Raw genomic sequence first — 51,990 nt, 5'->3', positions numbered from 1 at the left:
ACGGCTGGAACGGCCTGCCCGGGGCGCTCGTCAGGTGGTTCGTGGACGGCCTGGGCGCCCAGGGCCTCAAGGACGCCGTCCGGTGCGGGGAGCCGGTGACGGCGACCGCCACGAGCGCGGTCGGCGTCGTGCTGGACGGCGAGTGCGCGATCTGGGAGGGCCGTACGGAGGGGCGGCTGGTCGACGGCCGGGGCTCGCTGGGCGGATGGACCTCCGTCTTCGAGGTGCGGGGGACCGGACGCACGCTGGCGGAGATGACGTTCGAGGAGCGGATGCGCTGGACGATGCGCCGCGAACCCCTCCTGGCGGCCCGCGACTGGATCGCGCGGCGGACGCCCGCGTGAGGAGAGCGTGACCGCTTTCGCGGGGACGGGGCCGTTCCCGGAATCCGCGAGGACCCCGGGGCATCGAGGAGCCCGGGGCCCGGGCGGAGCCCAGGGTCCGTGAGGCGCCCGGGGAACAGAACCCGGCGTATAGCTCGACTCGTCTGCCACCTCGCCGCAGAGGGGCCCCTGAACTGGCGTTTTGCCTGGTCAGGGGCCCTTTCTCTTGCTGAGGGTCGAGTGACCATTGCTCACTCTTCGTGGCTGTTTCCGGGTGTTTCTCAGTGCTGTGTGGCGATCGTGTGGCGGTGGAAACGGCGCGAATCAGCGTCCAGGGTGACGCCCAGCTCCTCCCCAGAGCGCACGGACGACCCCTTCGTACTCCTCTGGGAGTGCTAGCTCTCCACCCCCAGGATGGTTAGGGCATCCTTCTTAAATTCGAACAACCGTTCCCGTGATTAGCTAAGCGGAGCAAGTCGTTCCACATCCTCTGGGGGGTCTCCCGTGCCTACTCACCGATACTCCGCCGCTCGCCTGCTCGCCGTGCCCGCGCGAGGCGAGCGGCATAGGAGGACGGCGATCCTGGGCTACGGGATGCTTGCCACGGCGGTGGCCTACTCGGGCACCTACGCCGCCACCCACCAGGCCGCCGCACCCAAGGAGCCGGCCCTCGTGGCTCCGGACCCGCAGATCGGCAGCGCCGAGCACGAGGGTGGCCAGCAGGCCGAGGGGGCGCGTACTGCGATCTACACGAACGAGCCGCAGGACGGGTATGTCGTGTCCTTCTTCGACGGACACGGTGGCGTTGCGGGCGTCCCGATGACCGAGGAGCAGAGGCATGCGCTGATCAAGGAGGCCACCCGTCGGGGGATGAGCGAGGAACAGGCGTACGCGCTGGCCTACGGGCCCAACCAGGCGTCCGCGACGGTCGAACGGGAAGGCGAGATCGAAGAGGGAGCGGACGAGGAGACCGGGCAGGAGGCGACGCTGAAGGAGACCGCCGCAGCTCCCGGAGCCAGGTTGGCGAAGAAGACGGACGGTGACGAGGCGCCAGTCAGCCACGAGACCTACCGCATCCTCGCGCCGCTTGAGAACGAAATCGACTCGGCCCACGAGGAAGGGGCGGACGAAGGCGACGACGACGCTCTTCACCACGCCCTGGAACTGCTGCCCGAAGGAGTGCGAGACGTGATCCAGAACGTCTTGCCGTTCCAGAGCTTCATGCGCGAGCTTGCCGGGCCGGGCTTCGAGCCCGTGGTCGACATCGACCATGACCCGGAGGCCGGCACAGTTTCCCTCACCGCGGCTTCCCGCCTCTCTCCGCACGTGGAAGTCACCGCTCAGGTCGTTGCCCCGGTCTCCGACGCTGATTCGGAGTCCGCTTCTGCTTCCGAGCCCATCGTCACGGTCACGGTTACCAACCCGGTAACCAACGAGGTCTTGGCCGAGTCCGAGCCCGCCGCATGCGAAGGCGTCACGGACGTTCCCCGTGTCGCCATCGGTGAAGTCGTGGAGACTGTCATCGCCGCTTCGGACAGCGCACCCCAGGGGGAGGGTCACAAGGCCGTGAGCGAGGTCCAGGAAGCCGCGAACACGCCTGCGGAGACAGCTTCGAGCGCCTCGGACACTGCGCTCGGCGAGCTGCCCCGGTCGGCTGCGGAGGGCAGCGTGACCGGAGCGTCTCTGCCGTCACAGGAGGCTGGCGACGAGGGCCCGAAGCGGTGATTCGAGCCGCAGATTGTTTCCCCGCTCGAAGCCCTGGATGAACTCGCTCGCGGCGTAGAGCTGGGAGAAGCGGCCTGCTGGCGAGTCCAGCACATCGCTGAATCGGTCCCGAACCTGGGCTGCCACGTCGGGGGCCGCCAGGCTCGACACGTACAGAACCGCCACGTCGTACCCCTCGGGGGCACACCCCCAGCGCTCCCAGTCGATGATCTCCAGTTCCGGGCCGGCGAGGTTGGACCACTGGATATCCCCGTGTGCGGTGGTCCAGCTCGGCGGTTCCGTCGGGGCGCCATGGCCGAGGAACCTCGGCATGGCCCAGGTCAGCCGTTCGGCGCGAACCGCAACGCGCGAGCTCGACACACGGGAGATGGCGGCAAGGGCACCCGCCAGTTGGTCCCACCAGTGATCGGAGAGCCGCAGATCATCGGGGGGTAGCGCGGTCGCCGAGAGAGGCCGGCCGAGCAGATGGGTGTGCAGATCCGCGTAGTACGAAAACCCTCCGCGTTCCCAGCGGTGCATCCCGATGAACTGTGGCCTTGGCACCTTGGCGGGGATGTGCCACGCGGCGGCCTCGGGGCCGTTGTATGCCCCGGAGGTCACCTTGCCTCGGAGCTGACCTGCTACTCGAATCCAGCACTGACGGCCCTCCGCTGTGACCGGGGCAGACAGGGATCGCCCGTCCCAGCCCCACACCTCTGTGCCGCCTTCTTCCCGCTTGCACCCGAAGGTGTCTACGGCGTACTCCAGCTCTGCGCGCATGCGTGCGACGAGCTGTGCGTCATCAGGGAGCGAAGGCACTCGCGATTTCCTTCATGTGCTTGTCGGACAGCGGTTCTTCGACAGCCTTTGCGGCATCTGCCCAGTGTGCCGCAGACGACGCGGACAGGAGCAGACGCTTCACCCCCTCCGTGGAGGCGACGAAACCGAGAGCAACGCGCAGCGGTGACGCGCCGGGCGCTACCTCTTCCGCCACGGACTCGGGGATCATCTGGAGAAGGTCCCCGCCGTGAAGCGGGGCAGAGGCGAAGATGTCGATGTCCATGGACTGGGCGGTCGTCAGGAATCCGTAACCCTGCCCGGCGTCTACCAGCGGGCGGATGTGGACGATGGACAACGGGAGCTGGATCGCCGTGAGATGGCTGGTTCCACGACCGGCCTGCTTCGCGATATGGGCGATGCGATCCACTGAGATGAAGTTCTCGTGGAGGGCGTTCCAGGTGGCGACGCCATAGCCCCTGGTGAGGCCCCGGTCGACACATTTCTCCAGCGCGACGAAAGCCTCGTAGAGCCGGACTTCCAGGTCACGGCGGCTGTGAAGCTGGCGTTCCGGGTTGTGGACGAAGGTGATGGCGGGAGCGCGTCCCAGCGCGGCCAGGCTCTGCTGAGCCTGCCAGGTCACGGCCCGCGGATTCAGGCAGTGGCCCGCCTCCGCTTCCTCCTTGGTCAGCACGCCCTCGGCGAGGGCTTTCCGCGCCTGGTCGGGGGTGAAGAAGCCCACTTTCGTGGAGACGGGGACCAGCGGATAGGCGTCCAGCACCGGCTTGAGCTGCCGCTCCGCTTGACCGTGATGGTAGTTGGGGGCCGTGTCGATCCAGTCCGCCCCGCTGGCAACCGCCGCTTTGGCCGCCTCCGAGATGCTGCGCACCCGGTAGGTGCCGAGCCCGAGGGTCGCGTTCATCGGTCACCGTCCACGGAGACGATCTGCGCTTTGACCAACTCCCAGACGACACCGGCCACCACCTCGACGGTGAGCTGGGCGTCGGAGGCCAGATCCCGCAGCCGATGAGGCTGCCGGTCAGCCAACGCTCGTAAGACCGGGTGAGCGGCCCCGGCGAACGTGAGTGACTCTCCGCCCGCAGTGAGGACCGCGTTTCCCTCTGCGGTCAGCCGCAGGTCGTGGCGCGTGGTGAGGAGCCGGGCGGAGAGGTCCGGGTCGGCGGGCAGGCCGGCGACGAACGGAAGACTGGGGCGGAACCTCACCCGTTCGTTGGCGTCTCGGAGGGCGAAGTACCGGCTGATCACGTCCGGGTCGCTCAGCTCGGCGACGAGGAGGTCCCGCAGCGCCAAGGCGGTCTCGGTGCGCTCCTTGTCGGTGCCGAAGCGCGGCAGGTCGGTCCTCACGACCTCGTGCTCGCGCAGGATCTCCGACAGCCACACGATCAGGTCTGCGCCCGTGGCGACGCTCAGGCCACACGTCAGGTGAAGGGACCGCTCGCCCTCGGAGGCCGAAACGGAGTGCCACCAACCACGCGGGAGGTAGAGCACGTCCCCCGGGGTGAGAACGAACTCGGCTACGGGCTCCTCGGGAGGCTGCTCGGGCTCCGCCACGTCCACGTGCATGGGGGCTTTCCTGGTGGGTCCGTAAAGCCTCCAGCGCTTCGAGCCGTCCACCTGGACCACGACGACATCGTGGTCATCCCAGTGCACTCCGAAGCCTTCGCGGGCGGTCCAGGACGCATACAAGTTCACCTGGATCTTGGAGCGAAGAGCGGTCTCCAGCTCTGACGCCAGGGCCTGAACGCCGGGCAGCAGTTCATCGACCGCATCGATGACCAGCGTGGCCCCCGAGGCGAGCTGCTCGTGCAGTGCGGCCGGGTGGGTGCGATGGAAGACGGTACGGCGCTTGGCGACCTCGGGGACGGTGTAGGCGTCAAGGGGGATGACAACCCCATCGGCCGAGAGCCGCAGCCGAGGCGGCTCCATGCGGTGCTGGGCGAGCACATCGTTCAACTCGGCCCAGGTGAGGATGCCCGCGACGGACTCGGCGTCGCCGCGAGACAGGCGGTAGCTGCGGCCGAACGCCTCGGTGAGGAAGTCCTCACCGAGGCGCGCGACGACCGCAGAAGCAGATGCGGTCATGTGTTCATCCGTCCCGTCAGGCGTCGTTGCCGTCGGACTTGCCGCCGGTGTTGTCGGACGGGACGAACATGCGGGCTCGCGCAGCAGTGACCTTCTCGCGGGCGACCAGCAGGTCGCTGCTCGGGGTCTCGGGCTGCGCCGAGGTGTTCTGCTCCATTGGAACGTCCTCTCACTCGACTCGGCTCAGGAGGGTTTTCCGGAGCCGGCGTGCACCCGCCCGGCCACCGTCAGCCGGGCGGGAGTCCGTGTCAGGCGAGCCGCACCTCGTCGAAGGCGTCGGCCATGATTCCGAAGAAACGCTCGTCGTGGCGGTCCCGGAAGTCGGTACGGCGGTAGGGGGAAGCCCGAACCCAGTAGTCGCGGTTCGTCTCGCTCTGCATGAACGTCTCCGCGACGTTGCGTGCGCCGCGCTTGGTGATGTAGCCGTGGCGGAGCATGGCGCTCCAGAGGTTGACCCACCTGTTGCAGGTGATCATCCGGGCCCGGCCGTCCGCGTCGAGATCCTCGAAGTAGCTCGAATTGACGAGATCGGCGAAGCGAGGATCGGCAGCGGTGTCACGGGAGAGCTCGGCGTGCAGACCCACGAATGCGATGTGCTTCCGGTCCCGGTGCCGCCTCTCGGCGAGGGCGATGTGTGCGATGCCGAGGGCGGCACCCAAGGCCAGCGCGACGTGCTTCACGGTTGGTGTCCTTACCTTTCGGTGTTGGGGAGCCCAACCCCAACGCGCCCCACCATGGGAGGGAAGAGGGAGCGTTGGGGTTGGACTCGGGTTCCGTCCGCAGGGGGCGGGGGAATGGAACCTCCCCTGGGGGCGGAAGCAATGGCACAGACCAGCAAGGCGAGCAGCGCCAAGTGAACGCCAACAAATACCCACTGGTGTGCACGTCTGGGGTTCACGCGACCTCTTCGGCGAGGAAGGTGCCGACACGATCGGCGAGGGTGTGGTCCATCTCGCTGAGCGGCGTCCACCTCTGGGGTGCGCCCGGGGCAAACCGGCACGTCTCCGAGTGGGTGCGGTACAGATAGCGGATAGCCACTCGTGTACGCAGTCCGTCTTCCGGGTCCGCACGGGCGGGCTCCAGATGGATCGGGTCTTCGCAGCCGGGTTGAACCCAGACCTCCCAGGCGCCCAGGGCCCGCGCCAGGTTGATCGCCAGCTCCGGGAGGGTGTCAAAGCCTGCCGGTACTCCAGCCTCCGGAAGGCGGAGTCGGCCGCGTACGCTTTCGAGCGTCAGTACCCGGTGGTGCTCGTCGACGACAACGGGACTGACCTTGACGACCGGACATGACCCCCTGTGGGCGCAGGTGCCGGTCTTGGCGTGCTGCTGAAGCGTCTGCCACAGAGGGGCTAACGCCAGCGACTCGCCAGGCCGGCGGTGCACGTATGCGTTCACAACACGGGCAATTTCATGCGTGCCGACCATCAGCATCCCCCGGAAGTGGTGAGGCGCACCCAGCGGCGCCGGTGCGGATGTGCGCAGCCGCAGGAGGACGTGCCTGTCCTGCTCGGCGCGGCAGGCTTGGGCTGGGTCGATATGCCACCCCCCTCTTCGCCGCCCTCCTTGGGCTCCCGGCGCACCTGCTGGGCCTCGTACTGGAAGATCAGGCGTCGCAGCATCCGGGCGAGGTCCCGCATGTACGCGTGGACGGAGAAGGTGACGGCACCGTTCTTGGGCGCCCTCGCCAAGAGGTTCCTGACTTCCTCGTGGTCTCCGCGTGCCGCCACGCTGTCCCGGGGAAGCGCTGCGTCGAAGGCCCGGACCTGTTCGGTAAGCCGTGCCGTCGTGCTCTCGATCGCGTCACGCGTCGTGGTGTCGAGCTGGAGCGCCAAGGCGTCGTCGCTCATGCGGGTGGCGGCGGCGGTGTCCAGGAGAGGGACCGGTCGAGCGCGTTGGGCAGGGGGGTGCGTCATAGCTGTCTCCTGTGCTCTGACGAGCGTGGTGAAGACGCACGTCAGCGGGGGTTGAGCATCTGTTGACGAACTCGTGTGCGGTCTTGCGAGCGCTTGACGCGGCGTCAATACACCACGGCATGCGCCGGGTTGGGGTGATTCGCGGAATCTCCCGACGAGTGCAACGATGGCCCAAGAGAAACGTTGCGGGCAACCCCCCACGACAAGAAACGTTGCTTACAAGGCAACTGGCATATGACGACACTGCGACGCCCGGTACCCTGCGGGGCCAGGGAGGTGAGTCATGGTCGAAGCCCGACCGAACGTGCACCGTAGGCGGTTCGGATCACTGATGCGGTCACTGCGCCGTTCTGCCGGCCTGAGCCTGGAGGAGGCAGCAGAACGGCTTGGGCTCAGCGGCAAGCCAGCGCTCTCGAAGATCGAAAATGGCAAACAGAGAGTGTCGGGACTCGGGCTGACGGCCTTCTTCAGCGTCTACGGCGTGGAGTCGGAGGAGACACGGGCCAAGGTCCGGGCCATGGCAGCACAAGCCGCATCCGGCAAGCGTACGAACCTGCTGCACGAGTACCGGGAAGCTGTGCAGACTGACGGCTTCGAGGATTTCCTCTACCTTGAGGGCATGGCGATACGGTCAGAGGCCCTGCTGACGATGATCCCGGGGCTACTTCAGACCGAGGCGTACGCCACGTCCATCGTTGAGCGCAGCCAGGTGTGGTCATCGAAACGCGAGGTTGCTCGCTTCGTCGAGCTGAGACTCGCTCGGCAGGCGGTTCTCTCGCGAGAGGACCCGCTCGACCTGCACTGCATCCTGGATGAATCGGCACTGCGCCGCGTCGTCGGCGGGCCGAAGGTCATGAAGGAGCAGCTCGAATACCTGTTGACCGTGATGGACGAACGCAGCAACGTAGTCGTACAGGTGCTCCCCTTCGAAGCCGGTGCTCACGCTGCGATCGACGGCCCCTTCCAGCTTCTAGAATTCGAGGTGGGCTCGCCGATCGTGGTCGTTGAGACCAAGACAACCTCTGTCTACTTCGAGGAAGATGGGGACGTGGACCGGTACAGGTCCGCTCTCGATTCCCTCCGGACACAGGCCCTCGACGCGCAAGCGTCTCGTCGCTACATCCAAGAACTGACCAAGGACTGCTAGACATGAAGAGTAATGTCGACCTGACCAACGCCGTCTGGGCCAAGAGCGAGATGTCCAACGGCGGTAACAACTGCCTCGAAGTCGCCTTCGTAGGCGATGTCGTGGCGCTGCGGGACTCCGTGGACGTGGGCGACCCGGACGCCCAGGTTCTCATCGTCTCCCGCAAGGACTACGAGCTCTTCACGCAGAGCGTCCGGGCCGGGCAGAGCAACCTTCTCCCGTAACTGCGCTCGCGTGCGGCAAACCAAAAACCGCCCCCCGGCCATGAGGCTGGGGGGCGGTTGTTCATGCTGCGGTCAGCTCGTCGTATCCGTCAACGTACTGGCGGCCGTTCAGCCACGCCGCGAGCTTGCCGACGCCTCGTTCGAGGCGGTACCGGACCGCCCGGTCCGTCACGCCGTCCTCGGCCGCGATCTCCTGGTCCGGCCAGTCGAGCCCGTACCGGAGGAAGAGGGCACGACGCTCGCCCTCGGAAAGCTCGCACAGAGCCCAGGCCCGGCGGATGTCCGCCAAGTGGGCGAACAGTGTCCCCGCGGATCGGGGGTCGACCGTGCCCTTCGGCATGTCGGCGTCCGGGGCCTGCGGATTCCGTATGCCGTACGCGGCCTCCGGAGACCACACGGCAGGGAGTAGATGTTCGACCAGGCGCCTGTCGTACCCGCTCACAGAAGACCCCTCTCCGCCCCGTTCAGCGCCACCTCGTAGGAGAGGTGCCGGGACTGATGCCGCAGCTCGGTCAGCCAGCGGTTCCGGAGCTGCTGGCACAGCCAGCGGTGCAGCAGGCCGGCGCCCTTGGCCAGCAGCTCGCGTGCCTCGGCCGCCTTCTCCGCCACGATGAGCGTCGCCTCCTGTCGAGCGTCGGCAGCTTCCAGGGCGAGGCCGTAATCCATGCCGAACTTCCCGGCCACCACGTTGATCACCTGCTGCACCTGCGGCTCGTCGAGGACCGTCCAGTCGAAGGCGTCGCTCATCGGACCACCTCCTTCACGGGGACCTGACCGTCCTTGGTGAGGGCGACGATCAACCCCGGCGCCCCCGTGGTGCCCTTCGCGTGGCGCCACCACGTCGATTCGCTCTCCATCGCCGGAGGCTGGATGAACGTCCGCAGCCCGTCCGTGTCCACGAACTCGTGATGGAGGTGGCCGGCGAGAAGAACGTCGGCCTGGTGCATGGCGGAGTCCTTGTTGAACGCCTGGCCACGCCACCATTCCCAATGCTTGCCCGGCCTCCACTGGTGTCCGTGAGCGTGGGCCACCGTCGTCCCCGCGCAGTCGACCACTACCGTCAGCTCGTCGGTGTCCGGCACGTAGCACTCGACATGCCCGTACAGCTCGTCGTTCAGGGCGAGCGCATCCCGAACAGCGATCAGTGACTCCGTATCGTGGCTGTCGTCGTACCGGGTCACACCCCGCCCGGCGATGCGGACCGCCTCGCCGTGGTTGCCCGGCACAGCTGCCATGGACACGCGCTCGGCCAGCGGAGCGAACGTGAGGGCGGTGTGCAGCATGACACGGCGGGTAAGCCGGATCTGCTCCGTCAAGGTCAGGCCCGTCCGCCACGCGTTCGCGCCCCCCTGGCTCTGGAAGCCCTCGATGTGATCGCCCAGCCAGCCCACGTGAACGTGCCCAATGTCCACGCGGCCCCGGTACACGTCGAGCAGCTCGGCCGCGCGGTCGATGCACTCCACCGTGCGACGGAGAGTGCCCTCCACACCATCACCGTCAGTTTTCCCGAACTGCATGTCGCCCAAAGCGATCACGAACGCGTGGTCCCCCTCGGGGAGGCCACCGACCGGCCAGCGCGGCTCGTAGGAGTCGACCACGGCCAGCAACTCGTCGATGTCCGGCGTGATCTGAGCGGTGGCGGCCTTCCTGGCGAACTGGAAGCGCGTCGAAAGCCCGGTCTGGCCGTTCGGCATCGTCCACTCGGAGGACCGGAACCCCTTTACCTCCCACTCGGCAGGGTCGAGCCCCTGGGCCTTCAGGCAGGCCGCTGCGCTGCCCTGCGGGTCCATCCCTTCGGGGCCGCGGACGGTGACCTCGGCCGCGTCTCCGTTCACTTCGATCTGTCGGGTGAAGTCGCGGTCAGGGTCGGCCGGGCGGCCTGGTATGGAGGGGCCCACGGGCTTGGACAGAAGCTCGTCGAGGAGATCGCTCAAGAGGGGTTCTTCGCTTCCTGGCGCAGCCGGCGCCGGTACGTGCGGATGGTCGATGCGGAGATGTGGTGTCCGTAGCGGGCGAGAATCCAGACCAGATCCTCGGCAGCCGTACCGCCGAGGAGGTGTCGTCCGAGGTGTTCACGCTCGACGGGATCAAGGGCCTTCCAGATGCCGACGAGACGGGGGCCGGGCTTGCCCGGCAGTTCCTCGTTCACGTCGTCTCCCGGTCGATGTCCTCCACGGCGGCGACCGCGAGAGCGGCCAGACGGACAAGGCCGGATCGGGCGTTCTTCGGCTCCGCTTCGGCGAGGGCGCCGTACAGGGCGGCGAGGAGGGAGGCGTCCCATCCGGGCCTCTCGGCGAGCCGGCGACTCGTCTCGACCGACCGCCACCTGTTCGCCTCGCGCTGGTAGTGGACCTTGGCCTTGGTGGGGCGCTGGCCGCCCGCAAGGGGGATCGGCTCGGCTTCGACGGCCTTCCGCTCCGCCTTCACCTCAGCGAGGATGGCCGTCGCCGGGTTCGTCTTGCGGCCCGCCGGCCTCTTCGTCTTCGTGGTCGTCTCAGTCAATCGGGTGTTGCTTTCGTCGTGGGGTGCGGTCACGCGGCCAGGCGGTAGGCGTCGGGAATGCGGGCAGCGGTCGGGCAGAGATCGATCAGGGCCTCCGGGCCGCCGGCCATGTACGTCTCGGTGACATCGCCGTCGCGCAGCCGTACGCCCTGCGCGGTCCTCAGGGACCGCGAGATGCGCGTCACCAGCTCGGCGCCGGCCTCGTCCGGGTCACCCCACACCCACACCTTCGAGAAACCGGCGAGCATTCGCCTGTGCCGGGGCTGCCAGAGGGCGGCGCCGGGTACGGCGGTCGCGTGGAAGCCGATCCGGCGCAGGGTGATGGCGTCGAGCTCGCCCTCCGTCACGTGGATCTCGTCGCCCGCGCGGTGAATCGCGTCGACCCCGTACAGCCTCGGCGGATCGTCCTTCAGCGTGTTGTACTTCCCGTGCCGGAAGGCGCGGTGGTCGTGGTCCTGAAGGCACCGGAACCGAATCGTGAGCGGGTGACCGTCGTGGGCGAGGTACGGGATCGCCAGGCGCCCTACCTGCCGCTCGTGGCCGGGGAAGGGGTCAACGACGACGCCAAGCCGGTACGTAGCCGCCTCGTCCTTCGTGATGCCGCGCCCGAGGAGATGTCGAGCGGCGTCCGCCGTAAGCGCTGCCTGATAGCTCGCGGTCGCTTCCTCCAGCATCTTCCGTTGCGAGGGAGAGAGAGGCCGCAAGGGCTCGTGCTCGGGCAAACGTCACGCCTTCCTTCTTCATCAACAGTGAGTAGCTGTCCCCGCCTTCGCCGCAGGAGTGGCACTTCCACAGGCCGCGGTCGAGGTGGTACGAGAGCGAGGGGGTGTTGTCTTCGTGCAGCGGGCACGGGGCCATGCCTGTGGCTCGCCCGGGGTTGTAGTCGACTTCGTAGTGATCCAGAACGGCCGCGAGGGTGGGCTTCTCCTGGTCCTGGTCCTCGAAGTCCCGCAGCCGTCGAAGGTTCACGGGAGCATCCATTCGTCCAGGTCGTGCATCCAGATGTCGAAGAACTCCTCCAGCTCCATGAGGAGTTGACCGTCGAAGTCGAGATCGTTGAGGCAGTCAAGGAACGCCTCGAACCCGCAGACTTCCTCGGCCGGCATCACGCGATGCGCTCCCCCCGGAAGAAGCGGGCGTGCGGGTCATAGCCGAGATCGCCGAGGCCCTGCGGGGTGGTGAAGTCGTCCAGGAGCTCGCGCAGCTCCCGGCGCAAGCGGGCCTGCTCTTCGGCCTCTTCGTGCTGTCTCACGCCGCCTCCGCAGGCAGGTCGAAGAATTCGCCCACCGTGGTCAGCACGTAGGCGTCACGCCAGCTCGCGCCCCGGCGCCGGACGATAACCACGACCTCCACCTCTCGTGGGTCGAGGCCCCGGTGCCGCGCATAGTTGTCGCGTTCCCGGAGGGCCTCCTTCAGGAAGGGACCCGGCTGGAACTGTGCGTTCTTCGTCTCGATGATCAGGAACCGGCGGTGGCGGGCGGGCTCGTCCCGCCGTACGACGTGATCGCCCTCGTCCTCCGCGCCCGTCAGGCGGAGCCGTTCGATGTCGAAGCCTGCTGCCCGCAGCTCGTTCCGGAGCTCCGCCTCCCAGCGGGCGCCGGCCCTCTTGTTTCGGCGATTCCGTGCCGCTATGTCTGTCACACTAAGCCTTTCAGGTCAAGACTTGTCGAGCACGGCCGTGGGTGACCAGGGCTTCGGCTCGGGCTGGGAGAAGAGCGTCATCCGCTCCACCTTCGAGAAGCGGGTCACCTCCGGGTGGCACCGCAGGGTCGCGTAACGCCGGCCCGTCGGATCGCAGGGGCCCATGCGTTGTTTGATCACCGCTATGCGGTACTCCAGGCTGTTCGGGTCCAGCGCCACGGAGAGCGAGAGCTCCGGCTTCTCGCTCAGGCCACCCTTCACCTGATCGCGGCTCGGCGGTGCCCACGGATCGCTCTTGGCCTCCCAGGACTTGTCAGACGCGTGGTGAAGGATGATCACGGTCGCGCCCGTCGCGCGGGCCAGCTCGGTCGCGTTGGACATCACGGCCATCTGCTCGGTGTAGTCGCTTTCCGCGCCTTCGAAGTCCATGAGGTTGTCGAAGACGACGACCTCCGGGTAGGCGTCCCAGAGCTCGACGTACGCCTCCAACTCCTCGTCGACCGCGCGCCACGTGATCGGGCTGCCGAACGAGAAGGTGATCCGCGAGTCCCGCAGTGCGTTCACGTACGTCTCGCGATACCGGCCGCCAGCAGACATCCCGGCCTCGACCATCTCCGTGGTGTCGCCGGTCGCCATGCTCGCGAGGCGGCTGCTCGCAGTAAAGGCGCTCATGTCCGCGCTGAAGTACAGGGTGGGCAGGTTCATTTGGGCGACCCAGTACAGGGCCAGGCCACTCTTCTGCGTCCCCGACCTGCCAGCAATCATGATGACTTCGCCGTGACGCGGCCGACAGCCCATGTTGTAGAGCGCCTCGAACGCTTCCACGCGCGGCAGCTCGCGGCCCGATTCGGCATGCATCGTCAGCGAGCGACCAGGGGTCAGCACTCGGTGTCTCCTTTCTGTCTGGGCGGGGGCGACCCAACGGCCGCCCCTGCGCCGGCGCTGCGTCAGTCGAAGTCAGGGGCCGCAGCCGCAGCCGCGTCCACGGCCGCATCACGCTGCTCGCCGTACGCCACGACCGCGTTGACGATCTCCGGGTCCGTCACCGGCTTCCAGACCCACGCCGGGTTGCCGCCGGGCTTCTTCGACGGCACCTGATCCACCGTGACGAGCACGGCCTGACCGACGACCGACTCAAGGTCACGGGCAAGCACCGTCTGCTCGATGCGCTGCCCCTGGTTGATCTCGGGGGCGCCGCCGAGCTGCTCCCGCGACTTCCATACGGAGATGTCGGCGAGGACGGAGTCCTTCGGCCCGTTCGGCGTCGGCCGCTGCCTGTCGAAACCCTTGACCTCGACGAGGATCGCGACGGCATCGGCCACGTCCCGCGGCTTGAACCAGCCGCCGTTGGAGGAGGGAAGAGAAGCGAGGTTCAGTGCCACTAACTAGGCTCCTTTGGTTGGGTGTTGGGGTTATCGGCTGATGCATCGGGCGGGCATGTCGCCTGCCGAGATCCAGAGCCAGACGGAAGGCGTGACCATAGTCACGAGCACAGCGAGGTAAGTCGCCAGGAACCGGCGGTCGTCCTTCCTCATGCGCCGGCTTTGAGGGCCCGGCCGCGGGCCTTCCAGGCGTCCATCACGGCCTGGTCAGCGAACGCCTGCTGGTTGGTGGCCCACAGCTTCTTCAGCTCGTCCGTGGTCTGGCAGGCGGCGATCTGCTCCAGTAGCGCGCTCGCCGGCCCCTGTTCATGGCTCGGCGCCGGAGCGGCCTGGGCGGCAGCCCACGGGTCCTCGCTGGGCGCTGCGGGCTTCGGGGACGGCACGATCGTGGCCCCCAGCTCGCGGACGAACGTGGCGACGCCTTGAGCCGTCTTCGAAGCCTCGTTGACCAGCTCGTGAAGGCTCAGATTCGTCACACTTTCCCGTTCGAAGCCGAAGAACGTGGCCACGTCCTCGTACACCTCGTACGAGGTGCCACGGAAGACCGCCCACCAGTCGTCATGGTTCTTACCGGACTTCACGGTCACCGTCACGGACCGATGTATGTCGCTCAAACTCACCCCTCTCGGACGCGCCGCTCCTCTGGCGCTATGTTCAAGTTACACGTTGAAGTCCGGCGAAACAAGCTAAAACGGACAAAGGGCGCTCCGGTTCTTTGAGCGCAGGGCCCGCGTGATCCGCGCCGCCTGCGCGGCCTCCCAGCCGAGGCGCAGATCGGCCCAGTAGGGCGTGCACTCGCCCGATCCGGCGGGCAGGTGGATGATGATGCCCCAGTCCTGGTTGACGGCCGGGGCCGGCGAGTACGCCTCACTTGCGAGCGCGGCCGGCACCTCGCGCCGCTTCCACGCGGCCAGCGCCTTCTTGTCCCGGTCGTCCACGGGAAACTTCGTGTGGTCGTACAGCTCGCCCCGGCTGTAGACCGCGAGCTGAGCAGCCATCTTCAGGCGGCTGTACTCCACGCTGCCGGTCTTCAAGTCCGCAATGAACAAGCCCGAAATGGGCCTGCCGTCCGGGCCCGGCCCGCTGTATCGCACGATGCGGTCGAAGGTGCCGCCTACGCCGAGCTCATCAACCACGACGAAGGTCTCGACGGCCACCACGTCGAAATCCGCGGTGGCTATTTTGTACGCGGCCATGTCCGCCAGGTCCGAGGCGGAGGCCCCGCGCGGCAGCGGTTCGCCTCGATCCACGTACTCAGACAGGGTGTGCAGGTGTGTGCCCCGCTCGCGCCGGTCGTTGGCCCCGGCGGCGCCCATCGCACGTTCGGCCAGCGCATCCAGCTCAGCTTTGCCCTCTCGGGTGGTGTGGTCCACGTTCGCCGAACGGGCCACGAGCGAGGGCGTTCTCGCCGCTCCGACGAGCGTCATGCGCTGACGCCAGGCGCCGAGCGCCGCCTTGTCCTCGATGGCGTCGACGAAGGTCGTCGTGCGTGTCAGGCTGCGCGGCTTGCCGCCGCCCTTGGGGACGACAAGGGGCCGCCCCCTGCCGTCACGTGGTACGGACAGCGAGGGGGCGGCGGGGAGAGTTGCCAGGCTCAGTGGCGGCATGAAGGGGCGTCCTCCGGGAAGTCGACTATGGGGATCAGGGGCACACGCACGGCATCGCCGACGAGCTCTTGCTCTTCGTCCGCCTCGGGCGCGAGCGTGAGGCCCAGCGAGGCGGCGCGGGCCAGAGCCCGCCTGAAGTCGGCACAGAGGTAGTTGCGGCTCAAGGTCAGGTGGAAGTCGTACTGGCTGGCATCCGCATGCAGGTGGACGGTCCCGAGTGTCTCGCTGACACCAGTCCGGGCGGTGTGGTGAGTGCTGCGACCCCTTGGTGCTGTGGTGTGCGCCACTCGATCATCCCTCCCTTGGTGTACCTCCGGGATGTGGCTGTACACCTTCGCCGTTCGTCGTGCTCCGGACACAGTAGTACGTTCCGTAGTTGCCCCGGTCAACCTTGAGAAGGATATGAAAGCCATACCTGCATCCCGCAGGACGATGCGCCAGCAGGACAAGGTGGATACCGTAGGGGAAACGCACGCGCCCCCGGAGAGAGGAATCTCCGAGGGCGCGTGAATTTGATGCGGGGTCAGGTCGCGCGAGGTCGCTTGGTCGTCTTTTCCGGCGGGCGGCGGATAAGGTCGTCATCCGACTCTTCCCGAGGGACGAGGAAAAATCCTTCCTCTGTATCGGGGTTGTAGTACACGACGGCATCCTTGGCCTTCAGGTCGCGGAGCCATGCTTCGAGCCTCTGCTCCATGTCCGCGCTGAGCTCCTTGCCATCTCGCCGCCGGGCCTCCGCGCGCAGCATGGTCAGGTCGTAGCGGTAACGATGCTCTTCCTTGACGTGCCAGGGGATCAGGTCGTCATCTCGCGTAATTCGGCGCTGCATAAGGTGTCGCCGACGGTAATTAGCCCACATCGAAATGCTGGTCTCGCGGCCGTACAGTTCCTTGTACTGCTGGACCATCCAGGCATAGGTTTTACCTTGCTGGAACCACTTGAGGACTTCGTTCTCGTCGACGATTTTCGTGGGTGCGGGCATGTCTCCCCTTCGCCTTCCTTGTGGGGGCCGCGCGCCTACTCTGACGCCCGCGCCGACACGGCTGCCAAGGGCTTCTCCCCCTCCTCTTGCCGTATACGGTTACACATTCACCATAGGCTAGTCAACGTGAAACGTGTCCAAGCGTTGATCCTGGAGGGGTAGATGGAGATTGTTGTCACATTGCGTGACGTAGACGCTGCGCAGGTGCCAACCGGGCGCCTCACCATCTCGGTGAACGTTGATCTCGGGGGAGGCGAGACCCAGACATTCGAACGTAAATTCGAAATCCCCTCAGGGGACGGGGCGGCGGAAATGGCGATCCAGCCCGCCAAGCCAAAGGCCACGGCGAAGAAGGCGCCCGCCAAGAAGGCTGCCAAGACCCCCGCGCGCAAGAAGCCCAGCAGCACTCGGGCCCGGAGTGTGGTGAGCGTGGAAGAAATCGAAGCGCTGGCCAGGCGAAACCGGGAGAAGCAGCAGGGGGACAACGCCTGACCACGCGCCCCCGCCAGCCACGGAAGGCCGGCGGGGGCACCCGCTACTCGGTGTCCGTCTCCTCGCCGCTCGGCGCGACCACGCCGAGGGCGGTCATCACCTGGACGATCACGGCAACCTCGGGCCGGTCAGCGAACACCACGGCGGCGATGCTCACCAGGACACCCAGGGCCGCGAAGGCGGCCCCGACTCGCGAGCGGTAACGGACGGGCAGGGCGGAGAGGAGGGCAGAAGCAGGCTTGCGGTGCTTGCTCATCGGCGCCCCACCTGCCTCTGGAGGGCCTTGAAGCCGGTCGCTCCGATCGCGGGATCGTAGGTCTTGCCCTTACTCATGTACTGCGGGTTCTTCCGATGGAAGCGAGCCACCGCGGCCTGAGTGTTCTTCCCGTAGTAGGTGGTCACCGCACCCTCGATCGGGCCGTATCCGGCCGCGATGAGCAACCGCTGAAGGTCGGCTACCTGCGGGTGGGTGGCGCCGGGCTTCACCCCGCTCTTCAGGGCCACGATGGACGATGCGGCCTTCGGTGCAGCCATCAGTCGCTGCCAGGTGGACGGGCCGGGGTAGCCGTCCGCGTCGGAGCCGCTCCAGCCCTGAGCCCGCTGGAAGGCGGCCGTCGCGTTCTTGTCGGCCAGGCCGAAGGTCGGGCCGGGGCCCTCCTTGTAGTACGAGCCGTAGCCGTGGGCCACGAGTCGCTTACCCAGGACCGTGACGGCCGGGTGGCTCTTGCCCAGGACGAAGGCCGAGTTGCCGGGGTAGCTCTTGCCGTCCCAGGTGGAGGACCCGGACGCGGACGAAGAGGCCGGCGCACCCTTCACCAGCTCGATCAGGCGCTTGATCGGAAAATTACCGGGGTCACCGTGCGAGTTCTCCGGTACATGCTGATGCCCAGCGATTCCCGCAAAGTTGTTCCACTCGGAGAAGGACATCCGCTGACCGCCCGCCGAACCGTACGAAGACGGGTACGGGAGCCACGGCTTCGACGTCGAGACAACCGGGATGGGGTACTCGGAGGTCAGCCACTTCACGAGATCGACCAGGGCCGCCATATCGGCGTCGGAGGCGTCCGGCCAGTACAGGCCGGGGCCGCCCTTCGTGCACGTGCCCACCAGCTCGATCTGGACCGCGTTGAGCGTGTTGGTCTGGACGCCGCCCGGCCTGTTCTCCAGCGCTCGGCTCGACTCGTTGGCCGCGAAGTGCTGCCGGACCTGGCCACCCTTCACCGTGAAGTTCGGCGCCATGGAGCCGCCCGAGTAGCTCGGCCACGAGTTGCCCTCAGTCGTGTGCAAGATGATCACGTTCGGGTGCGGCATGGTGTCGCCGGGGTAGGCCGTCGAGAACCACTGGGTGGTGGTGTCGGCCTTCGGATACTTCAGTGCAGACAGGGGGTGTCTCCTTCTGGACATGCGAAAGGCCCCGCCGGACGGGCAGGGCCTCGGGAAAAAGGGAAAGGTCAGCGGGGATCGGCGGTGACGCCCATGTGGTGGTCAAGCCGCTCGGCGACCGCCAGGCGCTCAACACGCTCGTGGGACAGGTCGGCCCGGAGAGCGGCGATGTCCCGGCTGTGCTCCGTCTGGCCTGCGAGTACGCGGTCGAGGCCGGCGATCACACGGTCAAGGTCGTCGCGCAGATTCGTTTGGTGTGTGTTCGACACCTGCTCGCGCACCTCGCCCATGACGCGGTGCTGGCGCCGAAGCAGTTCGGCGACGGCGCCCACCAGGGCGACAGCGACCGCGCCCGCAGCGGAGATCAGGGCGGCGACAGTGGTAGGGGCCATGGTCAGGCCGCCTCCCCGAAGCGGGCCTCAATGGCCGCGAGCCGGGACTCCAGAGCGTTGATGCGTGCGGCCTGGTCCTGGACGACCGGCAGGAGCGCGACGCCAAGAAGGTCGTACCGCAGGCCATCGACCTGGCCCTCGTGATAGTTGACCAGCCAGGGAAGATGCTGCTCGACTTCCTCAGCGATCAGCCCGACCTCGTTCTTCCGGGCGTTCGGCTTCTCCTTGGTCGGCTTCCGGTCGTAGATGACCGGCCGCAGGGCCAGCACGTCCGCCGGGTCGATCTCGTGGTCCCGGACGTTCTGCTTGAACCGGATCGACGATGTGTTCCGGCAGAACTGCCCGTCCCCTTCGACCCACACGGCGTACCAAGTCCCACTGCCTGAGGCCGAGTTCGTGTGTGGCCTCTTGCTGCCGTTGGCCCAAGAGATCGTCGAACCAGAGGTGAGGTACTGCGAGTGCGAGTGGCTCGACGGAGGGAAGGTGCTCGGCTTCGACGTGATCGACGACCAAGAGTGCGAGTGGGAGGCCGGCGGATAGGTCGCGGGCTTCCCGGAAACGTCGTCCCACGTGTGCCCATGGGATGAAGGCGGGAACGTGCCGGGCTTCCCCGTCACCTCCGACCACGAGTGCTCGTGCGACGTGGGCGGGAACGTGCTGGGCTTGCCGGACACCGAGGACCACGAGACGGCCGGCGCCAGGTCCCGCCAGGCAGCCCCATCCCAGAATTCCCATGTCGTGGAGGTGCGGTTGAAGCCGAGGTCGCCCAGGCGGGGGCTGGTCGGGCGGGTGCTGGTCCACCAGCTACCGGTGAACGTCCGGGCAAACTGCCGGGCCTCCGTGATGTCCTCGGCCGTGATGGTCGTGACGGAGGCGCCCACGGCGACCCAGGCGAGGCGGATCTCGTACACGCCCGTATCGGTCTGTGTCAGTGCCGGGGAACTGCTGCCAGGGGTGCCCTTCAGTACCGCCAGGCTGATGCCGTTGGTCGCCGGGTCGAGCCGCAGGACTACAGCGTCCGTGCGGGCCGCCGAGTCGGCCGCAGCGATCGGCAGCGTCTCAACTGCGGTCGACTGCACGGCGTGCCCGCGCACCAGGGCGAAGCCCGGCTGGACCTTGATCTTCATGCCGGTGGAATCCGCGGTGACCTTGAAGGCGGTCGAGTCCGACGAAGCGGCTACGCCCGAGGAGAGCTCGCGGAAGAGCAAGCTCCACTGGGACTCGGTAACGGCCTGATTGTCGAAGGGGTAAGAGGTGATGGCCAAGAACGAACTCCGGGGTCAGGCAGATAGGCCAATCCAGAAGCGGTTGGCCCCGTTGAGCATTGAGCTGATGGAGATGGAAGCGGGGGCCGAGCTGCCACCGGACGCGTAGTAGCCGAAGCGCCGTACAGTGCTCGGGCCGAAGAAGTTCGGCGGTGATCCGGCACTGCTCTCGGCTGCGAGCAGCATCGGGCCGTCGCCTGCGGTGGTGTTGTAGACCATGCGCCAGGCCACGTAGTAGATGCCGGCCGCCAACGTGACGGAGGAGGACAGAGGGCTGGAGATCGCGGCCCCGCCCTGGTTGTGGGCCTCGGCAGGCTCGTATGCCGTCGTGGACATGTCGCCCGTTGCGGCCACGCACTTGCCGGTCGAGTCGTAGATCGCAGCCCAGCTCCCGGAGGTCAGACCGCCGGCGTAGCCGGTCGCGTGCCACACCACACGGCTGACCGTCGTGGACTGCCGCAGCCGTACAGCTGTCACCCGGATCGGCCCCGATCCCGGGAACAGGCCAACCGAGTGGGCGAGAACCGGGTCGAAGGCCCAGGCCACGAGACCGTGGTCCTCGGGGGCGAACTCGTTCGGCAACACGACCTGTGCTACCGGAAGTTGGGAGGTCGGGACCTTCCCCGACGTGTCCAGCGAAGCGGGGCCGCCGGCCTTCCCCAGCGCAGAAGTGGCGATGGCGCCCACATCCGCAGCGGTAAGTGTGATGGCCGGTCCGGTCTTACCGTTCACGGTGTCGACGGAGCCGCTACCCGGCTCGCCCTGCGGTCCCGGTGGACCCTGTGGTCCAGGTTCACCCTGCGGTCCCGTATCGCCCTTCGGGCCCTGTGGGCCGGTCGGCCCTGTCGCGCCGGTGGCACCCTTGATGCCCTGCGGACCCTGTGGTCCTGCCGGGCCGGGGGCGCCTGTGTCGCCCTTGGGACCTTGGGGTCCTGCCGGGCCGGTCGCACCGGTCGGGCCGACGACACCAGCGTCCTCCGGAGCCGGATAGACGGAGAGCCCCATCAGGCGGCCACCTCCACGCCGCTGATGTGGACGAAGCCGCCGACGCTGTTGCCCTGGAGCTCGATGCTTTCGCCGGCCGTGAGGACCTGGGAGGTTTCCAGCGTGAGCAGCCCGGTCGGGGCGATGCCGACCTTCGCGAGCGCGGGAGTGCCCGCCAGGCTGAGCGAGAGGGCCGCAGCCGAAGAGGCCGGATTGGTGGCCACCACGTTCGTGACCACGGTCGTCAGGTTCTTGGGGACGGTGTACACCGCCGTCGAGTCGGCGGGGATCGCCCCCCGGTACAGGGTCCTTGGCGTTGCCGCCATTCACCACACTCCCATGATCGTCATGATGTGAAGGTCCGGATCGCCGCCGGACTCGGCAGTCCGCTCCAGAGCGGATACGCGTGACTCGGTGCTCGTCACCCGGTCAGCCACGGATGCGTTCGGATCGAACCCCGAGGGGTCGCCGAGCTGGGCGCCCAGACGGAAACCGTCCTCGTCGGCCTTGATCACCAGTCCGGTGACGGTGCTGACGAGCTCCTGGCCGCCCGCGATGACCGTCACCCGGTCACCCAGGCCCCAGTCGCGACCGAAGTCCATGAAGGGGGAGTCCTCAACCGGTACGGCCTGCACTGCGACGGCAGTGTCACCCTTCTCGGCCAGTACCTCGTCGCCGGCCTGCCTCAGCTCGGCAAGGTCGTTGGTCTGCCGTTGGTCCACGAACCGTTCGATGCGCCTGTTCCAGTCGGCTTCGGCCGCCTGCGAGGTCTCGTTGTCGACCGACACGAAGGTGCGGTCCTCCAACTCGCCTTGTCCGGCGACGATGACCCGCGTCGCTCCCGGAGGAGATACGGCAACGCGCTGACCGGAGAGCGTTCCCGCAAGCACGTCGAGCCGGACTTCACGGGTACGGTCCTGTACCGCGTACGTCTCGAAGACCAGCTCGCGACCCCGCTGCACGATGCGAAAGCCCAGATCCGCGGTGACCGCTATCTCCGTCAGCAGCTCCCCGAGTTGGGGGAAGCGGGCGCTCTTGGTGATCACCGGACCCCGCGCGTAGTCGGCGCCCATGGTGAGGCCGGCACGGCGCCGAGCTGGTGGTGCGAGCGGTCCGCAGTTCGCCGCGACGTACTGATGCATCAGCGTCTCGGCGGGGCCGGTTCGGGTGTCGTGACCCGTGCTCTGCGTGGTCGCGTCCGGGTTGCCCGGCTCGGGCCAGGCCAGCATGTCCGAGAGGATCGAGCTGTCCGAGATCCCCGAGAAGGAGATCGAACCCCGCCGGTCGTCGGCTGTGGCCGCGTACTCGGAGGAGCTGACCGGCCCAGACATGAGGACATCGGTCGGGCCGGTGATGATGACGCCCGCTCCCGGCAGCCTGAGGGCCTGCGCGAGGGGGTGCTCGCTCGGCAGGGTCATCGCCCAGGTGCCGACGTTGTTGAACGCGTCCTCTACGGTCAGCGACAGATCCTCGGGGCGGACGAGCCCGAGCCGCGTGAGGTGCTTGTCCCGGACCTCGACGGTGAGGTCATCCAGCTTCAGCTAGACCACCATCCACTTCCGGGGCTGCCACGAGCAGATCACCTTGGACGCCGCCGTCGTGTCGAGCAGGGTCACGTTCGCCGTGCTCGTCCCGGCCGGGATCGTCCAGAAGCGCGGCGCGGGCCCCACGTCGCTGTACCTGTTGGCGCCTGTCCCGTCCGTGACCGTGCCGTCGCGGGTGCGGACGATCAGTCGCTCCCCGGCCGCCAGCGTCCCGTTCCAGCGCAGGGCCTCACCAGTCGGCGAGGTCACTGCCAGGTTCGAGCCGGGGCCGTGGATCTCCCACGTGGGGTAGGCCGGCGCATCTCCCGCGTTCTCCAGCGTGATGTCGCCGATGGCCTGCGAGGCGGTCAAGGGCATGGATACCAGGGAGGACAGGAGGGGAGTCCCGCGCTCCCCTCCCACGGCCTGCGCCGAGACGGTGGCGGCCGTGAAATAGGGGTCCGGGGCCCGGAGGCTGATCACCGTCTGCACGTCGTACTCGGTGCCGGTCAGGTCGATTTCACCGCCCCCGGTGCGGTAGACGCTCGTCGACCACCTGACCCCTTCGTCGTCGACCACCACGAGCGTGCACTCGTCCGCCATGGCTCGCGCCAGCCGGGAAATGAGCTCCCGCAGGTGCGCGCGGTCGCGGCCCACGATGTCCAGGGGCATGTCGATGTCTCGGGAAAGCACCCGCTGACCACGCCAGCGGGCGCCGTCCCCCGCGCCTTCGAGCCACTGCGGGGAAACCGAGGGCAGCCCGAACCCCGTGAGACCGGCCGTCGCCTGGAATCCGTGGCCTTTTTCTGCGTATTCGTTCAAGTCGAGCGAGTCGCTCGCGGTCTCCAATCTGAGTTTCGTCACCAACCCGCCCTTGCTCGACGCGTTGCCGCGAAGAGATCCTCCTCCGCAGAGATGGAGGAGCCCGCAGCCGCGTAGTAATTCAGAATCTTCGTCACGTTGTTTCCGGACCCGGCACCCGCAAGAGCCCCGGAAAGCGATGAGGAGATACCGACAGCTCCACGGACCTGCCCAACGCCAGGCGGGGTGAAGTCCGTGGCTGCTACGTCATCGGTGAGACCCCGCAGCGATGCACGCACGGCGTCATAGCGGGACTCCAGACCCCGAATGAATCCGTCGATCACCAATTGACCAGCATTCATCAGCAATGTGGCGTCCCGCTTTTCCGGGCCCTTCCACGAGGTCAGTTTGTCGGTCAGTCCGCCAAGGGTGTCCTTGACCGAACCAAACATGCCCTTGATGCCGGATATGAAGCCCTCGATCAGCTTCTTACCGGCGTCGACGAGCGTCGACCCGATGCCGACCAGTGCCGCCTTTGCCTCACCGGGCAGTTTCTTGACGGTCGAGACGACCGTGCCGACCGATTCCTTTACGCCCTGCTTGATGGCGCCCCAGGCCAGCTCGCACGCCGCCTTGATGTCATTCCACGCCGAGTTCCAATACTGCCGCAGGAGTGTCATGGCAGCATTCGGAATTTCCCTGATCTCGGTCATGACGCTGGACCATCGCGATGTCAGGCTGCTCCACAGTTCGATCGCGACCGTCTTGACCGCAGTCCAAGCGCCGCTCCAAGCGGTCTTGAAAAGGGCCATGGTCTTCTTGGCGGTCCCCAGGATGCTGACGTTCATAACGACCTGGAAGGCCCCGGCGATCATGTCCCAGATCGAGGACCAGATCTCCTTTACGCCGTCGAGGAACTGATGGAAAGCCTCTCCGAGGTCGGACCAGTCTCCAGTAAAGACACCCTTAAAAAAGCCAATCCACATCTGGAAGTAGGCCGAAATGGCTTCCCAGACGCCCTTGAAGAACCCGACGAATCCTTCAAGGAGTTGCGAAACTCCGTTGATCGCCGACGTGAAGGACGTGACCAGGACTTCGACGATCAGCTCCAGAACCGGGAGCAGGATCGGCAGCAGGAGATCTGCGAGCGCCGTGAAGGCGGCAAGCAGGGGAGCCAGAGCCGCAGCCGCTCGCGCGATGGCGTCAGCCAGTGGCGGAAGCAGCGAGGAAACGAGGGTCTGGATTACCGGCAGTAGCGGCGTCAGAACCGTTTCGAGGAGCTGGAGAAAAATCGCGACGAGCGGCGAAAGCGCCGTCGCAACCGTCTGGAAGGCCGCACTGACAACCGGGATGATCGGCGCCAGACCCTCGGCGAATGCCGAGATGATCGGCGCCAGGCCCTCGGCGAGCTGGACGACGAGCGGGCCTACCGCCGAGATCGCAGCTGTCAGAACGCTGCCGAGCAGTTCGGCAACGGGTGTGACGGCGGGAAGGAGAGCGGTGAAGGCGTCGGCCAGCGGAACCAGCGCTGCGGCCACCAGCGGGCCGAGCATCGCCGCGAAGTCGCCGACGAACTGTGCGAGAGTGCCGAAGGCTTGGCCCAGCGGGGCCATGGCTGGTGCCAGGGCGGTCACCGCGGCCTGGATGCCGTCGAACAGGCCCTTAACGCCGTCCAGCACTGCTGTCTGCGACAGGGCGCCGGCCACCGCCCCAAGGGCCGTGCCGATGATCGCGCCTACCTGCGGCAGTACGTCTTGCAGCAGCCCGGCGATGCTGCGCAGAAACGTCTCGACGGCCGGGCCCGAGACGGTGGCGATCTCCTGCATCGCCTGGTGGGCCGCGTAGAAGGTCTGGCGCAACCCGTCCTGGAAGCCGTCGCTGTCGACGATTCCATGGATGCGGTCGAGGTTCTCGGCCAGCGAGTGCAGCGATGCCCCGCCGGCCTCCTCGGCGGCCCTGGCGACGCCCGCGAGAATCCCGCCCGTGTCGGCGAGGACCGACCCGAGATCCTTCAGGGCGGCAATGCCCTGGTCGATCATGTTCTTCAGGCCGGACTCGCCCTTGGCCTGAAGCCAGCCGTCGAACTGCTCGCTCAGGTCGACGAACCACTGGCTGAGCTGCGGGAGGTAGGAGGTGCCGACCTTGCCGAGCGTCGCGATGATGTCCGCGAAGGCGCCCGTGCCCGTGGTGGCGATCTTGATTGACCCGGACAGGTCAGTGAACATCTGGCCCAGGGCCGGACCGAGCGAATCGCCGAGCTGGGACGCGAGGGAGCCGAAGAACCCGCCGAGCTCCGTGGCCGTCTGGGAGACGCCTGCTGTGAACTGCGGGAGAAGGTTGTCGACGACGTTGCGGATCGGCTCCGCCGCCTGAGCCCAGAACTTCTCGCTGATCGTGTCCTGGAGACCGCTCAGCGCGGCCTTGACCTCGGGTACGACCTTGTTGAAGTCGCGGAAGGCGGCGATCGTGACGCCCAGGCCGACCGCGATGCCGCCCAGGGCGCCGGGCAGGAGAAGGGCGGTCGGAAGGATGGACGCCAGCGACGCCGAGAGCGCAGCGAGGTTCGAGGTCGCCGCGATTCCGGCGCCGGCCAGCCCCAGGATGGCCGTGGCCAGCGTCCCGATAATGGGGACGCTCTTGTCCAGGTTCTTCAGCGAATTGGCGACGCGATCGAAAATATCGCCCAGCACCCGCGCTCCCGAAAGGGCGGCGAGTGCAGCGGTTACCCTGGCCGCCGCCGCCTCATTGAGCGTCGGGAGAATGGAGACCGTACGAGGGCGGGTCAGGTAGGCGAGCCGGGCGTTCACCACGCTTGTGGCGCCGGTCGGGAAATTCAGCTCGACATCGACCTTGACCGGGCTGACCCGGTTCACCCAGTGGTTGATGTCCCGCTTGACGCGATCCGTCGAGTCCTCATCGAGCTGAAGCTCGACCTTGCCCGTGGCGGTGAGGTCGCCGACTTCGAACTGGATCTTCTCGGCCCGCTGAGCCTTGTTCTGAAGCTCCCGCCGGGCCTTCTCCACGGCCGTGGCCATCCCGTTGGTCGAGATGGTGGTGTAGAAGCGGATTTTACGGCTGTCGGTCGCCCGGTTGTCGCGGTTGATGTCCCGCACTGCTTCGAGGACTTCCCTGCGGGCCCCGGTGGTGTCGATCTTCGTGCCGATCTTCACCGTGAGCTGTTGCTCGATTCGTTCGAGCTCCCGCTTCGCCTTCTCCTTGAAGTCCGACGTGTCGGGAAGGATGCGCACAGCGATGCGCCCGATGATCTTGCCCGCAGGCATGAGCTACCTCCCGGAAAGCCGCGCGTAAATCTCGGCCACCGAGACTCGCCTTTGTGCCTTGTTCTCTGTCTGCGTCTTCGGCTTCGGGCGGGGGTACGGCGGGATTTTCGGCACCTTTCCCTTCGCCCAGTTGCCCGTGGCCTTCGTATTGGAATTCAGCGCGTCAAAAAGGTCGGCTTGCATGTGGCGGTCCACACCCCAGCCGAAGAATTCACGGCCGCCCGACGCGAGGGCCACCGTCATAGAGGTGTCGGGCAGCCTCTGCACCATGAGGAGGACGAGAGCGGGAGAGGGCCCTCGGCCGGCGATCACGTCGGCGAGATCAACGCCGTAGTAGAAACGCAGGTCCGCGTACAGGCCCTCGCCGTACTCGTCGATCAGGCGGCAGAGGCCGAGGCTTCCCCCACCTGCGTGGCCTCGCCGTAGACCTCGAAGACCTGGGCGAGAACAGCCAGGTCTTCACCGATCTCGGCCAGCAGCGCATCCGCCGCGGTCTCGTTCTGCGCCACGAGGCGGATGGCCTTTGCGAAGAGCTGCTCCTGATCGCCGCCCTCGTTGATGCGGTCCTGGAGGGTAGTCAGCTCCTCGCGCCGCGCCTTGGGCAGACGGAGGGGGTTGAGCAGGCGAACAACCGTGCCGCCGACTTCGATATCGGTAGACCCATAGCGGGCCTCGGCGGCCTTGCGGATGTCGTCAAGCGTGTAAGAAGCCATGGGGGTGCGGACCTCCGGAGTGGGAAAACAGGGGAACGCGGACCGAAAAGAAAGAGGGGGTGCCCCGGCGCGAGCTGGTCCGCAGAGCTCGCGCCGGAAGCGATTAAGCGGCGACGCCGCCAGCCCAGGAATCTCCGTCCCAATGCGCGTTGGTTCCGTCGCCCAGAACGACGTACTGGCCGGCCGTCCACGCGGTCTTCGGGTCAGCCGTTACATCGACCAGTGAGGCGAGATTCGTGGGGACGACAGCCCCGTCCGGGGTGAAGATGCCGGGGGTTCCGGCCGTGGCCCCTGTGGCTACCGCGCCGCCGAGCGGAGTCACCGCATAGGTCCAGGAATTCGCCCCATACACCATCGGCTTCACGCCGAGCGGCAGACCAGCGAGGCTCTCCGTGTCGGAGATGGCCATATCGTCGTTGCGGTAAATCTCGGCCTTCGGCGCGTACAGCGCGAAATGGTTCTCTCCGTCCACGAAGACCGCCAGAAATGCGGCCTTGGTGGGCTCGGGCTTTGCCGGGACACCGATAGTCCCGTCCGGCAGGTCAGGAGCATTGGCGCCGAAATAGAGACGGAGACCAACCTCGTCGAATTGCTGCAAAGTAAAGGTCATCGTCTCGGTCCGAGCCGAATACTTGGTGCGGAGAGACTGGTTCTGGAGGGAACCGATCGTGGTTGCCTCGCCGCCTTCGGAAGTGATTCCGAAAACGTCTTCAAGGCTGGTGTGGCCGACGTTGGTCCACGGGCTCACGGGTACAAGAAGATCGCCGGGCATGGGAGTGCCGACAGGCGCGATCAGGTAATTACCGGAGCCGACGACCAGAGTTGCGTTGTCGTTGAGCGGCAAAAGAAAGAACGTTTCCTCACTCGCGCACGCCAAAGACCCCGGCGCAAGGAAATGCGGCCGGGGTCCGGGTGCGGCGGATTACTGGGTAGAGAAAGGGCGAGTGCGCGGCCGACGAATCTGGATGTCGTAGACCGCTTCGTAGCGCCAGACACCCGTAGGGAGGTCGGCGTACTGCACAACGCCGTCCGCGGTGGCCCAGTCGGAGGCGCGGCGGGGCGCCGAGCTCATGTCCACGCGGGTGATGTGCCCCAGGCCGGGATAGACCTCGTGTCGCAGCCAGGCGTCACGGAGGACGACGCGGGCAGCCTCGGACAGGACGGCCGCGTCCCGGTCTCCGTCAGGGTCGGTGGCGAAGCACTGCACGGAAACACGAGCGGAGTCGACGAAGCGGCTGTCGCCGTCCCACGTGCCGAAGCTCGGGTCTCTCCGAACGAGGACCAGCGGGAACGTCTGGTGTCGCTCGATCAGCGACTTCACGGCGATGCCCGGCAGGCCCTTGCGCAACACGGCCAGGAGGAGATCCTCGACCGGGCTGAGCTCCGCGAGTGCCTTGATGTGATCAGGGATGCCGGCCACTACACCCGCCTCCGCCTCTTGGGGAGCTGGGCTGCTCGGGTCAGGATGTAGAGGCCGTTCGACGCGCCCACCCTGGCCGTGTACTCGTTGCCCGCCCGGTCCTTGCGCGTGACCTCGTAGGCGCGATGGCCAAACTCGATGGCTGCTGCGGAGTTCCGGTAGGACGCGTCCGGGTCATGCGCCTGGTTGCCGTGCGCGTTGTCCGCCAGGACCACGTACTTGTCGTAGTCGCCCTCTTCCACGTCGATGTGGGCGACGCCGTCCTTGCGGTGCTGAACGAGCAGCTCCTCCGCGCGGGCCGCAACCTCGAAAAGAACACGCTCCAGCTCGTCCCGCACGTCCTGGTGCCGGGAGACGATCTCTGGTGTCGACTCGTACATGAACGCCATCAGGGCCGCTCCCGTATGTCGAGCGACCAGTGCCGGGTGCGGCGGTCGCCGTGATGGTAGGCCGGCGGGGAAACCACGTCCCACTGACGGCCCGCGTACTCCACGCGGGACCAGAGCGAGACACCTTCGAGGTTGGCGTCCACGATCATGCGGGTGACGTTGATCTGCTGCTGACCGGGCAGCTCCGCTCTCGCACTGCGCTGGGGGATGAACACTGCCCGCACCTCGATCGGGCCGTTCGGGTCCGCCACGGCCACCGTGTTGCCCCGGCCGTCTGTGACCTCGATCGTCCGCCAGACACGAACCGGCTGGCCGCGCCGTCGCTGCATGCTCACCACGGCCCCCGATCAGTCGGGAACATGGGGAAAGGGGCGCCGTCGTAGTCGACCGGGACCATGCCCACTCGACTCGGCGCGCTCTGGGTACTCCACGCGGAAACGGGCACGCTCGTCAGCCCCGGCCGGGTCCCGGCCAGATTCTCAAGGAGCCTGATTTCCTCGCGGGTGTAGTGCACCGACCCTGCGTCTCGGCCGTGGGCATCGCTCCAGGCCAGGGTCTCGTCACCGGCTCGGCTCTGGGTGTAGCCGTGGGGGTTGCGCACGTACCGGGCAGCGGCCCGAAGCACGAGGGTCCGGACCAGCCGGGGCACCGTCTCCTCGGGCCACTCCCGGCCGTAGGTCATGGCCAGGTCGGTCGCGTCGTCCAACGCGCTGGCAGCGATCCGGAGTTCGTCTTCGTCGAGCTCCCAGTCCAGGCGGCCCATCAGCTCGTCGAGCGTCGCGTAAGCCACCGCTCGACCTCCTTTCTGAGAGGCCGGCGGGCCGCGCTCCTGGTCTGCTCAGGTCTCGCAGCCCGCCGTCCGGATCAGGCGTTGGCCGGGTCGGCTTCGGGCTTCATGCCGCTGGGGGTCCACACCTTCGCGTCCGAGATGCCGGTGATGGTCGCCAGCTCGCTGCCCGCCTCCGGGTAGTTCGAGCTGCCGTCGAGCGTCAGCTTGATGCCGCGCACGAAGTGCTCGCCGGTGGAAACGATCTCCTTTTCACGCGCCGGGTCCCAGCCGACCAGCACGTCCTCGACGGAGCGGAAACCCTGGTAGCAGTTGACGATGCTCCGGTCCTGGAACGTCTCGGAGTCATAATCTCGCAGCCAGCGCAGGGCCAGCCCCTCAAAGGAGGTCGTGGCGCCGAAGGGGACGGACTGCGGCACAGAAGGCGCCGCCGAAGCGAAGATGAATCCGGACTTCGCGAAGGCGTAAGCCGAGTCGGCCGGGATGGTCTGATCCACAATGAACTTAAAGCCGTATCGGTGGCCGAGCGTGGCATTCACCAGAGCGGATTCCGCCTCGGAGTCACCGACGTTCGAAGCGAGGTTCAGGTCAGGATCGGAAAGGAGAACGGTCTCGAAATCCGAGCCCACGACCATGTACCGGTCACCGTCAGGGACGTTAAACTTGTTCAGCACGCGGCGGGCTTCGATGATCGCCTTCCGCATGGCCTGCTCGGCGTTGCCGATCGTCACAGCGTACGGCTGGTCAACCAGGGTCTTCACCGCCCGGCGGGCCAGGCCGCGGGCCACCGCCTTCACCTGCGGGCGAAGCAGCTTGCCCCACTGCGGGATATCGAAATCAGCCTGTTCGTCCGTGAGCTTGACACCGTTGTAAACATTCCCGCCGAACGTGACGGGAATGGTCCGCTCGGCGTACTCGTCAAAGACGACACGCTGACGGGTTCCGGGCGTCGAGCTGCCAGCGGAACCGGAACGCCACTCGTAGTCATGGAAGGGCAGGACACCTTCAACGACGACGTTGATCGTATCGTTCTTGGCGCCCTTGAACTTGTCGACGCCTTCCTTGATGAACAGATTCGGAATGACGAGCTCCTGCTCCAGCATCCCGATAGCCGTAGCGATCAGCTTTTCCGGCTTGACCACCATGTGTTCGGCCGTCACTAAGCCTCCTTGGGCATAAAAAGGGCCCCCGGATTCGGAGGCATAGCTAATAGGGGTCCGATCTCAGATCAGCGGCGGGTGAGCCGCGCGAGCTTGCGCGGGTCCAGATCGCCGTCGTCCCCGTCGTTCGGGTCCAGCCCGCCGCCCAACGAGGCCGGCGGGGCAGGGGCGAGAAGGCTCTGCAGAGCCTTCGCATGAGCTTCGAGCTCCTCGGCTGTCTCACCCTTCAGGGCCTCGGCCAGGAGCTCGGGCAGCTCGTACTTGCTGGCGACCTTGGTCACCAGAAGGGAGCGTTCGAGCCGGGCGTTCTCCGACTTCACCTCGGCGAGCGCGGCCTCGAATTCCTCGGGCGACTTGGCACCCGAGAGCTGCTCCTCGGCCTCCCGGAGACGAGCGCGGTAACTCGTTGCCTCATTACGAACCTTCGTCAGCTCCTTACGGGCCCAGTCCGGGAGCTCGTCCTCCGGGGCCTGCGACGAATCCGCGGCGGCCTCCCCGTCCTGCGACTGCTCGCCACGGGCCTGCTCGTCCTCGGTACGGGCGGTCTCGTCGTTGGTGTTCGAGGTCTGCTCGGTCATGGTCAGGTCTCCTGGGCTGTGCTCGCGGCGCGCGCCTCCTGGGCTGCGGCCTTCTGCCTCTCGCGTTGCTTCTGGCGGATGAACCGCCGCCAGACGGTGAGCGCACTCTTCCCGACATGGCCCTTCGTCACCTTGGGCCACAGGGCTTCGTACTCGCGGTTCAGCGCGAACAGCTCGGACGCACCAAACTGCTGCCTACTGAAGATCGGCGCGGCATAGCAGTGGCAGTTGTCGTGGTAGAGGTCGCCGTCCGCGAAGGTGGCGCTGGCCTCCGACTTGTAGGCCACGCCCCGGCTGATCAGCATGGCGCAGAAGCCGCACGGGGTGCCCGTACGAGAAACCCGCACGTAGCCCAGCGCCCGGCGGTCGCGCCGCATGTGAGTCCAGATCGCCGACCTGCCGCCGTGCATCGCCACTCGGGACGCGGCTGCGGCCTGCTGCGCGCCGGCCTGCCGGTGAGCCTCTGCACGCTGCCGGTCCGCGTCCCGCGCGGGCTGCTCCTCGTCCACCTGGGAAAGGCGCCTGTCGAGATTCGCGGTACCAAGCGCGTCGAGCACCGTGCGGAGTTCCTCCTCCGCCTCCCGCTCGATGCGCTCCTCTTCATCCCGAAGCCCTTCGAGCTCCTCGACGAGGATGCGCTCCCAACCTTCGTCGTCGAGCTCCTGGTCGACGTCGGGCGCCACCTGGGCGCCGTCTTCGACAGAACCGGTCACGGGTGTCGGGGCGGGCGAGGCTTCCCCGCGCTCGACGGTCGCGGCCTCGCCACCCAGCTCGGGAGCAGGCGGGGTGTAGTGCCCGCCGGCCAGCGCGGCGAACTGCTCACGCAGATCCGTGAGCGTCACATACGCGGGCTCAGGGTGGTACGGGTCCGCCACGGTCGTGCCCGTCAACAGGGCGCGGGCCAGCCGGTAGTAGGCCCGAGCCAGGTCCCGGGACTGGCGCCTGCGGCCCATGACGAGGGAGATCGCCCGACGCAGCCAGCCGCCGGCCGTAGCCGCGCGGCGCGCGGCCGGGACCTCGGACCACAGGGCCAGCGCCTCGGCGGTCGTCTGAACGCCGATCTCCGAAAGCGCGATGTGGAAGGCGACCGATGCCTGTTCCGTCTCCTCCTGCCGCGCCGCGCTCGTCACGCTGCCTCCGCGAGCTCACCGGTAGAGGTCGCGCGGGTAATTGCCGTCGAGAGCTGTCGGATCGAATCCTCCTCCTCCGAAAGCTCTTCCCAGTTCTCGTATTCCGTCTGGGTGACGCCGGGTACCCTCTTCCAAAGGCCCTTGGCGGGAATCCCGAGCTGCTCCTTCAGCTTGCCGAGAGCATCGGCGGCCTGCGCCAAGGAGCGCGATTCCATGTCACGCCAGATGACTTCCCCCTGATAGTCCTCCGAGCCCCTGTTGCCGGAAAGCTCGGCGGCGAGACGAAAAACTCTTTCCCAAGACTCTCCGAAGGCCGTCCGAAACTCCGCAATCTTGCGACTCAATGCTGTTTCCGCAGCTAGGAGGGCCTCTGCGCTCAAATTGGCGATCTGCCCCAACAAATGGTGAGGCGGGGTCTGGCTGACCGCCGCAAGGTGCCTTATGGACATATCCACGCTGTCAATGAACCCGCCGAGGGGAGTTTCGTCCAGGCTCCCGAATTTAACGTCGGGGTCCTCGGCGAACAAAAATCTGCGCGCGTTGTGGTTGATAGGCAGCGGAATGGGGTTGCCGTTCTCGTCGAGAACCGGATCACCCGTTTCAGGGTCCCGCTTGATAGGGGGAGCCATGCCCGTTGCTGTACGGACTTTCACCGACGCGTAAGTCTGCGCAACGAGAAGGTCGAAGATGGTTTGATTGATCCTGTTTTGGAGAGCGATCATCGGCTCGATCACGCCGAGCGTCCGGCCCTCCAGGTCCACCAGCGAGGCGAACCGCGTCACTGGACACTCGGTGGAGCCGTGCCTTCGCACTCGCGAGACCGCGAGACCCGTCTCGTCGACCAGGCCCCGGAACGTGACCGCGTACTCGTACCGGGCATCCCACATGCGCGCCCGGCCGCGCGTCTCACCCGAGGGCCAGGCCGTGACCGTCAGGGCCGCATACGGCACGTCATCGTTCGCCGGGTCCTCGAACAGCGCTGAGGTCTTCAGCGCGGACAGACCCTTCGTGCGAACGAGGCCGGCGGCATCCTTCTCGGTGACCGTGAAGCTGTGCCCGTATGTCAGGGCGCCCCGGTACACAGCAGCCTGCCGGGCGTCCAGCCGCGACCGCTGCCAGTGCGCCCACTCCGGGGTAGTCGTCTCCACTGCTGCGGGCAGGCCGTCCGCGGCCTGGCCCGGCCGGTAACCGTCGACGTAGAGCGCCTGAGCGGGGGTTCCGACGAGAAGGGGCATCCAGTTCGACACCGCACGCCGGGCGAGGAGCCGGTACTCGTCATCCGCCTGGGGCGGCATATACGGGTCGTCATGGCGACCGTGGAGGTAGTCGTCGATCCGTCGGAGCCGGTCACCGTCCTTGTGCAGGATGGCGAGGAGCTGCCGCGCGAGCGCGGCAGGGGACGCGTCAGCCATGCGCCACCCCCTTACGTTCAAGTAAGCCCTTCGGGTCAGAGGAAGAAGCCGCGACCGGTGCGCTTCCGCTTCTTCCGGCCGCGAGCCCGCAGGTCGACCAGGGCCTCGTGGGCAAGCAGCAGTGCCGCGTACGCGTCGATTTTCTTCGGGCTGTCCTTGCTTTCCTTACCGAAGCTGATTCCGTAGTTGTTCGTGCGGCGCCGGGCGTTCAGCACGTGACGCCGAAGCGCCAGGTCGCCGTCGTGGCACAGCTTTTGGTCGAAGATGGTTCGCATAAGCCGCTCGTGGGCGTATGTGCTGGTCTTCTGCGATGCCCGCATGTCCCAGCCGATCGCGTCTCGCCCCGGAGCCTTGACCGCGAGGCCCTCACCGTATGCGTCAGACCATTCGGAGATGTAGCTTTCCCAGAGGGCCACGTCGGCATAAAAGCCCTTCACCTCGAAGGTGCTGAATGCCTCGTGGACGGCTGAGTCGACCTGTGCCCGGGGGACTTCCCAGCCTTGGCCGGCCGGTCCGTCCGGACGCTCCCAAAGGCCCAGAACGAAGGCGCACATGTCGCTGATCCTGAGCGCGATGAGGCAAGTCGAGTCGTCGGTCTTGCCACCGTCAAACCCCATGACGATTTCGTCGCCGGGCGCCAGGACCTTCGTCTCGTCCCGCAGTACGTCCCACTCCGCCGGACCGTAGATCGCGTCCTCTTCGGCCACAATCTGGTTGAGCCACATCCGGCGGCTGCGTGACGGCGAGAGGGTGGTGTCGAGAATCGACTGAAGGATGGTCTCGACGCGCAGCCAAACCGCGTCGCCTCGAATTTTGGGCAGGACGATGCGAATGGCCTCGGGCGTGAGCGGCGTCTTTGGGTGGGCCTCTATCGAGTCGTAGAGAAAGCCGATGTCGGCCGCCCGGCCTTCACGGATCTTATCGAAGGCTTCTCGCATCTGCTCGGCAACAGAGTCCTCGCCAGGCAGAAAGGCATTGGTGATCGCCAAGTAACGCGAATCCCGCTTGGTCGCGTTACCGTCGATCGTCTGGTACATCTTGTCGCCGTTATTGCCCCGCACCCAGTGGTGCGTCTCATTGAGCACAACAAACGTGGACCGTTAAAGACCGCGCCCCCTCAAGGGCGCGGTAACTACTGGTCACCGCCTCAAGTCGCTGACGCCCGCGATTCGCTCGAATGAGTTCGGCACCGGCCTTGATACCGTATGTTTCGATCAGGCGATCAGACATGAGGCTAGGCATCAGCGTCATCGTATTTTTCGTCTGATCCCTCGAAACGGCGGCAATTTGCACCCAGGCTTGGGGGTGCGGTACTCCAACCGGGCTACCGGAAGCGTCCCAATGGGAAAAGCGCGAAGGGCCGACAAATTCGACCAACGCCATAACGGCAAGAAGAGGGTCCTTACCGTAAACCCCAGCCCTTCAGGCGCTGCAAGACCCCCTTGCGGCACCGGAAACGGCCGGCCTCGTCGACTGCGTACCACCACAAAACGAAGCGGAGCTGCTCGGCCGTGAAGCGCCAGGGCCCACCGTCTTCGGCGCGCAGGTATTCCGCGCACCATCCGGCGATCTGCCAGCCAAGTGTGTGCTCAGGCAGCAGCCAGGAGCCGTCAGCGGACTTCTGCCATGTTGGGCCCAGGAATGTCGGCTCCAGGGCCTCGATCTCTTCAGCGGTCAGGGCTGATATGGGACTCACCTCCCCTCGAAGTCGGGCCGTCCTGCGGACGGTTCACTCCGCGAGCCCCAACTCCTTCCGATAGTCCGCAATGGCGAGGACTGCCGCGGACTGCTCTTCAGGTTCAGGCTCGTGCAGTTCGATACGGACGCGGCGCCGGTCGCCTTCTGCCACAAGGAGCCGCTCGAAAGCGGAGTAAATCGTTTGCAGCATCTGCCCAGACCTCTTGCCGGACTTCTTGTAGAAGCTGAGGTCTTCGCAGAGAGAAAAGGCGAATGCCCAGTCACTGTTTTGGTAGAAATCTGCCTGTCCGCTGGACTTCAGTGAGTCCCAGAGTCGCCGGGCGATGGGATGCCATTCACGATCGGCATTCGGAATCTTGACTTCGCGGAGAACGCCTTTGGTAACGGGCTGGACATCTCCGCCCTTGCGTTCGCGGGGGCGGGCGAGATCCGCCTCGCGGTTAGGTACGGGGCCCGGAATCTCGCCCACCTCCCTCTAATTGTTGGCCTCCGGGAGAGGAGCCTCGGAGGCCGGCGCGTGCTCGACAAGCCCAGCTTGGAGCTCAAGCGCATTTACAGCAGGCCGGGATGCTCCTCGGCCCGGCGGAATCGGCGCTCATGACGCCTACGTATCGCCGCCTTGGCCGTAGCCCCCTCGCGAGAGGACTTGACCCGGTGATGCCACCCACAAAGCGATTGGAGGTTGGGCTCTCGATGGTCGTCACCGGGAACAATGTGGTCCACGTCCGTGGCGGGTTCGGCACATCGCACGCCGTACTGATCTCGCGCCGTGCACTGGTGGCCGTCTCGGCGCAGGATTCTCGCTCGTATCTGCGCCCAGTTCTTAGGCAGTCGGGATTTTCTATCAGAAGAGCTCCAGGAAGGCATGAATACCTCCCTAGTCTTATGTAAGCCTTTTGGGGCTTCCCGCTGTGCGGCCCTTTCAGGGCCGCAAAAACAAAAGAGGCTTCCTCCTGTCGCCCCCGAAAGGGGGCTAAAGCCTTAGCCTCATTGCCTTCTACTTATATATAGGGAATGAGGGGCATACTCCCGGAAAGAGACGCCTGGGTGACCTGTGTCACAGGCGACGGCGGCAGCCGGAGCCTGGCAGCGGCCGAAGGGAGGGCTGTAGCGACGCGGCCCTGCTGGGGCCGCGCAGGGGCAGGCTGAACGGGCTAGACAAACGGAACGGCTAACTTGTACGTTCCCGTTGTGCCTGCGAGACGCAGGCGGCCCCGGCAAGGTGCGGGAACACCGAGCCGGGGCCTTCATCCCGGAGAGGTGACTCCAGAGATGCGAGTGCATCGTACCCAGCACGACCGCGCGTTCGTGGTCGTCCCCAACGCCGCAGCACGGCACGCCAAGCTGTCCCTGATCGCCCGCGGCCTCTTCCTGACGCTCCTGTCCCTGCCCGACAACACGCCAGTGACCATCGACTCGGTGACCGATCGCGTGGAAGAAGGCCGGCGGAGCGTCTCCAAGGCGTTCAAGCAGCTCGAAGACGCGGGCTACCTGCTGCGCACCCGCCACCAGGACCGCGAATCGGGCCTTTGGCGTACCGACCTGGATCTCTTCGACGTTCCGACCAACCGCATGCCGACGGTCGGTGAGCCGAAGGGCCGGACCATCGGCGGCTCTCCCAAGGGAGCAAAGAACCAGGAGAAGAACCTCCTCCTCCCCGGCGCGACGCCGAACGGCGACGGCGACAGGGCGCCCGAGGCCAGCAAGGAGGAGGAAGATTCCTCCAACGAAGACGAGCAGGAAGCGGCCAAGGCCGCCCCGGCTGACGCCGAACTCGGCCGCGCCGCCCAGACGCTCTCGAAGCTCGGGCTCACCGACCGGCGCCTGACGCTCAGCGCCGCCGAGGTGCTCCGCCTGGCGCCCCTGGCCGCCGCATGGCTGGCCGAAGGGCACAGCTCCCTCAAGATCGTCAACGCCCTGACGAATCGCCTGCCCGAGCAGGTCGACTCGGCCGCCGCCCTGGTGTCGTACCGGCTCAAGAACCAGATGCCTGCCAAGCCGCAGCCCAAGCGCGCCCCGGCGCCGGACACCCGCGCCCGCTGCGAGGGATGCGGAGCCGTCTTCCCCGCCGGCCGCAAAGGCGGCATCTGCGGGTCGTGCCGGGAGGAGCTCGACCGTGCCACCGAGCCGGTCACCGGCCCGGTGCCGCACATGCCGCCGACCACCGAGCTCGTGACAGCCGATGACACCGACGAGTTCGCCGCACGGCTGCGTCGGGGCCGCGCCCTCTGCCGCGCCGTCGTCGCCTCCGCCGCCGCCTGACCTGCCACCGGAAAGACCCGAAAGCACACCATGTCTTCGATGCACATGCCGTGGTACGCCCGCGTCGTCTCCACCGCTGGCAGGCCGTTCGTCCTCGTAGCCGCACTCGTCATGTCCGTGCCCGGTGAGATCCGCATGGCACAGCTGGCAGGCTGGCACGGCTCGATCACCTGGCTCATGCCGGTGTGTGTCTCGGCATACGCCGCGTGCGCCGCCGTCATCTCCGAAGTCCGCCGCCGCAGCGGACTGCCAGGCCGTGTCACCGCCACCATCGGCGCTGGCATGGCACTCGGGCTGGCACTGGCAGCCCAAGTCGTGGCACACCTGATCGACCGTGGATACCTGCACACCTCCGCCATGCTCGTGGCGGTCGTCTCCGCTGTGCCGCCGCTCGTCGTGGCACACATGCTGCACATGGCAGCCACGCCGGCCGCAGAGCAGAAGGCCGCCGAGCAGATGCGCGAGCTCGAAGCGACCACCGCCTTCTTCGCCCGCGAGCTGGCCGAGGCCCTCGACCTGGCAGGCCGACAGCTCGTGGCCAGGAGCCACGGGGTCACCAACGAGTGGAACGAGCTGGTGGCCGGCGCCGAGGAGCTGGCGGCACAGATCGACCAGGAGCTCGACCAGCGCGACGCGGAGCTGGCAGCGGTCGAGACGGCAGAGCGCAAGCCCCGGCGGCAGGGCCGCGCCAGGAAGGCCGTGCCCCTGAAGGTCGTGAAGGAAACGGTCGCCGCCATGCAGGCCGAGGGCGAGAAGGTCTCCGGTCCGGCCCTGGCAGAGCGTCTCGGTTGCTCCGTCCGGTCCGGGTACCGCTACCTCGGCGAGGTCCAGGTCGCATAGCCCGAACGCTGGCAGGTAGCGCCATCTGCACTCGGCAGGGTCCGGACGGCGCTACCGTCCTGGCAGTCGATGTGCCAACGAAGGAGTGCCAGATGGGTGCGGTCCAGGAGCCCACAAAGGAGATGATCCCGTACGTGACCGAGATCAGGGGTGAGTCCTTCTACCTGTACCGCACCGGCGGGGAAGCGCGGCACATGAGCCGGTACGAGGTGGCAGTGCCAGCCGTGGACGTGCCGGCCCTTCTGGCAGCGCTGGATCAGGTGACCGGCCACCTCGCGTGGCGCATCTGGCAGAAGGCGGACAACGGGAGCACGGACACGTCCTGGGTACTGCCACCGGGCGAGGACGGCGAAGCGCCGTACCCCGACTGGTCCGTGACGCGCGACGGCGACGCCATCGTGATCCGCGGGCCGTGGGTCGTGTGGCCTCCCGAGGACTGGCAGACGGAACCCGTCGTCGGCTGGGAAATCGCCTACCAGGACGTGGAGGAACTGCGTCGTGCCCTGTTGGCCGCCGACGAACGCAGCGCGCAGAAGTTCACCGAAAGCAACGAGGAGTCCCCACTCCGTCACTAGCCTGGAGTCATGACGACGAGCGATGGCCAGCCCACAGTGGGAGCCGGCGTGGACCCGCTAGACGACCTCGTGCTCACCGTGCGGGGTGACGAGAACAGCGCCGCGCCGGACTACGAACTCCCCCCGTCGGTCACGCTGGACAAGGCATCCGAGATTCTCGGGCTGGACCGCGAAGGAGGGCGTCGCAGGGTCAAGTCCGGCTCCTACCCCGTGCCCGTGATCGACCTCGGCCCGGCGGGGTACCGCGTCGGCACCGCACCGCTCATCCGGACCGCCGGGCTGGACAAGGTGCGGGAAGCGCTCCGCGTGCAGGGCTAAGGCGGGGTGAGGGCCATTCCCGCGCAGCGAGAATGCCCTATTTCCGCAGGTGAGAGGCCATTCGGCGTCGGCTGATCGACCCCGGAACCGTGGCACAATCCGAGCGGCTAAGACGTGGCGGTCCGGGAGCTGTCGCCGAAGGGGGCATACCCCACCCTCTTCGCCTGCTTGGGTGATTGTCGCGAGCGTGATGAAGTGGACATTTCCCGTGCGCGCGACGCGCGAGGCTGAGGAACGTGCGCGCCGCATCCGTCGCCTGCCTGCTTGACGGAAGGCGGACATTCCGGGCGGGAGAAACCAGGACAAGAGTGGATGTTGCGGAAGACTATTCGGACATCACGGACTCGGGGCTTGCGCGGCCCGTTCAACTAAGCCAATCTCGTCAACGTCACCGCGACGGACGCACCGAAGCGGCCGGTCGGAAACGAAGCCAGCACGGCGGGATACGCACGAGCCACCTGCGAAGGGGGCGGGAATCGACAGGCCGAGGAGTGGTCGGGCGGGACAGTGAGAGTGAGCCGGAACGGCTAACTTGAACGAAGCGGATCGGACCTGCTACGGTCTGAACCACGGCCGGAACCGCACTCCGCAAGGGGTCGGGGAAGGCCAAGCAGGGCAGCCGAAAGGCTAACTTGCACAGGCCGAACGGACCTGATACGGTCCAGGCCGAAGCGAAAACCGCAGACCGCAAGGACAGTTGGGTCGCTTCACTCGACGCCGAAAGGCTAAGTTGGACAAGAGGCGAAGATCCGCTAGGGTCGAGCCGCCGGGAGGCCCACGGGCCGAACGGGTGACCGATACGCCAGCATCCGGGCCACGGGTGCACCACCGCCGGGTGATCGGCGGGCCCCCTTCCAGGTGGCTGACTACCTGGGCAGGACTCGGGCAGGGCGGCAAGAAATTGCGGCCGGAAGTGCAGTGACTCGCCAGGGGAAAGACTTGGTAGGCGCGGACAAAAGCTGCCCTGCGGGGCGGTGAGTAGAAAGCAAGCTGCCGTAGCTTGAGAACTCAACAGCGAACGCGAATATGCGCAGCGGACTGGAGCGCGAAAGCGCCCGTCACCACCCGAGTGCCTCCATGTGGGGTGGGTGGGCTGCGAAATAGAAGAACGCGACGGTGCGCGAGGGCCGCGACTGCGGCAGAACTCCGTGCCCGACACATTGCCTAAACCAAACGTGCTGCGCCCACCAGGCCGAAGCCTGGTGGCGCGCTGAGACCTCACCGGCTCCGGTCGGTGGGGTGCCAGCGCTCCATCAACAGGTGGGGTGTATCAGCAGGCCGGCGTGGCCCGGCCTATCTGAAAGGGGACACATGTCCAGCACGTTGCAGGCGGTTACCGGCGTGAGCCTGAAGAAGGCTACGGATGGTGAGTGTCGCGGGGACCTGGCGGAGCATGTCGACCGCCTCTCGGAGCGCCTGTTCGCCGTTCAGCGTGAGTTGGACGCGGCACGGCGTGAAGTGCAGGTGGAGCGGAACTGGAGTGCTGATCTTGAGAAGTTGGCCCGCGATATGAAGGCCGAGCACTTCCGGATCGTGGACGAACAGGCCGCCCGCATATCCGAGTTGAAGGGCAAGGTTGCCGCCTTTGAAAAGGAGAACGTGTCGCTGGCGTCGCTGGCCGAGAATCTTGCGAAGCATGCGGACCTCGCCTGCCAGTACAGGGACGAGCGTGATGAAGCGTTGGCGACAATCGAGGTCCTGCGTCAGAACCTTGCCGAGAATCGGGCGAGTCAGCAGGTGCGTGAAGGTGTCCTCCGGGATGAGGTCGCGCACTGGATCAGCGAGCACGAGTGGGAGCGCCAGCGCGCGAACCGTGTTGCTCGGGAGCACGCGGACTTGCGGGATGCTTTGCGCTCCCTGCTGGGTGACGACGCCGACTCCTAGGCCCTGAACGGCTTAGTTGAACATAACGCCAGGCCGCCCTCCCGCGAGAGAGGGGAGGGCGGCGCATGAACGGCTCACGTTCCCGCTCGTAGCGGGGTCTGGGGGACAGGTCTGCCCGCGGCCGGCCTGTCCTCCGCCATGGCGAAACGCCCGACGCCGGGCGTCGCGACGGGGTGGTGCCTGTCGCCTGACGAGTCGGTGAGCCCCGACGCTGCCAGCCAACGAACACGAGAAGAGGCAACATGAGCGCGAAGATCGTCTCTCCCCAGGAAGCGAACTACTTCCTCATGCTGATCATCGGGACGGACGACCAGACCGACTACGTGCAGGAGTTCCTGTCCGAGGAGCCGGAGGACGTGAACGCCTTCGTGCCCGAAGGGTGGGAGCTGCTCGAAGACGAGTCCGAGGCGCGCATCCGTGGTTACCACGAGTGCGACTGCTGTGGACGGATGATCATGGATGCGCGGTACTGCGACGGCTGCCCCCGCGATGAGTGGGAGCAGTGCGACCCCGCCTCGTCGGACCACTGCTTCACCGGCTACTGCGATGGTCGGGAGTGCTCCTTCGAGGGCGAGTGCGAGCCTGCGCACGAGGTGCGCGTCTGGAACGAGGCGTCCGATCTCCTGGGGCTCTGGGAGGTCAAGGCCGAAGCGTCCGGCCGCGTCCGGGTGACGCAGGCCGAGGGGTACGAGAAGGGCGCCGAGTCGGGGTTTGACTCGTTGTGGTCGGCCTGGCAGTACGCCCAGGGCTGTGCGGAGATGCACGCCGAGATGCTGCGGGACGAGTGCCCGTGCGGAAAGGACGACTGCGGGGTGATGCACCCGCACGGAATCCACGTCCAGGAGGTCACGCACAACCGTGACCTTGCTCGGGCCTGAACGGCTTACTTGAACATGGCGAAACACCCCCGAAAGGGGGTGTCGCGACGGGGTGGTGCCCGTCGCCTGACGAGTCGGCATTCGCCGACATTGCCAGCCAATCAACACGCAGAAGAGGTCATATGCCCATGTCTGAAAACCCGCTTTCCTGGATTGTGGGGCCGCGTTGGGTGCCCGTGCGAATCCGGCATGACGGGCGGTCCTATGAGTCGGAAGCGTGGATTTCCGCTGAGGAGCGGACCACGCCGGAGCTGCTCGGTGAATATGAAATGCGGGATTACGTGCGCAACGTCGAAACAGGCTTCCGTATCGGCGCGGATGCTGAGTCACGCAAGCCGATAACGCTCACGGTGTCGGATGGGTCAGGTAGTGCCCTCGCCTACCTGCGGGCCGTTCCCTCCTCCTTCGGCTCTTATTACGTGTGGGAACACAACGGGCAGCCGGTCCGCCGGTAAACGCGTAAACCGCCCTACCTGAGTCAACGGTGCGGCGGTGGCGAAACACCCCTCCCTGCTGCAATCCGGCGGTGGGGGGAGGGGTGTCCACCCGGAGTGGTGTCCGGGTGCTGACGATGCCAGCCGAGGCAACGCAGAGAAGCCCACATGAAAGGCACACAATGCGCATTCCCTTCTTCACGGACTGGAACGAGCGTCGGAAGCTGCGGAACGAGTTCTCGTACTTGGCATTGGACGCCTTTTACAAGGCGCTCGACGATATCGACGCACTTGAGGCGAAGGTGGAAGCCGAGCGGGAAAAGGCGGCGAACGCCATTGTGCAGGCCAAGGTGACCGCGCTGGCTCACCGCGCGATGAATCACGCGGTGGCGGAGTTCGCCGAGCTCTTCGACAACTCCGACCTTGCGGCAGACCAGGCAGGCGGTTTCAAGTGCGCCGAAGTCGAAGCGCTCGCCGCTCTCCTGGCTGCGGCCGGACGCCCGGCTGCCGGTGAAATGTGGCTGGAGTTCCACAAGGTCGACGAGGCGGACGGGTTGGAGGAGAACGCCGAAGTTATCGAGGACGCGGAAGTCGTCGCGGGCTAATGCTCGCGGCCCCGGGGATAGGAGGTCACATGGATCAGGACACGTACGCCCTCAACTGCGCCATGCTCGTAGGGCGCTACGGGGACGAAATAGAACGCGCACTGCGTCTCGAAATGGAGCGTCTGGAAAATGGCGCCATCGCCATGGAAAACCGGCACCGCCGGTTTTTCGAGAAGCACGGGCGGGGGCTGGTAGGTGTCGCATTGTCGATCGAAGAATGGCGGGGTGAGGCTGCGGCGATGCGGGACGCTCGAAAGCGTCTCGCCGCAGCTCAGGAAGAAGTCGCCGGAAGTGGCAAGGCGATTGAGTTCGTAGTCGTCTCCGGTGCCGCTGTGCTCACTGCCGTAATCCGTCGTCAAGCGGAAGAACTGGCCCAGTTTGAACGTCTCAGTGGGGAGTTCCACGAGGCCACAGGAGAAGCGCGCACGTATATAGCGCAGAGCGCCGATGCGGTTAGCGGGTACGCAAAGGCGTACTCCGACATTGGATTCTGGATCAGAAACCTGATGCACATAGAGCTCGAAAAGTAGATGGCGAAACCTCCGGAAAGGAGGTCGTGGCGGGGTGGTGCCCGCTGCCTGACGAGTCGGCGATTCGCCGACATTGCCAGCCACATTGAACACGAAGGAATTCACATGTCCACTCAGGCCAACGACAAGACCCTCACCAAGATCCGTGCCATCCTCGCGAAGGCCGAGGACCCGGCCGCTTCCCCGGAAGAAGCCCAGACCTACTTCGCCAAGGCGGCTGAACTGATGGCGAAGTACGGCATCGAGCAGACGATGCTGTCGGCCGCCAAGCCGAAGGCCGACAAGCCGAACAACCGGCTGATCAAGATTGTGGGCACGTACGCCAAGGACCGTCAGCAGCTTCTCAGCTACATCGCTGCCGCCCTCGGCGCGACCACTGTCCTCACCCGCGTTTACGACCAGGAGACGAGCAAGATCGTAAAGGCGGTCGACATCTTCGCCTTCGAATCGGACCTGGACCGCATCGAGCTCCTCTACACCAGCCTCCTCCTCCAGGCTTTCAACGGCATGCGCCAGAGCCGCCCCCTGCCCGGAGAGTCCACCACGAGCTACCGGAAGACCTGGCTCGCAGGGTTCGCGTACGCCGTCTACCAGCGGCTGAAGCAGGCCGAGGACACTGCTGCGGCTGAGTTCGAGGCCACCTCCGGTCAGTCCGTCGCCCTGGTCCTGGCGGACCGGAAGTCCCTGTGCATCGCCGAGCGTGACCGCAAGTACCGGAAGCTCGGCAAGACCCCCGAGCGCAAGCTCCGCGGTTCGGGCTGGGGCGCGGGCAACGAGGCCGGGAAGCGCGCGGACCTCGGCACGGGGACCCGTGTCGGTTCCGGCCGGCGTCAGGCGCTCGCGGCATGACGGCCACGCTCAAGGGCGTGGTGACGCACAACGGCCAGGACGACGGGGTGCCCGTAGGAATCTGCTACCGGCATCCCGGCTGGGAAGACGCCTGGGACCTCGGCCGCCCGCCGCTGCGCTTCCTCTTTTCCAGCGGTGCCGAGCGCCTGGTCTTCACGGACCACGACGGCCGCGCCTTGATGGTCGGCTGGTTCCGGCCCGGCTGGCGCAACTTCCGCTGATCTTTTCTCCCAACGGGCCGCCCTGTCTCCGGGCGGGGCGGCCCCTGCCTGAAAGCTACTATGCACCGCTCAACACTGCTCTTGTACAGCGTCGCCAACGAGCCGAGCATCGACCGTAGAACCTCGCTGGCGGACGCCCGGATAGCGCTCTGCCTGGAATCCGGTGTCGCCATCGACGACATCGATCCCGCGTCCGGCTACAACCACTCCCGCGCCGCGTACGACCGCGCACGGGCTTCCTGGATCGACCTGATTCGCCATCACGGCGCCTCGTCCAACTACGAGGTGCGCGACATCGAAAGGGCTCGGGCCCGCTGGGTTGAAGTCCGCCCGGAGTACGTCACCGACGACTGGCTGACGGCCGCGCTGGACGCTCACCGAGTCCACGTTGCCGCCCTTGGCCGCCCCTGCGGCAAGTCAGAGTGCGTCGTCCACGCCCCGCTTCCCGCCAAGATCCTGGCGCTGATCAACGAGGTGAGCGCCCAGTGAGCTGGAAGTACGACGTGCTCGTGTGCAAGGACGAGCAGGCCCTGGACCATGCTCTCCGCTGCCCCGAGCTGTTCGAGCTCGACTCGACACACTACGGCTACGACTACCGCGATGCCTTCCAGCGCGCCCACGACCTGGCCGAAGAGCAGGGGCACGCGATCGTGCTGTCCACCTCACCTTTCACCGGGGCGAAGGTCATCGCCTACGCCCACGTACGCGGCGGCGGCGTGTGCGCCGGTTGCGGCCCTCACCTCGCGAGCCGTGGCCCGCTGGCCACGGGGCCGCTCGGCATGGCCTTCATGTGCGAACGGTGTGCCGCCCAAGCCCGCCGCGACTGGGGCAAGAGATACGGGTTCCCCGACTCGGAATGCCCCTGGTACTGGCCGGTCCTGGACCGAGCCCTGAACGACTGAACACGGCGAAACACCCTCGAAGGGGGGTGTCGCGACGGGGTGGTGCCCGTCGCCTGAACGATGCCAGCCGCATTGCACGAAAGCGAAACATGTCAACCCTATTCGCCGAGCCCATGCCCATCACTCAACGCCTCGGAACCTGGGCTGAAACCGTCGCCCAGGCCGTGACCGACGAGAACCTGACCGACATCATCACGACCGCCGCATACGGCGGCGTGACCTACTGGGCCGTGCCGCCCACGAAGGAAGACTTCGACACGGCCACCGCGGACACGATCGCCACCTTCGTACCCGAGGGTGAGCGCCCCCACCACATCAGCGCCCGAGACCTGCGGAAGGCGTACATACGGATGCTCGCCGGGGACGCCGGCCTCTACATCGGAGCCGCCGCGCGCCGCTCTGCCGTGAGGGCCTGGACCGGCCGCACCGAGGAGGACGGCATCGACACGACACACATCGACGCGGACGCGGCCGATCAACTCGTCCAGCTCGCATGCTTCGGGAAGGTCGTTTTCTGATGAGCGTGACCACCGCACCGCCCACGAACGTCGTCCGCTGCGTCGAGTGCAGCGGCCCTATCCGCAGTGTCGGCTACGGGCCGTACGAGTGCGCCGACTGCGGACGCAATGTGTACCCGCGCGATGGCCTCGTGCGGCCCGGATTCCACTGGGAGATCGACGGCGGCTGGCTGACCAGCGTGGTGACGGAGGATGCCGAATGAAGAAGGAAGTCCACTTCCGCGTCCAGCAGATCACAGAGGCTGACGTCATGGTCGAGCTCGACGTGCCCGAGGAGTACCTCGACGACGACGGCGACATTTTCGACGAGGACGGACTCCGTGACTGGCTCGACGAGAACCACGACGAATGGGACTCGGCCGACCTGCACTTCGAGTCCGTCGAGGACACCGAAGTCCTCGAAGTCTTCAGCTGAGAGGAACACCGTGACCATCTCCAAGCGCGGTCTCGTCGTGGCCGCCTTCGTCTGGGCCGTGACCCCGTTCGCGGGCGCCGCCCTCATCGCACACGCCAGCGCCCCCGTCACCCCGCCCGCCGTTTCGTTCGAAGACGAGCAGCGCCAGGCCGGACGCGAATTCTGGGGCGACCTGGACGGACACAAGGACTGCTGGGCCCAGGTCGGCGATACCTCGTACGTCGAGTGCCGCGATGGCTACCTGACCAGCTCCTGAGAAAAGCGTGACGCCCCTCCCCACGAGAGATGGGGAGGGGCGGCTCGTGGGCGAAACCCCGGTGGTGAGTCGGGGTCGCGGCGGAGCGGTGTCCGCCGCCTGACGATGCCAGCCAATGAACACGTCAGCCCAGTAAGAGAAAGGTAACCCATGTATCCGATCCTGTGCCTGTCGTGCAGCAGGCACCTGGCCGCCGAGCCAGACGGCACCTTCACCTGTGACTACGGGCACGTTCGTCACCCCGAGTCGCTTGATCTGGGGGCAGACCAGATATGGCTGGTCGATGAGAACGGGACGCTCGTGCGGATACCCACGCCGGCCGCCTCCCTGCGCCGCATGCTGGAAGCCGACCGCGAATACTGTGATGCCCCCCCGGACTACGAGCAGGAGCTTCCTCCGCTGCTCGACCTGAGGGAAGCAGCTTTCGACTTCGCAACCGCCATGGCTCTGGGCATGCCCTACCCGGCCGAGGTTCTGTGATGGCGGCTACTCACGGAGCAGTGGGCCTCAACGCCGAGGATGCCAGGTTCTTCACGAACAGCACGTTCCACGTCACTGTTCTGTGGGGCGGCGGCCGAGCGGCAGTCCACATCTGGCAGGCACAGCCGAGCATCGACTTCCGGCACGAGATGAAGTGGGTCGGCGACCCCTACGGCGTCGTCCCGAACGAGCTGCTCGGCGAAGTGCTGCGGCACAGCATGGCGGCAGGCCGGAACGAAGCGGCCGAGCACCTGACCTCCTACGACCTGCGGAACCAGCACGAGCCGCTCGCCTGGCGCTCACCAACCACCCTGCCGGGTGCCGACCGCGCCCGATACGGACTGACGGAGGCTGCCTGATGAGCGCGGTCGGCCACCTCAGATGTCCCCGCTGCCACGACGAGCGAGGGGTGCGTGCCGGAGTACGAGAGTGGGCCGTCTGCGAGCGGTGCGGGTATGGCGGCACCTGGGGTGAGTTCATGGTGTGTGAGTGCTGGGGCTACGACTGCCCGGCCCTCCGGGCGGATACCTCGAAGCCCTGCCGGAACCGTCGCCCGCGCCTGCGGGTGCGCGTCCGACACCCGCGCGTGTGAGCCGCCCGTGAAACACACCCTGCGGCGCCGCCCGGAGAACCGCCTCCAGTGCACCCGGTGCCGGGCCGTGTTCCGGAGCGAGGAAACCGCGGAGCAGTCCCGCTTCGGCTGTCCCGGTGAAGCCCTCGTTCACGGGCCGCTCGGCCGCCGTGAGCACATCATCTACCCGACCTGGGGCAAAGACCGGAGCTGTGCCTCCTGGGGGTGCCCCGACCCTGACCCTTCCCACTCGTGGCACGGCCCCGGCCCGTACTGCGATAACACCCTGTGCCGCATCTGCCTGCACGAATGCGACTGCGACGTGTGCGAGATGCGCGTGCACGCCCCCGGCCTGTACCGGCTGATCGACAGCCACGAAGGCGAACCCACCACTCGAAAGGACACCAACATGACTGACCTGAAGACTGCCCTCGCCGGCCTGCGCGTCGGCGACTACGTGAAGGCCACAGGTACGGACACCCGAGGCCACGACGTGACACGTGTCGGCGTCCTCCTGGCCCAGCCGAAGGAGGTGACCGCCCAGCGCAACGGAGTGAAGGCGAAGGCGTGGCGCGTCTTCGTCGGCCCCGAAGGCACCGATCCCGCCGCGCGGTCGACCTGGACCACGCTCTTCCCCGGCTCGGGAACGATCGAGCCCGCCGAAGAGCCGAAGGCCGACGACTGGCAGAACATGCCGCTCCGCCTGGTCCCCGGCGTGCGCACCGGCAACGAAGATCTGCGCATCCGCTACGGCGGCAAGGGCGGCAAGCGGTCGACGGCCCCCACAGAGGACACCACCGTGACGATCCGGAACGCAGGCGGAGGCAAGTACGAGCTGCGGGACGTGGAGACCGGCAGCGCGGTGCTCACGTGCGCGTTCGGGACGCAGATCTGGTGGGCGCCCGCGCTGAAGGGCGACCGACAGCAGGCGATGGTGCGGAAGTCCGCTCCGCTGCCTGAGGCAGAACCGGGCATGCTCCCCGACCCCGACGCCGAGCCCGAGGTGCCCGCGGCTGCGTCCGGAGAGAAGCCGGCCGGGCCCCGGCACTGCATCCTGCTCCGCTGCGATGCGACCGGCGAGGAACTGCCGTACATCGAGCACAAGACGGAGGCGTACAGCCTCCATGACGCCATCGCAGGGGCGGGTGCTTCCGCCGCCGCGCGAGGCTGGGGTCGTCGGCACACCAGGGTCGTCGAGGCAGTCACATGGACGCCTGGCGAGTCGAGCGGCACGGAGAAGACGAACCCGCCGTTGATCGGGCTGGCCGGCGCCGCCCGCGCGGGCAAGGACACGGCGGCCGAGGCGCTCACGTACGAGTTCGACTGGCAGCGTAGGGCCTTCGCCGACAAGGTGCGCGAGTTCCTGTACGCGCTCAACCCGCTCGTCAGCGATCCGGTGCGGACCGAGTGGCAGAGGCCGCTGCGGTTGATCGTCGACGAGTACGGATGGGAGAGGGCGAAGGCCGGTAGCCCGCTCCTGCGGTCCTACTTCCAGCGGTGCGGCACGGACGCCGGCCGCCAAGTCCTCGGGCAGGACGTATGGGTGGAGGCCCTGTTTAGGGACTACGAGACGTGGGGGCCCACCGTGATCACCGATGTCCGGTTCCCGAACGAGGCGGACGAGATCAGGCGGCGCGGGGGAGTCGTAGTCGAGATCGTGCGGCCCGGCGAGCCGCCGATCCGGGAGTCCGGGCACATCAGCGAGAACGCCCTCGTCGGCTATGACTTCAACGCCACGTTGGTCAACGACGGCCACCCCATGCGGTTGAGGCAGCAGCTCGCGACGTACGCGGACGCGATGGGGCTACTTGAACGTGATCCCCTGAAAGGGTAAGTTGTACATGACGAAAGGGAGGAAACCCCCATGGCTACCACGTTCAACAATGCCGCTGGGCTGCGCACGCTCCCCGTGGGCGCGGTGTTCACCGACGCTGAAGGCGACACGGCGGTAAAGGCGGGAGAGGACGAGTTCCTCGTGACCGGCGTCGGCGCCCCCGTCACGAGCCTGTTCTTCGCCTTCCCTGTGACCGTGCTCGGGCACGCGAAGGTGGCCGTGTGCGGCTGACCCCTCGGAAAGAGGAGGTCGAAGCGGTCAAGGCGCTGTTGGAGTCACCGGACTTCAACAGCGCCGACCAGATGGCCAAGGCCGTCATCAAGGAAGTCGCCGACATCTTGCAGATGCGCGACTGGGTGGCCCTCGTCCACACCTGGGCGGACGGCCGCCGCGGATTGAACTTCGCCCCCTTCGGCAACGAGGCCGAGGCCCGCGCCTTCGCTTCGAAGATGGCGTTCGGCGGCACTGGTCGCCTCGTGCGACTCAGCAGTCCAGGCGTGATGCTCGCCAACATCGACGGCAAGCGGGGGTGGAAGGGGTACTGCCTCCACCCCGAGTGCGGCCACGCCCCCTTCACCCACTCAGCAGCCAGCGCAGCACGGGGCCCCTGCCAGCTACCCACCTGCCCGTGTGACCGATTCAGGAAGTGAGACCAGCATGACCATCAGGACAGTCGCCTTCAGCAAGTGCGGCTGCGGCAAGGATCGCGGCTACGACGACGAGAGGACCGCCGCCAAGGCCCTGGGCCGGGCGCAGGCGAAGAGGGACCGCGTGGCCGACCGCAAGGGAAACCGTCGTGGCATCTACCGGGAAAACCGCTACTACCAGTGCGACTACGGGATGTGGCACCTCACCTCCCGGTCCCGGGCGTACTACGTCGGGGCGGTGGCTTGACGTACAGCGAAAAGGCCCTGGCGAACGGCTGGGGATGGGTGCTTGGCGTATCGGGTCAGGAGTGCCGAGTCACGCGAGCGGCCGGCCGAGCCGCTCCTCGCCGCGCAGAACCGACCAGCCTCTCGGAGGCGCTCGTCGAGATCGGTGAGGCGCTCAAGGTCGAGTTCCCCACGGGCGCTGATGACGGCAGGCGCATGGAGCTGGTCCTCGACGCCATCCAAAGACTGCACGACGGCAGGGAGCGCGCGCTCGCGTCCGCCGCCCTCGCACGGCGGAGCCTGAGGGAGCTGCGCAGCGAGCGCGGAGGCGCCGAGCGTTGACCAAGCTCCTGACTCTCGAAGAGGTGGCCGCCTACCTCGACAGGCCCAAGAGCTGGGTCTACGGCAACTGGCGGCGTGTCGAAATCCCGTTCCGCCGCATCGGCAACCAGCTCCGATGCCGGCCTGCCGACCTCGAACGGTGGCTGGACCGGCAGTCCATGTGAGACCGGCACCCTGCCGGTGCCCAAACGATCAAGAAAGGAAGGTGACATGTCCGTAAGCAAGCGCTGCAAGTGCCCCTGCCTGTGCGCCGACCGGTGCAGACACAAGAACCCCGATCGGTGCCCATGCAAGGCCAAATGCCAGTGTGAACGGCTTAATTGCACGCACGGTTGGACAGCCCGTGTCCGTGACGCCAACGGTGATCCGGCCGACATGACGTTCGCCAAGAAGGGCGACGCCCAGGCGTACGAGCGGAAGGTGCTGGACGCCAAGGACAAGGGCATCGCAGTGCGGCCCAAGTTCCTGCGGATGACGTTCCTGGAGTACTCGGAGGAGTGGCTCCGCCGGGAGCGCAAGCCCGGGACGCAGGAGTCCTACGAGATGAACATGAGGAAGCACATACAGCCGGCCTTCGGCGGGGCGCTCCTGCACCGGATAGAACCGCTGCACGTGCAACGGTGGATCGACGGCGTACTCGTCGCCCAGGGGCTGAAGCCCCGCACGGTGCACCTGATCTACAAGACGTTCCGCG

The 51,990-nt window shown here is 66.8% G+C and carries 77 protein-coding genes and 6 other RNA genes (2 of these 83 only partly in view); 37 read left to right on the top strand and 46 right to left on the bottom strand.

All coding sequences use genetic code 11. From position 1 onward, the window contains the following. A protein-coding gene (locus ABZ340_RS07670; protein WP_358780835.1) for a non-canonical purine NTP pyrophosphatase crosses the window boundary here: on the top strand, positions 1–344 show its 3' portion. It extends 205 nt beyond the left edge of the window; 344 of the gene's 549 nt are visible here — the last part of the coding sequence; the start codon falls outside the window, past its left edge; its stop codon occupies positions 342–344. Between the two features lie 573 nt (positions 345–917). Continuing rightward, positions 918–2,048 carry a hypothetical protein gene (locus tag ABZ340_RS07665; protein WP_358780834.1) on the top strand — a complete coding sequence of 377 codons (1,131 nt, stop codon included), beginning with the start codon at positions 918–920 and terminating at the stop codon, positions 2,046–2,048. Here ABZ340_RS07665 and ABZ340_RS07660 read toward each other — a convergent pair. The 7 genes from ABZ340_RS07660 to ABZ340_RS07630 all read right to left on the bottom strand — a co-directional run bounded on the left by ABZ340_RS07660 (position 2,013) and on the right by ABZ340_RS07630 (position 6,820). Beyond that, positions 2,013–2,807 carry a hypothetical protein gene (locus ABZ340_RS07660; protein WP_358780833.1) on the bottom strand — a complete coding sequence of 265 codons (795 nt, stop codon included), beginning with the start codon at positions 2,805–2,807 and terminating at the stop codon, positions 2,013–2,015. The genes ABZ340_RS07665 and ABZ340_RS07660 overlap by 36 nt on opposite strands. 22 nt (positions 2,808–2,829) lie before the next feature. Further along, positions 2,830–3,726, bottom strand: a complete 897-nt coding sequence (locus ABZ340_RS07655) for an aldo/keto reductase (protein ID WP_358780832.1) — start codon at positions 3,724–3,726, stop codon at positions 2,830–2,832. After that, positions 3,723–4,907, bottom strand: a complete 1,185-nt coding sequence (locus ABZ340_RS07650; protein WP_358780831.1) for a cupin domain-containing protein — start codon at positions 4,905–4,907, stop codon at positions 3,723–3,725. The genes ABZ340_RS07655 and ABZ340_RS07650 overlap by 4 nt, the downstream gene beginning before the upstream one ends. 16 nt (positions 4,908–4,923) lie before the next feature. Next, positions 4,924–5,064, bottom strand: a complete 141-nt coding sequence (locus ABZ340_RS07645; RefSeq protein ID WP_358780830.1) for a hypothetical protein — start codon at positions 5,062–5,064, stop codon at positions 4,924–4,926. A gap of 91 nt (positions 5,065–5,155) precedes the next feature. Then, complete coding sequence (locus ABZ340_RS07640) at positions 5,156–5,587, bottom strand: DUF6082 family protein (RefSeq protein ID WP_358780829.1); 432 nt, start codon at positions 5,585–5,587, stop codon at positions 5,156–5,158. A gap of 214 nt (positions 5,588–5,801) precedes the next feature. Then, on the bottom strand, positions 5,802–6,338 hold the full coding sequence (locus tag ABZ340_RS07635) for a hypothetical protein (protein WP_358780828.1): 537 nt from the start codon (positions 6,336–6,338) through the stop codon (positions 5,802–5,804). Continuing rightward, positions 6,332–6,820: a hypothetical protein gene (locus ABZ340_RS07630; protein ID WP_358780827.1), complete on the bottom strand. Its 489-nt coding sequence runs from the start codon at positions 6,818–6,820 to the stop codon at positions 6,332–6,334. The genes ABZ340_RS07635 and ABZ340_RS07630 overlap by 7 nt, the downstream gene beginning before the upstream one ends. A gap of 283 nt (positions 6,821–7,103) precedes the next feature. Here ABZ340_RS07630 and ABZ340_RS07625 point away from each other — a divergent pair, with 283 nt between their 5' ends. After that, a complete protein-coding gene (locus ABZ340_RS07625) occupies positions 7,104–7,967 on the top strand; it encodes a helix-turn-helix transcriptional regulator (RefSeq protein WP_358780826.1) in 864 nt (287 codons plus the stop codon). 2 nt (positions 7,968–7,969) lie between these two features. Continuing rightward, entirely contained in the window at positions 7,970–8,191 is a 222-nt protein-coding gene (locus tag ABZ340_RS07620; RefSeq protein ID WP_358780825.1) for a DUF397 domain-containing protein, read from the top strand. Between the two features lie 61 nt (positions 8,192–8,252). Here the strand turns inward: ABZ340_RS07620 and ABZ340_RS07615 are convergent, their stop codons facing one another. The 16 genes from ABZ340_RS07615 to ABZ340_RS07540 form a co-directional block, all read right to left on the bottom strand. After that, entirely contained in the window at positions 8,253–8,588 is a 336-nt protein-coding gene (locus tag ABZ340_RS07615; protein WP_358780824.1) for a sigma-70 region 4 domain-containing protein, read from the bottom strand. A gap of 41 nt (positions 8,589–8,629) precedes the next feature. Next, positions 8,630–8,938: a hypothetical protein gene (locus tag ABZ340_RS07610; protein ID WP_358780823.1), complete on the bottom strand. Its 309-nt coding sequence runs from the start codon at positions 8,936–8,938 to the stop codon at positions 8,630–8,632. Continuing rightward, on the bottom strand, positions 8,935–10,125 hold the full coding sequence (locus ABZ340_RS07605) for a hypothetical protein (RefSeq protein ID WP_358780822.1): 1,191 nt from the start codon (positions 10,123–10,125) through the stop codon (positions 8,935–8,937). Before ABZ340_RS07605 ends, ABZ340_RS07610 begins: the two co-directional genes overlap by 4 nt. Next, complete coding sequence (locus tag ABZ340_RS07600; RefSeq protein ID WP_358780821.1) at positions 10,122–10,340, bottom strand: hypothetical protein; 219 nt, start codon at positions 10,338–10,340, stop codon at positions 10,122–10,124. Before ABZ340_RS07600 ends, ABZ340_RS07605 begins: the two co-directional genes overlap by 4 nt. Continuing rightward, a complete protein-coding gene (locus ABZ340_RS07595; RefSeq protein ID WP_358780820.1) occupies positions 10,337–10,693 on the bottom strand; it encodes a hypothetical protein in 357 nt (118 codons plus the stop codon). The genes ABZ340_RS07600 and ABZ340_RS07595 overlap by 4 nt, the downstream gene beginning before the upstream one ends. 29 nt (positions 10,694–10,722) lie before the next feature. After that, positions 10,723–11,364 (bottom strand): toprim domain-containing protein, encoded by a 642-nt coding sequence (locus tag ABZ340_RS07590; protein WP_358780894.1) that lies wholly within the window; start codon positions 11,362–11,364, stop codon positions 10,723–10,725. Beyond that, a complete protein-coding gene (locus ABZ340_RS07585) occupies positions 11,246–11,674 on the bottom strand; it encodes a CHC2 zinc finger domain-containing protein (RefSeq protein ID WP_358780819.1) in 429 nt (142 codons plus the stop codon). The genes ABZ340_RS07590 and ABZ340_RS07585 overlap by 119 nt, the downstream gene beginning before the upstream one ends. After that, positions 11,659–11,799, bottom strand: coding sequence for a hypothetical protein (locus tag ABZ340_RS07580; protein ID WP_358780818.1), 141 nt, complete (start codon positions 11,797–11,799; stop codon positions 11,659–11,661). Before ABZ340_RS07580 ends, ABZ340_RS07585 begins: the two co-directional genes overlap by 16 nt. Beyond that, positions 11,799–11,945 carry a hypothetical protein gene (locus tag ABZ340_RS07575; protein ID WP_358780817.1) on the bottom strand — a complete coding sequence of 49 codons (147 nt, stop codon included), beginning with the start codon at positions 11,943–11,945 and terminating at the stop codon, positions 11,799–11,801. The genes ABZ340_RS07580 and ABZ340_RS07575 overlap by 1 nt, the downstream gene beginning before the upstream one ends. Then, positions 11,942–12,334, bottom strand: a complete 393-nt coding sequence (locus ABZ340_RS07570; RefSeq protein WP_358780816.1) for a hypothetical protein — start codon at positions 12,332–12,334, stop codon at positions 11,942–11,944. The genes ABZ340_RS07575 and ABZ340_RS07570 overlap by 4 nt, the downstream gene beginning before the upstream one ends. Before the next feature lie 15 nt (positions 12,335–12,349). Next, positions 12,350–13,219, bottom strand: a complete 870-nt coding sequence (locus tag ABZ340_RS07565; protein WP_358780815.1) for an AAA family ATPase — start codon at positions 13,217–13,219, stop codon at positions 12,350–12,352. A 62-nt stretch (positions 13,220–13,281) separates the two neighbouring features. Next, entirely contained in the window at positions 13,282–13,716 is a 435-nt protein-coding gene (locus tag ABZ340_RS07560) for a hypothetical protein (protein WP_358780814.1), read from the bottom strand. Positions 13,717–13,865: 149 nt separating this feature from the next. Further along, a complete protein-coding gene (locus tag ABZ340_RS07555) occupies positions 13,866–14,330 on the bottom strand; it encodes a hypothetical protein (protein WP_358780813.1) in 465 nt (154 codons plus the stop codon). 72 nt (positions 14,331–14,402) lie between these two features. Then, positions 14,403–15,323, bottom strand: a complete 921-nt coding sequence (locus tag ABZ340_RS07550; RefSeq protein WP_358780812.1) for a hypothetical protein — start codon at positions 15,321–15,323, stop codon at positions 14,403–14,405. After that, on the bottom strand, positions 15,311–15,610 hold the full coding sequence (locus tag ABZ340_RS07545) for a hypothetical protein (RefSeq protein WP_358780811.1): 300 nt from the start codon (positions 15,608–15,610) through the stop codon (positions 15,311–15,313). Before ABZ340_RS07545 ends, ABZ340_RS07550 begins: the two co-directional genes overlap by 13 nt. A 236-nt stretch (positions 15,611–15,846) precedes the next feature. Next, positions 15,847–16,302, bottom strand: coding sequence for a hypothetical protein (locus ABZ340_RS07540; protein ID WP_358780810.1), 456 nt, complete (start codon positions 16,300–16,302; stop codon positions 15,847–15,849). Positions 16,303–16,464: 162 nt separating this feature from the next. Here ABZ340_RS07540 and ABZ340_RS07535 point away from each other — a divergent pair, with 162 nt between their 5' ends. Next, entirely contained in the window at positions 16,465–16,794 is a 330-nt protein-coding gene (locus ABZ340_RS07535) for a hypothetical protein (RefSeq protein ID WP_358780809.1), read from the top strand. Between the two features lie 43 nt (positions 16,795–16,837). On the opposite strand, the gene ABZ340_RS07530 is transcribed toward ABZ340_RS07535, so the two are convergent. The 23 genes from ABZ340_RS07530 to ABZ340_RS07420 all read right to left on the bottom strand — a co-directional run bounded on the left by ABZ340_RS07530 (position 16,838) and on the right by ABZ340_RS07420 (position 36,179). Beyond that, on the bottom strand, positions 16,838–17,050 hold the full coding sequence (locus ABZ340_RS07530; RefSeq protein WP_358780808.1) for a hypothetical protein: 213 nt from the start codon (positions 17,048–17,050) through the stop codon (positions 16,838–16,840). Then, a complete protein-coding gene (locus ABZ340_RS07525) occupies positions 17,047–18,105 on the bottom strand; it encodes a peptidoglycan-binding protein (protein WP_358780807.1) in 1,059 nt (352 codons plus the stop codon). Before ABZ340_RS07525 ends, ABZ340_RS07530 begins: the two co-directional genes overlap by 4 nt. A gap of 140 nt (positions 18,106–18,245) precedes the next feature. After that, complete coding sequence (locus ABZ340_RS07520; protein WP_358780806.1) at positions 18,246–18,569, bottom strand: DUF2746 domain-containing protein; 324 nt, start codon at positions 18,567–18,569, stop codon at positions 18,246–18,248. A gap of 2 nt (positions 18,570–18,571) precedes the next feature. After that, positions 18,572–19,834: a tail fiber domain-containing protein gene (locus tag ABZ340_RS07515; protein ID WP_358780805.1), complete on the bottom strand. Its 1,263-nt coding sequence runs from the start codon at positions 19,832–19,834 to the stop codon at positions 18,572–18,574. Positions 19,835–19,849: 15 nt separating this feature from the next. Further along, positions 19,850–20,566 carry a hypothetical protein gene (locus ABZ340_RS07510; RefSeq protein ID WP_358780804.1) on the bottom strand — a complete coding sequence of 239 codons (717 nt, stop codon included), beginning with the start codon at positions 20,564–20,566 and terminating at the stop codon, positions 19,850–19,852. Between the two features lie 272 nt (positions 20,567–20,838). Continuing rightward, positions 20,839–21,144 (bottom strand): hypothetical protein, encoded by a 306-nt coding sequence (locus tag ABZ340_RS07505; protein ID WP_358780803.1) that lies wholly within the window; start codon positions 21,142–21,144, stop codon positions 20,839–20,841. Beyond that, a complete protein-coding gene (locus ABZ340_RS07500) occupies positions 21,145–22,284 on the bottom strand; it encodes a siphovirus ReqiPepy6 Gp37-like family protein (RefSeq protein WP_358780893.1) in 1,140 nt (379 codons plus the stop codon). It lies immediately after the preceding gene. A 75-nt stretch (positions 22,285–22,359) separates the two neighbouring features. Continuing rightward, positions 22,360–23,190 carry a phage tail family protein gene (locus tag ABZ340_RS07495; protein ID WP_358780802.1) on the bottom strand — a complete coding sequence of 277 codons (831 nt, stop codon included), beginning with the start codon at positions 23,188–23,190 and terminating at the stop codon, positions 22,360–22,362. Positions 23,191–23,201: 11 nt separating this feature from the next. Beyond that, entirely contained in the window at positions 23,202–26,423 is a 3,222-nt protein-coding gene (locus ABZ340_RS07490; RefSeq protein ID WP_358780801.1) for a hypothetical protein, read from the bottom strand. A gap of 3 nt (positions 26,424–26,426) precedes the next feature. Next, entirely contained in the window at positions 26,427–26,693 is a 267-nt protein-coding gene (locus ABZ340_RS07485) for a hypothetical protein (RefSeq protein WP_358780800.1), read from the bottom strand. 107 nt (positions 26,694–26,800) lie between these two features. Continuing rightward, on the bottom strand, positions 26,801–27,136 hold the full coding sequence (locus ABZ340_RS07480) for a phage tail assembly protein (protein ID WP_358780799.1): 336 nt from the start codon (positions 27,134–27,136) through the stop codon (positions 26,801–26,803). Positions 27,137–27,239: 103 nt separating this feature from the next. Further along, entirely contained in the window at positions 27,240–27,980 is a 741-nt protein-coding gene (locus ABZ340_RS07475; protein ID WP_358780798.1) for a hypothetical protein, read from the bottom strand. 78 nt (positions 27,981–28,058) lie between these two features. Beyond that, positions 28,059–28,556, bottom strand: a complete 498-nt coding sequence (locus ABZ340_RS07470; RefSeq protein ID WP_358780797.1) for a hypothetical protein — start codon at positions 28,554–28,556, stop codon at positions 28,059–28,061. Beyond that, positions 28,556–28,945, bottom strand: a complete 390-nt coding sequence (locus ABZ340_RS07465) for a DUF5403 family protein (protein WP_358780796.1) — start codon at positions 28,943–28,945, stop codon at positions 28,556–28,558. Before ABZ340_RS07465 ends, ABZ340_RS07470 begins: the two co-directional genes overlap by 1 nt. Next, positions 28,945–29,274 carry a phage head-tail adapter protein gene (locus tag ABZ340_RS07460; protein ID WP_358780795.1) on the bottom strand — a complete coding sequence of 110 codons (330 nt, stop codon included), beginning with the start codon at positions 29,272–29,274 and terminating at the stop codon, positions 28,945–28,947. Before ABZ340_RS07460 ends, ABZ340_RS07465 begins: the two co-directional genes overlap by 1 nt. A 2-nt stretch (positions 29,275–29,276) precedes the next feature. Then, positions 29,277–29,735: a hypothetical protein gene (locus ABZ340_RS07455; RefSeq protein WP_358780794.1), complete on the bottom strand. Its 459-nt coding sequence runs from the start codon at positions 29,733–29,735 to the stop codon at positions 29,277–29,279. A 74-nt stretch (positions 29,736–29,809) separates the two neighbouring features. Beyond that, a complete protein-coding gene (locus ABZ340_RS07450; protein ID WP_358780793.1) occupies positions 29,810–30,892 on the bottom strand; it encodes a hypothetical protein in 1,083 nt (360 codons plus the stop codon). 68 nt (positions 30,893–30,960) lie between these two features. After that, entirely contained in the window at positions 30,961–31,470 is a 510-nt protein-coding gene (locus ABZ340_RS07445; protein ID WP_358780792.1) for a hypothetical protein, read from the bottom strand. Positions 31,471–31,472: 2 nt separating this feature from the next. Beyond that, complete coding sequence (locus ABZ340_RS07440; protein WP_358780791.1) at positions 31,473–32,600, bottom strand: hypothetical protein; 1,128 nt, start codon at positions 32,598–32,600, stop codon at positions 31,473–31,475. After that, a complete protein-coding gene (locus ABZ340_RS07435) occupies positions 32,597–34,012 on the bottom strand; it encodes a phage portal protein (RefSeq protein WP_358780790.1) in 1,416 nt (471 codons plus the stop codon). Before ABZ340_RS07435 ends, ABZ340_RS07440 begins: the two co-directional genes overlap by 4 nt. A gap of 35 nt (positions 34,013–34,047) precedes the next feature. Further along, on the bottom strand, positions 34,048–35,097 hold the full coding sequence (locus tag ABZ340_RS07430) for a terminase (RefSeq protein WP_358780789.1): 1,050 nt from the start codon (positions 35,095–35,097) through the stop codon (positions 34,048–34,050). 317 nt (positions 35,098–35,414) lie between these two features. Further along, positions 35,415–35,708, bottom strand: coding sequence for a hypothetical protein (locus ABZ340_RS07425; protein ID WP_358780788.1), 294 nt, complete (start codon positions 35,706–35,708; stop codon positions 35,415–35,417). A gap of 33 nt (positions 35,709–35,741) precedes the next feature. Further along, positions 35,742–36,179, bottom strand: coding sequence for a hypothetical protein (locus tag ABZ340_RS07420; protein ID WP_358780787.1), 438 nt, complete (start codon positions 36,177–36,179; stop codon positions 35,742–35,744). An 803-nt stretch (positions 36,180–36,982) separates the two neighbouring features. On the opposite strand from ABZ340_RS07420, the gene ABZ340_RS07415 reads away from it, so the two are divergent. From ABZ340_RS07415 to ABZ340_RS07260, 32 genes are all read left to right on the top strand, one after another. Then, positions 36,983–37,972 carry a hypothetical protein gene (locus ABZ340_RS07415; RefSeq protein WP_358780786.1) on the top strand — a complete coding sequence of 330 codons (990 nt, stop codon included), beginning with the start codon at positions 36,983–36,985 and terminating at the stop codon, positions 37,970–37,972. A gap of 39 nt (positions 37,973–38,011) precedes the next feature. Next, positions 38,012–38,812, top strand: coding sequence for a hypothetical protein (locus ABZ340_RS07410; RefSeq protein WP_358780785.1), 801 nt, complete (start codon positions 38,012–38,014; stop codon positions 38,810–38,812). Positions 38,813–38,946: 134 nt separating this feature from the next. Next, positions 38,947–39,387: a hypothetical protein gene (locus ABZ340_RS07405; RefSeq protein ID WP_358780784.1), complete on the top strand. Its 441-nt coding sequence runs from the start codon at positions 38,947–38,949 to the stop codon at positions 39,385–39,387. Between the two features lie 9 nt (positions 39,388–39,396). Then, positions 39,397–39,705, top strand: a complete 309-nt coding sequence (locus tag ABZ340_RS07400) for a hypothetical protein (RefSeq protein WP_358780783.1) — start codon at positions 39,397–39,399, stop codon at positions 39,703–39,705. A 1,311-nt stretch (positions 39,706–41,016) separates the two neighbouring features. Next, positions 41,017–41,589 (top strand): hypothetical protein, encoded by a 573-nt coding sequence (locus ABZ340_RS07395; protein ID WP_358780782.1) that lies wholly within the window; start codon positions 41,017–41,019, stop codon positions 41,587–41,589. Positions 41,590–41,728: 139 nt separating this feature from the next. Beyond that, positions 41,729–41,793, top strand: an RNA gene (locus ABZ340_RS07390) — hammerhead ribozyme type II. Between the two features lie 38 nt (positions 41,794–41,831). After that, complete coding sequence (locus tag ABZ340_RS07385; protein WP_358780781.1) at positions 41,832–42,467, top strand: hypothetical protein; 636 nt, start codon at positions 41,832–41,834, stop codon at positions 42,465–42,467. A 16-nt stretch (positions 42,468–42,483) separates the two neighbouring features. Next, positions 42,484–42,550, top strand: an RNA gene (locus ABZ340_RS07380) — hammerhead ribozyme type II. 45 nt (positions 42,551–42,595) lie between these two features. Continuing rightward, positions 42,596–42,922, top strand: coding sequence for a hypothetical protein (locus tag ABZ340_RS07375; RefSeq protein ID WP_358780780.1), 327 nt, complete (start codon positions 42,596–42,598; stop codon positions 42,920–42,922). Between the two features lie 38 nt (positions 42,923–42,960). After that, positions 42,961–43,051: hammerhead ribozyme type II (locus ABZ340_RS07370), an RNA gene on the top strand. Positions 43,052–43,083: 32 nt separating this feature from the next. Next, positions 43,084–43,506, top strand: coding sequence for a hypothetical protein (locus ABZ340_RS07365; protein ID WP_358780779.1), 423 nt, complete (start codon positions 43,084–43,086; stop codon positions 43,504–43,506). A gap of 29 nt (positions 43,507–43,535) precedes the next feature. Then, positions 43,536–44,036 (top strand): hypothetical protein, encoded by a 501-nt coding sequence (locus ABZ340_RS07360; RefSeq protein WP_358780778.1) that lies wholly within the window; start codon positions 43,536–43,538, stop codon positions 44,034–44,036. A 1-nt stretch (position 44,037) separates the two neighbouring features. Beyond that, positions 44,038–44,101, top strand: an RNA gene (locus ABZ340_RS07355) — hammerhead ribozyme type II. 40 nt (positions 44,102–44,141) lie between these two features. Then, positions 44,142–44,885: a DUF2786 domain-containing protein gene (locus ABZ340_RS07350; RefSeq protein WP_358780777.1), complete on the top strand. Its 744-nt coding sequence runs from the start codon at positions 44,142–44,144 to the stop codon at positions 44,883–44,885. Continuing rightward, positions 44,882–45,106, top strand: a complete 225-nt coding sequence (locus ABZ340_RS07345) for a hypothetical protein (RefSeq protein WP_358780776.1) — start codon at positions 44,882–44,884, stop codon at positions 45,104–45,106. The genes ABZ340_RS07350 and ABZ340_RS07345 overlap by 4 nt, the downstream gene beginning before the upstream one ends. Positions 45,107–45,166: 60 nt before the next feature. Then, the gene (locus ABZ340_RS07340; protein WP_358780775.1) at positions 45,167–45,595 is read left to right on the top strand and encodes a hypothetical protein; all 429 of its coding nucleotides are present in this window, start codon (positions 45,167–45,169) and stop codon (positions 45,593–45,595) included. Then, the gene (locus tag ABZ340_RS07335) at positions 45,592–46,008 is read left to right on the top strand and encodes a hypothetical protein (protein WP_358780774.1); all 417 of its coding nucleotides are present in this window, start codon (positions 45,592–45,594) and stop codon (positions 46,006–46,008) included. The genes ABZ340_RS07340 and ABZ340_RS07335 overlap by 4 nt, the downstream gene beginning before the upstream one ends. Positions 46,009–46,011: 3 nt before the next feature. Next, positions 46,012–46,081, top strand: an RNA gene (locus tag ABZ340_RS07330) — hammerhead ribozyme type II. 40 nt (positions 46,082–46,121) lie between these two features. Next, positions 46,122–46,526 carry a hypothetical protein gene (locus ABZ340_RS07325; RefSeq protein ID WP_358780773.1) on the top strand — a complete coding sequence of 135 codons (405 nt, stop codon included), beginning with the start codon at positions 46,122–46,124 and terminating at the stop codon, positions 46,524–46,526. Beyond that, the gene (locus ABZ340_RS07320; RefSeq protein ID WP_358780772.1) at positions 46,526–46,729 is read left to right on the top strand and encodes a hypothetical protein; all 204 of its coding nucleotides are present in this window, start codon (positions 46,526–46,528) and stop codon (positions 46,727–46,729) included. Before ABZ340_RS07325 ends, ABZ340_RS07320 begins: the two co-directional genes overlap by 1 nt. Next, on the top strand, positions 46,726–46,941 hold the full coding sequence (locus ABZ340_RS07315) for a hypothetical protein (protein ID WP_358780771.1): 216 nt from the start codon (positions 46,726–46,728) through the stop codon (positions 46,939–46,941). The genes ABZ340_RS07320 and ABZ340_RS07315 overlap by 4 nt, the downstream gene beginning before the upstream one ends. Positions 46,942–46,951: 10 nt before the next feature. Continuing rightward, positions 46,952–47,197, top strand: a complete 246-nt coding sequence (locus ABZ340_RS07310; protein WP_358780770.1) for a hypothetical protein — start codon at positions 46,952–46,954, stop codon at positions 47,195–47,197. A gap of 48 nt (positions 47,198–47,245) precedes the next feature. Beyond that, positions 47,246–47,315: hammerhead ribozyme type II (locus ABZ340_RS07305), an RNA gene on the top strand. A 32-nt stretch (positions 47,316–47,347) separates the two neighbouring features. Beyond that, positions 47,348–47,677: a hypothetical protein gene (locus ABZ340_RS07300; protein WP_358780769.1), complete on the top strand. Its 330-nt coding sequence runs from the start codon at positions 47,348–47,350 to the stop codon at positions 47,675–47,677. Continuing rightward, positions 47,677–48,036 carry a hypothetical protein gene (locus ABZ340_RS07295; protein ID WP_358780768.1) on the top strand — a complete coding sequence of 120 codons (360 nt, stop codon included), beginning with the start codon at positions 47,677–47,679 and terminating at the stop codon, positions 48,034–48,036. Before ABZ340_RS07300 ends, ABZ340_RS07295 begins: the two co-directional genes overlap by 1 nt. A gap of 621 nt (positions 48,037–48,657) precedes the next feature. Beyond that, a complete protein-coding gene (locus ABZ340_RS07290; RefSeq protein ID WP_358780767.1) occupies positions 48,658–50,082 on the top strand; it encodes a hypothetical protein in 1,425 nt (474 codons plus the stop codon). A 30-nt stretch (positions 50,083–50,112) separates the two neighbouring features. Beyond that, on the top strand, positions 50,113–50,313 hold the full coding sequence (locus ABZ340_RS07285; RefSeq protein WP_358780766.1) for a hypothetical protein: 201 nt from the start codon (positions 50,113–50,115) through the stop codon (positions 50,311–50,313). Beyond that, on the top strand, positions 50,304–50,732 hold the full coding sequence (locus ABZ340_RS07280; protein ID WP_358780765.1) for a hypothetical protein: 429 nt from the start codon (positions 50,304–50,306) through the stop codon (positions 50,730–50,732). Before ABZ340_RS07285 ends, ABZ340_RS07280 begins: the two co-directional genes overlap by 10 nt. Positions 50,733–50,739: 7 nt before the next feature. Then, a complete protein-coding gene (locus tag ABZ340_RS07275; RefSeq protein WP_358780764.1) occupies positions 50,740–50,976 on the top strand; it encodes a hypothetical protein in 237 nt (78 codons plus the stop codon). Beyond that, the gene (locus tag ABZ340_RS07270; protein WP_358780763.1) at positions 50,973–51,296 is read left to right on the top strand and encodes a hypothetical protein; all 324 of its coding nucleotides are present in this window, start codon (positions 50,973–50,975) and stop codon (positions 51,294–51,296) included. Before ABZ340_RS07275 ends, ABZ340_RS07270 begins: the two co-directional genes overlap by 4 nt. Beyond that, positions 51,293–51,460, top strand: a complete 168-nt coding sequence (locus tag ABZ340_RS07265; protein WP_358780762.1) for a helix-turn-helix domain-containing protein — start codon at positions 51,293–51,295, stop codon at positions 51,458–51,460. The genes ABZ340_RS07270 and ABZ340_RS07265 overlap by 4 nt, the downstream gene beginning before the upstream one ends. 211 nt (positions 51,461–51,671) lie before the next feature. Next, positions 51,672–51,990, top strand: the 5' portion of a protein-coding gene (locus ABZ340_RS07260; RefSeq protein WP_358780761.1) for a site-specific integrase. 755 nt of this gene lie beyond the right edge of the window; 319 of the gene's 1,074 nt are visible here — the first part of the coding sequence; the start codon lies at positions 51,672–51,674; the stop codon falls past the right edge of the window.

The sequence above is a fragment of the Streptomyces sp. NPDC006134 genome, from assembly GCF_040628835.1.
GTDB lineage: Bacteria > Actinomycetota > Actinomycetes > Streptomycetales > Streptomycetaceae > Streptomyces.
Note: the sequence above shows the minus strand (reverse complement) of the source record. Positions and strands in the feature narration are given on the sequence as shown.

Bases quoted from the DNA above. Each gene is read 5' to 3' on its own strand.
- ABZ340_RS07385 (WP_358780781.1), top strand. From the start codon at position 41,832: ATGAGCGCGAAGATCGTCTCTCCCCAGGAAGCGAACTACTTCCTCATG.
- ABZ340_RS07580 (WP_358780818.1), bottom strand. From the start codon at position 11,799: ATGCCGGCCGAGGAAGTCTGCGGGTTCGAGGCGTTCCTTGACTGCCTC.
- ABZ340_RS07610 (WP_358780823.1), bottom strand. From the start codon at position 8,938: ATGAGCGACGCCTTCGACTGGACGGTCCTCGACGAGCCGCAGGTGCAG.
- ABZ340_RS07460 (WP_358780795.1), bottom strand. From the start codon at position 29,274: ATGCAGCGACGGCGCGGCCAGCCGGTTCGTGTCTGGCGGACGATCGAG.
- ABZ340_RS07445 (WP_358780792.1), bottom strand. From the start codon at position 31,470: ATGACCGAGCAGACCTCGAACACCAACGACGAGACCGCCCGTACCGAG.
- ABZ340_RS07650 (WP_358780831.1), bottom strand. From the start codon at position 4,907: ATGACCGCATCTGCTTCTGCGGTCGTCGCGCGCCTCGGTGAGGACTTC.
- ABZ340_RS07540 (WP_358780810.1), bottom strand. From the start codon at position 16,302: ATGCCCGCACCCACGAAAATCGTCGACGAGAACGAAGTCCTCAAGTGG.
- ABZ340_RS07465 (WP_358780796.1), bottom strand. From the start codon at position 28,945: ATGGCGTTCATGTACGAGTCGACACCAGAGATCGTCTCCCGGCACCAG.
- ABZ340_RS07325 (WP_358780773.1), top strand. From the start codon at position 46,122: ATGCCCATCACTCAACGCCTCGGAACCTGGGCTGAAACCGTCGCCCAG.
- ABZ340_RS07660 (WP_358780833.1), bottom strand. From the start codon at position 2,807: ATGCGCGCAGAGCTGGAGTACGCCGTAGACACCTTCGGGTGCAAGCGG.
- ABZ340_RS07415 (WP_358780786.1), top strand. From the start codon at position 36,983: ATGCGAGTGCATCGTACCCAGCACGACCGCGCGTTCGTGGTCGTCCCC.
- ABZ340_RS07485 (WP_358780800.1), bottom strand. From the start codon at position 26,693: ATGGTGCAGAGGCTGCCCGACACCTCTATGACGGTGGCCCTCGCGTCG.
- ABZ340_RS07300 (WP_358780769.1), top strand. From the start codon at position 47,348: ATGTATCCGATCCTGTGCCTGTCGTGCAGCAGGCACCTGGCCGCCGAG.
- ABZ340_RS07665 (WP_358780834.1), top strand. From the start codon at position 918: ATGCTTGCCACGGCGGTGGCCTACTCGGGCACCTACGCCGCCACCCAC.
- ABZ340_RS07625 (WP_358780826.1), top strand. From the start codon at position 7,104: ATGGTCGAAGCCCGACCGAACGTGCACCGTAGGCGGTTCGGATCACTG.
- ABZ340_RS07410 (WP_358780785.1), top strand. From the start codon at position 38,012: ATGCACATGCCGTGGTACGCCCGCGTCGTCTCCACCGCTGGCAGGCCG.
- ABZ340_RS07400 (WP_358780783.1), top strand. From the start codon at position 39,397: ATGACGACGAGCGATGGCCAGCCCACAGTGGGAGCCGGCGTGGACCCG.
- ABZ340_RS07645 (WP_358780830.1), bottom strand. From the start codon at position 5,064: ATGGAGCAGAACACCTCGGCGCAGCCCGAGACCCCGAGCAGCGACCTG.
- ABZ340_RS07620 (WP_358780825.1), top strand. From the start codon at position 7,970: ATGAAGAGTAATGTCGACCTGACCAACGCCGTCTGGGCCAAGAGCGAG.
- ABZ340_RS07525 (WP_358780807.1), bottom strand. From the start codon at position 18,105: ATGCCGCACCCGAACGTGATCATCTTGCACACGACTGAGGGCAACTCG.
- ABZ340_RS07535 (WP_358780809.1), top strand. From the start codon at position 16,465: ATGGAGATTGTTGTCACATTGCGTGACGTAGACGCTGCGCAGGTGCCA.
- ABZ340_RS07285 (WP_358780766.1), top strand. From the start codon at position 50,113: ATGGCTACCACGTTCAACAATGCCGCTGGGCTGCGCACGCTCCCCGTG.
- ABZ340_RS07490 (WP_358780801.1), bottom strand. From the start codon at position 26,423: ATGCCTGCGGGCAAGATCATCGGGCGCATCGCTGTGCGCATCCTTCCC.
- ABZ340_RS07365 (WP_358780779.1), top strand. From the start codon at position 43,084: ATGCGCATTCCCTTCTTCACGGACTGGAACGAGCGTCGGAAGCTGCGG.
- ABZ340_RS07435 (WP_358780790.1), bottom strand. From the start codon at position 34,012: ATGGCTGACGCGTCCCCTGCCGCGCTCGCGCGGCAGCTCCTCGCCATC.
- ABZ340_RS07585 (WP_358780819.1), bottom strand. From the start codon at position 11,674: ATGGATGCTCCCGTGAACCTTCGACGGCTGCGGGACTTCGAGGACCAG.
- ABZ340_RS07635 (WP_358780828.1), bottom strand. From the start codon at position 6,338: ATGCTGATGGTCGGCACGCATGAAATTGCCCGTGTTGTGAACGCATAC.
- ABZ340_RS07315 (WP_358780771.1), top strand. From the start codon at position 46,726: ATGAAGAAGGAAGTCCACTTCCGCGTCCAGCAGATCACAGAGGCTGAC.
- ABZ340_RS07350 (WP_358780777.1), top strand. From the start codon at position 44,142: ATGTCCACTCAGGCCAACGACAAGACCCTCACCAAGATCCGTGCCATC.
- ABZ340_RS07290 (WP_358780767.1), top strand. From the start codon at position 48,658: ATGACTGACCTGAAGACTGCCCTCGCCGGCCTGCGCGTCGGCGACTAC.
- ABZ340_RS07375 (WP_358780780.1), top strand. From the start codon at position 42,596: ATGTCTGAAAACCCGCTTTCCTGGATTGTGGGGCCGCGTTGGGTGCCC.
- ABZ340_RS07520 (WP_358780806.1), bottom strand. From the start codon at position 18,569: ATGGCCCCTACCACTGTCGCCGCCCTGATCTCCGCTGCGGGCGCGGTC.
- ABZ340_RS07275 (WP_358780764.1), top strand. From the start codon at position 50,740: ATGACCATCAGGACAGTCGCCTTCAGCAAGTGCGGCTGCGGCAAGGAT.
- ABZ340_RS07295 (WP_358780768.1), top strand. From the start codon at position 47,677: ATGGCGGCTACTCACGGAGCAGTGGGCCTCAACGCCGAGGATGCCAGG.
- ABZ340_RS07480 (WP_358780799.1), bottom strand. From the start codon at position 27,136: ATGGCTTCTTACACGCTTGACGACATCCGCAAGGCCGCCGAGGCCCGC.
- ABZ340_RS07530 (WP_358780808.1), bottom strand. From the start codon at position 17,050: ATGAGCAAGCACCGCAAGCCTGCTTCTGCCCTCCTCTCCGCCCTGCCC.
- ABZ340_RS07655 (WP_358780832.1), bottom strand. From the start codon at position 3,726: ATGAACGCGACCCTCGGGCTCGGCACCTACCGGGTGCGCAGCATCTCG.
- ABZ340_RS07505 (WP_358780803.1), bottom strand. From the start codon at position 21,144: ATGGCGGCAACGCCAAGGACCCTGTACCGGGGGGCGATCCCCGCCGAC.
- ABZ340_RS07345 (WP_358780776.1), top strand. From the start codon at position 44,882: ATGACGGCCACGCTCAAGGGCGTGGTGACGCACAACGGCCAGGACGAC.
- ABZ340_RS07360 (WP_358780778.1), top strand. From the start codon at position 43,536: ATGGATCAGGACACGTACGCCCTCAACTGCGCCATGCTCGTAGGGCGC.
- ABZ340_RS07395 (WP_358780782.1), top strand. From the start codon at position 41,017: ATGTCCAGCACGTTGCAGGCGGTTACCGGCGTGAGCCTGAAGAAGGCT.
- ABZ340_RS07340 (WP_358780775.1), top strand. From the start codon at position 45,167: ATGCACCGCTCAACACTGCTCTTGTACAGCGTCGCCAACGAGCCGAGC.
- ABZ340_RS07630 (WP_358780827.1), bottom strand. From the start codon at position 6,820: ATGACGCACCCCCCTGCCCAACGCGCTCGACCGGTCCCTCTCCTGGAC.
- ABZ340_RS07550 (WP_358780812.1), bottom strand. From the start codon at position 15,323: ATGCCGCCACTGAGCCTGGCAACTCTCCCCGCCGCCCCCTCGCTGTCC.
- ABZ340_RS07320 (WP_358780772.1), top strand. From the start codon at position 46,526: ATGAGCGTGACCACCGCACCGCCCACGAACGTCGTCCGCTGCGTCGAG.